This window comes from Xenorhabdus khoisanae (assembly GCF_001037465.1).
Classification (GTDB): domain Bacteria; phylum Pseudomonadota; class Gammaproteobacteria; order Enterobacterales; family Enterobacteriaceae; genus Xenorhabdus; species Xenorhabdus khoisanae.
Genome location: NZ_LFCV01000071.1, coordinates 1 through 54,805, shown reverse-complemented (window position 1 = coordinate 54,805; position 54,805 = coordinate 1). Strand labels below are relative to the sequence as shown.

At 45.8% G+C, this 54,805-nt stretch carries 47 protein-coding genes; 25 read left to right on the top strand and 22 right to left on the bottom strand.

The genetic code is table 11. The annotated features are described in order from the left end of the window. Positions 1-479: 479 nt before the first annotated feature. The 3 genes from gltB (at position 480) to AB204_RS11915 (ending at position 7,199) form a co-directional block, all read left to right on the top strand. Positions 480-4,937: a glutamate synthase large subunit gene (gene gltB, locus AB204_RS11925; RefSeq protein ID WP_047963591.1), complete on the top strand. Its 4,458-nt coding sequence runs from the start codon at positions 480-482 to the stop codon at positions 4,935-4,937. Positions 4,938-4,947: 10 nt separating this feature from the next. Beyond that, the gene (locus AB204_RS11920; protein WP_047963590.1) at positions 4,948-6,366 is read left to right on the top strand and encodes a glutamate synthase small subunit; all 1,419 of its coding nucleotides are present in this window, start codon (positions 4,948-4,950) and stop codon (positions 6,364-6,366) included. Between the two features lie 323 nt (positions 6,367-6,689). Next, positions 6,690-7,199, top strand: a complete 510-nt coding sequence (locus AB204_RS11915) for a hypothetical protein (protein WP_047963589.1) — start codon at positions 6,690-6,692, stop codon at positions 7,197-7,199. Positions 7,200-7,330: 131 nt separating this feature from the next. Here the strand turns inward: AB204_RS11915 and sspB are convergent, their stop codons facing one another. The 5 genes from sspB to zapE all read right to left on the bottom strand — a co-directional run bounded on the left by sspB (position 7,331) and on the right by zapE (position 11,111). Continuing rightward, entirely contained in the window at positions 7,331-7,813 is a 483-nt protein-coding gene (gene sspB, locus AB204_RS11910; RefSeq protein ID WP_047963588.1) for a ClpXP protease specificity-enhancing factor, read from the bottom strand. Positions 7,814-7,816: 3 nt separating this feature from the next. Continuing rightward, a complete protein-coding gene (gene sspA / locus AB204_RS11905) occupies positions 7,817-8,458 on the bottom strand; it encodes a stringent starvation protein SspA (protein WP_047963587.1) in 642 nt (213 codons plus the stop codon). A 429-nt stretch (positions 8,459-8,887) separates the two neighbouring features. Next, on the bottom strand, positions 8,888-9,280 hold the full coding sequence (gene rpsI / locus AB204_RS11900) for a 30S ribosomal protein S9 (RefSeq protein ID WP_010847761.1): 393 nt from the start codon (positions 9,278-9,280) through the stop codon (positions 8,888-8,890). 15 nt (positions 9,281-9,295) lie between these two features. Then, positions 9,296-9,724 (bottom strand): 50S ribosomal protein L13, encoded by a 429-nt coding sequence (gene rplM, locus AB204_RS11895; RefSeq protein WP_038259580.1) that lies wholly within the window; start codon positions 9,722-9,724, stop codon positions 9,296-9,298. A 259-nt stretch (positions 9,725-9,983) separates the two neighbouring features. Continuing rightward, on the bottom strand, positions 9,984-11,111 hold the full coding sequence (gene zapE / locus AB204_RS11890; protein ID WP_047963586.1) for a cell division protein ZapE: 1,128 nt from the start codon (positions 11,109-11,111) through the stop codon (positions 9,984-9,986). Between the two features lie 355 nt (positions 11,112-11,466). On the opposite strand from zapE, the gene zapG reads away from it, so the two are divergent. The 3 genes from zapG (at position 11,467) to degS (ending at position 14,797) form a co-directional block, all read left to right on the top strand. After that, a complete protein-coding gene (zapG, locus tag AB204_RS11885; RefSeq protein ID WP_047963585.1) occupies positions 11,467-11,871 on the top strand; it encodes a Z-ring associated protein ZapG in 405 nt (134 codons plus the stop codon). A 256-nt stretch (positions 11,872-12,127) separates the two neighbouring features. Beyond that, positions 12,128-13,507, top strand: coding sequence for a serine endoprotease DegQ (gene degQ, locus AB204_RS11880; protein ID WP_047963584.1), 1,380 nt, complete (start codon positions 12,128-12,130; stop codon positions 13,505-13,507). A 234-nt stretch (positions 13,508-13,741) separates the two neighbouring features. Next, positions 13,742-14,797, top strand: a complete 1,056-nt coding sequence (gene degS / locus AB204_RS11875; RefSeq protein ID WP_047963594.1) for an outer membrane-stress sensor serine endopeptidase DegS — start codon at positions 13,742-13,744, stop codon at positions 14,795-14,797. Positions 14,798-14,951: 154 nt separating this feature from the next. Here degS and murA read toward each other — a convergent pair whose 3' ends face one another. From murA to mlaF, 7 genes are all read right to left on the bottom strand, one after another. Next, complete coding sequence (gene murA / locus AB204_RS11870; protein WP_047963583.1) at positions 14,952-16,214, bottom strand: UDP-N-acetylglucosamine 1-carboxyvinyltransferase; 1,263 nt, start codon at positions 16,212-16,214, stop codon at positions 14,952-14,954. 57 nt (positions 16,215-16,271) lie between these two features. After that, entirely contained in the window at positions 16,272-16,526 is a 255-nt protein-coding gene (gene ibaG, locus AB204_RS11865) for a BolA family iron metabolism protein IbaG (protein WP_047963582.1), read from the bottom strand. 150 nt (positions 16,527-16,676) lie between these two features. Continuing rightward, positions 16,677-17,030 (bottom strand): lipid asymmetry maintenance protein MlaB, encoded by a 354-nt coding sequence (mlaB, locus tag AB204_RS11860; protein WP_047963581.1) that lies wholly within the window; start codon positions 17,028-17,030, stop codon positions 16,677-16,679. A 1-nt stretch (position 17,031) separates the two neighbouring features. After that, the gene (gene mlaC, locus AB204_RS11855; RefSeq protein ID WP_047963580.1) at positions 17,032-17,661 is read right to left on the bottom strand and encodes a phospholipid-binding protein MlaC; all 630 of its coding nucleotides are present in this window, start codon (positions 17,659-17,661) and stop codon (positions 17,032-17,034) included. 33 nt (positions 17,662-17,694) lie between these two features. Continuing rightward, entirely contained in the window at positions 17,695-18,207 is a 513-nt protein-coding gene (mlaD, locus tag AB204_RS11850) for an outer membrane lipid asymmetry maintenance protein MlaD (protein WP_047963579.1), read from the bottom strand. A 4-nt stretch (positions 18,208-18,211) separates the two neighbouring features. Next, complete coding sequence (gene mlaE / locus AB204_RS11845) at positions 18,212-18,994, bottom strand: lipid asymmetry maintenance ABC transporter permease subunit MlaE (RefSeq protein ID WP_047963593.1); 783 nt, start codon at positions 18,992-18,994, stop codon at positions 18,212-18,214. A gap of 10 nt (positions 18,995-19,004) precedes the next feature. After that, positions 19,005-19,808, bottom strand: a complete 804-nt coding sequence (gene mlaF, locus AB204_RS11840; protein ID WP_047963578.1) for a phospholipid ABC transporter ATP-binding protein MlaF — start codon at positions 19,806-19,808, stop codon at positions 19,005-19,007. A 231-nt stretch (positions 19,809-20,039) separates the two neighbouring features. Between mlaF and AB204_RS11835 the strand changes: the two genes are divergently transcribed. From AB204_RS11835 to rnk, 13 genes are all read left to right on the top strand, one after another. Beyond that, positions 20,040-21,017 (top strand): calcium/sodium antiporter, encoded by a 978-nt coding sequence (locus AB204_RS11835; RefSeq protein WP_047963577.1) that lies wholly within the window; start codon positions 20,040-20,042, stop codon positions 21,015-21,017. Between the two features lie 35 nt (positions 21,018-21,052). Beyond that, positions 21,053-22,021: an arabinose-5-phosphate isomerase KdsD gene (gene kdsD / locus AB204_RS11830; RefSeq protein WP_047963576.1), complete on the top strand. Its 969-nt coding sequence runs from the start codon at positions 21,053-21,055 to the stop codon at positions 22,019-22,021. Between the two features lie 27 nt (positions 22,022-22,048). Continuing rightward, on the top strand, positions 22,049-22,612 hold the full coding sequence (kdsC, locus tag AB204_RS11825; RefSeq protein ID WP_047963575.1) for a 3-deoxy-manno-octulosonate-8-phosphatase KdsC: 564 nt from the start codon (positions 22,049-22,051) through the stop codon (positions 22,610-22,612). Between the two features lie 18 nt (positions 22,613-22,630). Further along, positions 22,631-23,224 (top strand): LPS export ABC transporter periplasmic protein LptC, encoded by a 594-nt coding sequence (lptC, locus tag AB204_RS11820; protein ID WP_047963574.1) that lies wholly within the window; start codon positions 22,631-22,633, stop codon positions 23,222-23,224. Beyond that, positions 23,205-23,759, top strand: coding sequence for a lipopolysaccharide ABC transporter substrate-binding protein LptA (gene lptA, locus AB204_RS11815; protein WP_047963573.1), 555 nt, complete (start codon positions 23,205-23,207; stop codon positions 23,757-23,759). Before lptC ends, lptA begins: the two co-directional genes overlap by 20 nt. 6 nt (positions 23,760-23,765) lie before the next feature. After that, positions 23,766-24,491, top strand: coding sequence for an LPS export ABC transporter ATP-binding protein (lptB, locus tag AB204_RS11810; protein WP_047963572.1), 726 nt, complete (start codon positions 23,766-23,768; stop codon positions 24,489-24,491). Between the two features lie 74 nt (positions 24,492-24,565). Then, positions 24,566-26,011, top strand: coding sequence for an RNA polymerase factor sigma-54 (gene rpoN / locus AB204_RS11805; RefSeq protein WP_047963571.1), 1,446 nt, complete (start codon positions 24,566-24,568; stop codon positions 26,009-26,011). A gap of 23 nt (positions 26,012-26,034) precedes the next feature. Continuing rightward, positions 26,035-26,322 (top strand): ribosome hibernation promoting factor, encoded by a 288-nt coding sequence (gene hpf, locus AB204_RS11800; protein ID WP_047963570.1) that lies wholly within the window; start codon positions 26,035-26,037, stop codon positions 26,320-26,322. Between the two features lie 177 nt (positions 26,323-26,499). Then, positions 26,500-26,967 (top strand): PTS IIA-like nitrogen regulatory protein PtsN, encoded by a 468-nt coding sequence (gene ptsN, locus AB204_RS11795; RefSeq protein ID WP_047963569.1) that lies wholly within the window; start codon positions 26,500-26,502, stop codon positions 26,965-26,967. A gap of 39 nt (positions 26,968-27,006) precedes the next feature. Next, the gene (gene rapZ, locus AB204_RS11790) at positions 27,007-27,858 is read left to right on the top strand and encodes an RNase adapter RapZ (protein ID WP_047963568.1); all 852 of its coding nucleotides are present in this window, start codon (positions 27,007-27,009) and stop codon (positions 27,856-27,858) included. 20 nt (positions 27,859-27,878) lie between these two features. Next, positions 27,879-28,151, top strand: coding sequence for a PTS phosphocarrier protein NPr (npr, locus tag AB204_RS11785; protein ID WP_047963567.1), 273 nt, complete (start codon positions 27,879-27,881; stop codon positions 28,149-28,151). A gap of 803 nt (positions 28,152-28,954) precedes the next feature. Further along, positions 28,955-30,187, top strand: coding sequence for an alanine racemase (gene alr, locus AB204_RS11780; RefSeq protein WP_047963566.1), 1,233 nt, complete (start codon positions 28,955-28,957; stop codon positions 30,185-30,187). 206 nt (positions 30,188-30,393) lie between these two features. Beyond that, entirely contained in the window at positions 30,394-30,804 is a 411-nt protein-coding gene (gene rnk, locus AB204_RS11775; RefSeq protein ID WP_047963565.1) for a nucleoside diphosphate kinase regulator, read from the top strand. Positions 30,805-30,854: 50 nt separating this feature from the next. Here the strand turns inward: rnk and pmbA are convergent, their stop codons facing one another. Continuing rightward, positions 30,855-32,198: a metalloprotease PmbA gene (gene pmbA, locus AB204_RS11770; protein ID WP_047963564.1), complete on the bottom strand. Its 1,344-nt coding sequence runs from the start codon at positions 32,196-32,198 to the stop codon at positions 30,855-30,857. 198 nt (positions 32,199-32,396) lie between these two features. On the opposite strand from pmbA, the gene yjgA reads away from it, so the two are divergent. Both yjgA and AB204_RS11760 read left to right on the top strand, forming a co-directional pair. Continuing rightward, a complete protein-coding gene (gene yjgA, locus AB204_RS11765) occupies positions 32,397-32,933 on the top strand; it encodes a ribosome biogenesis factor YjgA (RefSeq protein WP_047963563.1) in 537 nt (178 codons plus the stop codon). Between the two features lie 192 nt (positions 32,934-33,125). Beyond that, complete coding sequence (locus AB204_RS11760) at positions 33,126-34,079, top strand: D-2-hydroxyacid dehydrogenase family protein (RefSeq protein ID WP_047963562.1); 954 nt, start codon at positions 33,126-33,128, stop codon at positions 34,077-34,079. 105 nt (positions 34,080-34,184) lie between these two features. Here the strand turns inward: AB204_RS11760 and tldD are convergent, their stop codons facing one another. The 8 genes from tldD to mreB form a co-directional block, all read right to left on the bottom strand. Then, the gene (gene tldD / locus AB204_RS11755; RefSeq protein WP_047963561.1) at positions 34,185-35,630 is read right to left on the bottom strand and encodes a metalloprotease TldD; all 1,446 of its coding nucleotides are present in this window, start codon (positions 35,628-35,630) and stop codon (positions 34,185-34,187) included. A gap of 17 nt (positions 35,631-35,647) precedes the next feature. After that, positions 35,648-36,496 carry a deaminated glutathione amidase gene (gene nit1, locus AB204_RS11750; protein ID WP_047963560.1) on the bottom strand — a complete coding sequence of 283 codons (849 nt, stop codon included), beginning with the start codon at positions 36,494-36,496 and terminating at the stop codon, positions 35,648-35,650. Further along, entirely contained in the window at positions 36,493-40,347 is a 3,855-nt protein-coding gene (yhdP, locus tag AB204_RS11745) for an AsmA2 domain-containing protein YhdP (protein ID WP_047963559.1), read from the bottom strand. The genes nit1 and yhdP overlap by 4 nt, the downstream gene beginning before the upstream one ends. 90 nt (positions 40,348-40,437) lie before the next feature. Next, positions 40,438-41,907: a ribonuclease G gene (gene rng / locus AB204_RS11740; RefSeq protein ID WP_047963558.1), complete on the bottom strand. Its 1,470-nt coding sequence runs from the start codon at positions 41,905-41,907 to the stop codon at positions 40,438-40,440. After that, on the bottom strand, positions 41,904-42,491 hold the full coding sequence (locus AB204_RS11735; protein WP_047963557.1) for a Maf family protein: 588 nt from the start codon (positions 42,489-42,491) through the stop codon (positions 41,904-41,906). The genes rng and AB204_RS11735 overlap by 4 nt, the downstream gene beginning before the upstream one ends. Positions 42,492-42,620: 129 nt before the next feature. Next, the gene (mreD, locus tag AB204_RS11730) at positions 42,621-43,109 is read right to left on the bottom strand and encodes a rod shape-determining protein MreD (RefSeq protein WP_047963556.1); all 489 of its coding nucleotides are present in this window, start codon (positions 43,107-43,109) and stop codon (positions 42,621-42,623) included. Beyond that, positions 43,109-44,173 carry a rod shape-determining protein MreC gene (mreC, locus tag AB204_RS11725; protein ID WP_047963555.1) on the bottom strand — a complete coding sequence of 355 codons (1,065 nt, stop codon included), beginning with the start codon at positions 44,171-44,173 and terminating at the stop codon, positions 43,109-43,111. The genes mreD and mreC overlap by 1 nt, the downstream gene beginning before the upstream one ends. A gap of 108 nt (positions 44,174-44,281) precedes the next feature. Beyond that, entirely contained in the window at positions 44,282-45,325 is a 1,044-nt protein-coding gene (gene mreB / locus AB204_RS11720) for a rod shape-determining protein MreB (RefSeq protein ID WP_010847922.1), read from the bottom strand. 734 nt (positions 45,326-46,059) lie between these two features. Here mreB and acuI point away from each other — a divergent pair. From acuI to accC, 4 genes are all read left to right on the top strand, one after another. After that, complete coding sequence (gene acuI, locus AB204_RS11715) at positions 46,060-47,034, top strand: acrylyl-CoA reductase (NADPH) (protein ID WP_047963554.1); 975 nt, start codon at positions 46,060-46,062, stop codon at positions 47,032-47,034. 208 nt (positions 47,035-47,242) lie between these two features. Next, positions 47,243-47,695 (top strand): type II 3-dehydroquinate dehydratase, encoded by a 453-nt coding sequence (aroQ, locus tag AB204_RS11710; protein WP_047963553.1) that lies wholly within the window; start codon positions 47,243-47,245, stop codon positions 47,693-47,695. Positions 47,696-47,721: 26 nt separating this feature from the next. Beyond that, on the top strand, positions 47,722-48,177 hold the full coding sequence (accB, locus tag AB204_RS11705) for an acetyl-CoA carboxylase biotin carboxyl carrier protein (RefSeq protein ID WP_047963552.1): 456 nt from the start codon (positions 47,722-47,724) through the stop codon (positions 48,175-48,177). Between the two features lie 12 nt (positions 48,178-48,189). Beyond that, the gene (gene accC, locus AB204_RS11700; protein ID WP_047963551.1) at positions 48,190-49,539 is read left to right on the top strand and encodes an acetyl-CoA carboxylase biotin carboxylase subunit; all 1,350 of its coding nucleotides are present in this window, start codon (positions 48,190-48,192) and stop codon (positions 49,537-49,539) included. Between the two features lie 256 nt (positions 49,540-49,795). On the opposite strand, the gene AB204_RS20860 is transcribed toward accC, so the two are convergent. Next, a complete protein-coding gene (locus AB204_RS20860) occupies positions 49,796-54,619 on the bottom strand; it encodes an inverse autotransporter beta domain-containing protein (RefSeq protein ID WP_053067898.1) in 4,824 nt (1,607 codons plus the stop codon). Positions 54,620-54,805 lie beyond the last annotated feature (186 nt).

Below are 54,805 nucleotides of genomic sequence, written 5' to 3'. Positions count from 1 at the left end.
ACATAAAATACACGACAAAATTTCTAGAAAACGAAAAAAACAAGATTAAAACACTAGTAACGTCGTATTTTAGAGCATATCTAAAATAGATAATGCGACAATCTTAGTGATATAGCTCACACCATTTAAGGATCATGATCTTGGTCACAAAACACAAAACAACATTATTTATTATTTAAATTCAATCAAATAAACAAAACATCATTGCAATAAACGTCATTTGACACTATTTGACCTGCTCTCTTTTTACCGTTAAGTTGGGAATTCACTGAAAATCACCTGCCGGATAATCACTCGGCTCATATTTATGCAGTAACACAACATCATTTTGATTTACCGCTTGTTATTGCCAATAAAGTTATTGCCAATAGAACAAGTGGCGTTTGACTGAGGGCGCAAATCAGACGCCTGTAGAAATAATATATCTATATCATCTCGCGAGTGATGTGAGAGCTGGACAGAACTTGGGGAGCTTTACAATGTTGTATGATAATTTGCAGGAAAAAGACAACTGTGGTTTTGGATTAATCGCGCATATTGAAGGAGAGCCAAGCCACAAAGTGGTGCGCACCGCCATACATGCTCTGGCTCGGATGCAGCACCGGGGCGCGATTTTAGCGGATGGAAAAACTGGCGATGGTTGTGGCTTATTAATGCAAAAGCCCGATCGTTTTTTTCAGATGACTGCCAGCGAGCATTCATGGCGGCTAGCCAAGAACTATGCAGTCGGTATGCTGTTTCTGAGTCAGGATGCCAAAATAGCTCAATCATGCCGTGACATCATCGAACAAGAATTACAAAACGAAACCTTATCTATTGTGGGTTGGCGGGAAGTTCCCATCAATCGCGATATTTTGGGGGATATTGCCCTGTCAAGCCTGCCCCGCATTGAACAGATTTTTGTCAATGCACCTGCCGGATGGCGCTCGCAGGATTTAGAACGCCGGTTATTCGTTGCCCGACGTCGTATAGAAAAACGCATCACTGACAATGATTTTTATATTTGCAGCCTGTCTAATCTGGTCACAATTTACAAAGGACTGTGCATGGCTGCGGATTTACCCCGTTTCTATCCAGATTTGGCCGACTTGCGGATGGAATCTTCTATCTGTTTATTCCACCAACGTTTTTCGACCAATACGGTTCCCCGCTGGCCTCTGGCACAACCGTTTCGTTATCTGGCGCATAATGGGGAAATCAATACCATTACAGGCAACCGTGAATGGGCTAAAGCGAGAGCCTATAAGTTTCGCACGCCACTGATCCCTGATTTGCATACCGCTGCACCTTTCGTGAATGAAACAGGCTCAGACTCCAGCTCATTAGACAATATGCTGGAGCTGTTCCTCAATGGCGGTATGGATTTAATTCGCGCGATGCGACTGCTGGTGCCACCTGCATGGCAGAATAACCCTGATATGGATGATGACCTGCGCGCATTCTTCGATTTCAATTCTATGCACATGGAACCGTGGGATGGCCCTGCCGGCATCGTTATTTCCGATGGGCGCTATGCGGCCTGCAATCTGGATCGCAATGGCCTGCGTCCTGCCCGTTATGTGATCACCAAAGATAAGCTGATTACCTGTGCTTCTGAAGTGGGTATTTGGGATTACCAACCCGATGAAGTCGTGGAGAAAGGCCGTGTTGGGCCGGGTGAGTTAATGGTCATTGATACCTATGCAGGCCGCATTCTTCATTCCGCTGAAACGGATAATGATTTGAAACTCAGACATCCTTATAAAGAATGGCTGGAGAAAAATGTTAAGCGTTTGACCCCATTTGAGGAATTGCCGGAAGATCAAGTGGGTCAAAGGGATTTAGATGATCGGCTGTTGGCAACTTATCACAAGCAATTTGCCTACAGTAATGAGGAACTGGATCAAATTATCCGTACCCTTGGTGAAAATGCCCAGGAAGCTACCGGATCAATGGGAGATGATACGCCGTTTGCCGTACTATCCAGCCGACCGCGCATTATCTATGATTATTTCCGCCAACAATTTGCCCAAGTCACCAATCCTCCCATCGATCCGCTGCGTGAAGCCCATGTGATGTCATTGGCTACCCGTATTGGGCGAGAAATGAATGTTTTTTGTGAAGCGGAAGGGCAAGCTCATCGACTGAGTTTTGAATCTCCAGTTCTGCTCTACTCTGATTTTGTGCAACTGACTACGCAGCAAGAATCCTATTATCGTGCTGATACGTTGGATTTAACCTTCAATCCACAGGAAAGCAGCCTTCAAAGTGCAGTTGCAACCTTATGCGAAAGAGCAGAAAAACTCGCCCGTAATGGCGCAGTATTACTGGTGCTATCCGATCGTAATATTTCACCCGAAAAGCTGCCAATCCCTGCACCAATGGCTGTCGGTGCCATTCAGCACTGTTTGGTTGAGAAAAACCTGCGCTGCGATGCCAACTTGATCGTAGAAACTGCCAGCGCGCGTGATCCACATCATTTTGCTGTATTGCTGGGCTTTGGTGCTACTGCTGTTTACCCTTATCTGGCCTATGAGTCACTGGGAAAAATGGTGGATGATGGCACAATCAACACGCCATATGCCCGCGTTATGCTGAATTATCGCAACGGTGTTAATAAAGGGCTGTATAAGATTATGTCCAAAATGGGCATTTCCACTATCTCTTCTTATCGCTGCTCTAAATTGTTTGAGGCTGTCGGCCTGCATCCTGAGGTGACAGACGTCTGTTTCAACGGGGTCGTCAGTCGTATTGGAGGGGCGGATTTCAGCGATTTTGAACAAGATCTGCGGAATCTTTCCAAACGCGCATGGCTACATCGTCACACTATCGATCAGGGCGGGCTGCTGAAATATGTCCATAATGGGGAATACCACGCTTATAACCCTGATGTCGTCAATACCTTGCAGGCTGCGGTTCACAGCGGCAAGTACAGCGATTACCAAAAGTATTCCGCATTGGTGAATGGACGCCCTGTCACAACACTGCGGGATTTACTGGCTATTGCACCGAAAGGCGAGCTGATAGCCATTGAGGATGTTGAACCCGCAGAAGCCCTGTTCAAACGTTTTGACACAGCAGCCATGTCGATTGGAGCGTTAAGCCCTGAAGCTCATGAAGCGCTGGCAGAAGCGATGAATACTTTGGGTGGTTTTTCTAATTCTGGCGAAGGCGGGGAAGATCCCGCTCGTTACGGCACAAAGAAAGTTTCCCGCATTAAACAGGTCGCATCGGGTCGATTTGGCGTAACACCCGCGTATCTGGCGAGTGCCGATGTGATTCAGATAAAGGTCGCACAAGGCGCAAAACCAGGAGAAGGCGGTCAATTACCGGGGGATAAGGTAACGCCTTATATCGCAAAATTGCGTTACTCCGTACCGGGAGTCACACTAATTTCACCACCACCACATCATGATATTTATTCTATCGAAGATTTGGCTCAACTGATTTTCGATCTTAAGCAAGTGAATCCGAAGGCGCTGATTTCAGTGAAACTGGTTTCAGAGCCGGGAGTAGGCACGATTGCCACAGGTGTCGCCAAAGCCTACGCCGATCTGATTACTATTGCCGGTTATGACGGAGGAACCGGTGCAAGCCCCTTGTCTTCCGTAAAATATGCCGGTTGTCCGTGGGAATTGGGGCTTGTGGAAACGCAGCAGGCGCTGGTTGCCAATGGGTTGCGCCATAAAATCCGTCTTCAGGTTGATGGGGGATTGAAAACAGGTCTGGATATCATCAAGGCAGCCATTTTAGGTGCAGAAAGTTTTGGTTTTGGCACTGGCCCGATGGTGGCCCTCGGCTGTAAATATCTGCGTATCTGCCACTTAAATAACTGTGCAACGGGAGTTGCGACGCAAGATGAAAAACTGCGTCAGTCTCACTATCATGGCCTGCCAGAAAGAGTCATTAATTACTTTCACTTTATTGCGCAGGAGACACGTGAGCTGATGGCGCAATTAGGCGTGAAGCGGCTCATTGATTTGATTGGCCGAACAGACCTGCTGGAAATACTTGAGGGGATTTCTGCCAAACAAAGTAAGCTCAGTCTTGAGACTTTGCTGGAAACCGCAGAGCCGCATGCGGGCAAAGATTTACACTGTACGGAGGATAACCCTCCCTTCGATCAAGGTGAGTTAAATAAATCAATCGTCACTCAAGCCATGCCTTATGTGGAAAATGCGCAGAGTAAAACGTTCTATTTTGATATTCAAAATACTGACCGTTCTGTGGGGGCATCACTCTCCGGCGAGATTGCGGCGCGATATGGCGACCAAGGGTTAGCGGCCGACCCGATCAAACTGCATTTCACCGGCACGGCCGGGCAAAGTTTTGGTGTCTGGAATGCAAGTGGCGTCGAATTGACCTTAACCGGCGATGCCAATGATTATGTCGGTAAGGGTATGGCTGGCGGCAGAATTGTTATCCTCCCTCCTGTTGGTTCAGCCTTCAAGAGTAACGAAGCCACCATTATCGGCAATACCTGTCTTTATGGCGCGACAGGTGGAAAATTATTTGCCGCAGGGTGTGCTGGTGAACGCTTCGCAGTACGTAATTCCGGTGCCATCACTGTGATTGAGGGAATCGGCGATAACGGCTGTGAATATATGACTGGCGGCATCGTCTGTGTTCTCGGCAACACCGGCGTAAACTTTGGTGCAGGCATGACCGGCGGATTCGCTTACGTGCTTGATGAGTCCGATGATTTCCGCAAACGTGTTAATCCAGAGCTGGTGGAAGTTCTCTCCATGGATGCCCTCGCCATTCACAAGGAACATCTGCGGGGATTAATCACCGAGCACGTCCGTCTGACTGGTTCTCAACATGGCGAAAGCCTATTGGAGAATTGGTCACAATGGGTTAATAAATTTGCGCTGGTTAAACCCAAATCCAGTGATGTCAGCGCGTTGTTGGGACACCGTAGCCGTTCTTCTGCGGAATTGCGGGTTCAGGCGCAGTAAGGAGTCAATAATGAGCCAGAATGTTTATCAATTTATCGACTTACAGCGTGTCGATCCGCCTAAGAAGCCGTTGAAAATCCGGAAAATAGAATTTGTGGAAATTTATGAATCATTTTCAGAAATTCAGGCGCAAGCACAAGCAGATCGTTGCCTTGCATGCGGTAACCCGTACTGTGAATGGAAATGTCCCGTACATAACTACATTCCAAACTGGCTGAAACTTGCCAATGAAGGGCGCATCATTGAAGCAGCAGAGTTATCACACCAGACTAACAGCTTGCCAGAAGTCTGCGGACGGGTTTGTCCACAAGATCGCCTGTGTGAAGGCGCCTGTACGCTGAATGATGACTTTGGTGCAGTCACTATTGGCAACATCGAACGCTATATTAACGACACGGCTATAGCCATGGGTTGGAAACCGGATATGTCACATGTCACCCCGACAGGCAAACGGGTGGCAGTGATTGGTGCTGGCCCCGCAGGATTGGCCTGCGCAGATGTCCTTACCCGTAACGGTGTGCAGGCCGTGGTTTATGATCGCCATCCTGAAATCGGAGGCTTGCTCACATTTGGCATTCCTGCTTTCAAACTGGAAAAAGAGGTGATGATTCGTCGCCGTGAAATGTTCTCCGATATGGGTATCGAATTCCGCTTAGATACTGAAATCGGTAAAGACATCTCGCTGGCCGAACTCACAAAAGAATTTGATGCTGTATTTCTTGGCGTGGGCACTTACCAATCCATTCACGCCGGGCTGGAAAACGAAGATGCGGACGGGGTATATGATGCCCTGCCTTTTTTAATCGCTAATACTCGTCAGTTGATGGGCTACTCTTCTCTATCAGAACAACCTTATGTTGATATGAAAGGTAAACGTGTATTGGTTCTGGGTGGCGGTGATACAGCCATGGACTGCGTTCGTACTTCAGTTCGCCAAGGCGCTACGAGCGTTATCTGTGCCTATCGCCGGGATGAAGAAAATATGCCCGGTTCTCGCCGGGAAGTGAAAAATGCGAAAGAGGAAGGTGTTGAATTCCGCTTCAATCTTCAACCAATTCGTATTGAGGTTAATAGCACTGGACAAGTTTGTGGCGTCAGGGTCGTGAAAACCCAGCTAGGTGTCATGGATGAAAAAGGTCGTCGTGAAGCCGAGATCATTCAAGGCTCCGAATTCCTGATAGAAGCTGATGCGGTGATTATGGCGTTTGGTTTTAAGCCTCACACGATGAGCTGGCTAGACGAACATCAAGTCGAACTCGATCAAAAGGGACGCATTATCGCCCCCGAATCCAGTGAATTACCTTTCCAAACCAGTAACCCCAAAATATTCGCAGGTGGAGATGCAGTACGCGGTTCTGACTTAGTAGTAACTGCAATCGCCGAAGGCAGAAGAGCCGCTTCCAGCGTTCTTGATTATCTTGAAGTGTAATACTTAATTTTCCCTCTTTATTTCCCCCTATTTTCTCCGGCAGAAAGCCGGAGAAAATTTCAATAAATTAAAAGAATCCTATTTTTTTATTTTGTTCTTACTACCACACTGATTTTAATTTTTGGTTTTATGCGATTATTCTTATATCCTAAAGTCAAATATTCCAATTTAATCTCCCACTCGTTACAGCAACACAACAATAGTGCAATACCGTAATACAGCAACAAGGTTTATTTTTTTCGAAAAGAAAACTTCTCAGTGTAACTGATTAAATAGTACTAAATTTAAAGATCATTAAAGTAATAATAACCAGGAAGAAATATATGCGCTTATTCACACAGGTACTCTTCTTCTCCTTCATATCCTTGATAAGTTTGCCGTCGGTTGCCAGATTCGCTACGCCCGAAAAGATCATGCAACAGGTGCAGGAAAGAGGGGTAAATGCTGTTGTGGCTGAATTAAGCGAAGAACGAGAGTGGAGCAATATTACCCATAACATCTCAACTGGTGATAGCCAATGGGTACAAATTGCCTTCAAATTATCCCAAAATATTCACCCAAACGCTTCGAAACAGATTATCGACGCCTTATCACTTGCTTTGGTTAATAATCCCGTTGAGGTATTAGAATTGACAAACAAACATCGCGCTTTTTCATTTGCTGATATCTGTAATATTCCTCCAACGATAACAGGAAAATCGCAAAAGAGAGCATTTTTTAAGAGCGCGATGGACAGCCTAAAAGCGGCAGATCAGTCTAAGCAGGGAAAAAATCGGGACAATATCGAAACGTGTCGATGGGAAATTGAAAAGGCAGCCAGTGTCTATTTTTGACGCTAAATGAACTGATATAAAAAAATAAAGGAGAACAATGTCTCCTTTATTTTTATATCCGTCGTCTTTCAAGTTGCCGCTTTTATAGGCTGCACCTTGAAATTCAGATTGGAATGTCGTTTACTGCGCAATTATTTTACAACACGCAAGGTTGGGCGACCTTTTGGTGGTTGAGGGGGTTCATCGTCTGGTGAATTATCATCACGAGAAATTTTCTTATCGTGGATAAGTACCAAATTGTCTGCTACCGGCGAATCCACTCCTTCTGACTCGCTACTCTCTTCATAGGCGAGTTCCGGTTCAAACATCATTCCCGCACCATTCTCACGGGCATAAACCGCAAGAACAGCCTCCATTGGGACAGTGACTTGACGTGCAACACCACCAAAACGGGCATTGAATCTAACTTCATCGTTGGTTAATTCCAGATTACCAACTGCCCTCGGTGAAATATTCAGGATAATCTGACCATTCTGTGCATATTCTAACGGAACATTTACTCCGTACAGACTAACATCCACAACAATATGCGGGGTCATTTCATTATCCAGCAACCACTCATAATGTGCCCGCAATAGATAAGGACGACGTGGAGACATTTGAGTCATCTCCATAAATTAACTCCGTGATTGTAAACGCATTTCACGTTCTGCTTCCGTCAACGAAGCCAAAAATGCGTCACGTTCAAATACACGCTGCATATAGACTTGAAGATCTTTTGCACCCGGGCCTGACAATTCAACACCCAAGACAGGCAAACGCCACAGCAGCGGAGACAAGTAACAGTCGACCAAGCTGAATTCATCACTCATGAAGAAAGGCATTTCCCTGAAAATAGGCCCAATAGCCAGCAATTCTTCAGCAAGCTGTTTCCGTGCAGCATTAGCTTCCTGAACATTTCCTGCCTGAATTTTGTACATCAGAGAATACCAGTCTTTTTCAATTCTATGCATCATCAGGCGGCTGGAGCCACGAGCAACAGGATACACAGGCATGAGTGGCGGATGCGGGAAACGCTCATCCAGATATTCCATAATGATGCGAGAATCATACAGGGTCAGCTCACGATCAACGAGAGTAGGAACGGATTGGTAGGGATTCAGATCAATTAAATCCTGAGGTAAATTACCTGCTTCAACGTGTTCAATCTCAACGCTGACCCCCTTTTCCGCCAGTACAATTCGCACTTGATGGCTAAAAATGTCGGTCGGGCCGGAAAACAGAGTCATTACCGAACGTTTGTTGGCAGCGACAGCCATGAAAACCTCCAAGTTTATCTAAAAAAAGGAACGAACAGCCCTTCAGTGAACAGCGGCCATTCTCGCTCATATTCTCATCCTGTTTCGCACTTATTATCTGAGGTTGTTATCCCTTCATCTTTCAAGTGACAGCGTTGCTGGCGGTAACGAGAAATATTTCGAAGATATGTTTTACCTCTGCCAAATCAGGCAAACTCATGGATAAGGCAAAAAATTGTTACTAGTCTACCAGATTTTGCACATTTTGTGGGGAAGTACATCGAGAATTAATGATGAAATATTGGAGTCTAAAGATTTGTTTCTTTAATATGCTATTTTTTAGCAAAAAAAGAGAATTATCGAAGAATGAAAAAGCCCATAACGTAAAAAAACCCGCCATAAAATGACGGGTTTTCAACTTTAATCCAATGCCACAAAGGCGGCAATAAATTAACGTTTGGAGAACTGTGGACGACGACGTGCTTTGCGCAGACCCACTTTTTTACGTTCAACTTCACGGGCATCGCGAGTAACGAAGCCAGCTTTGCGAAGATCAGAACGCAGAGTCTCGTCATAAGCCATCAGTGCACGGGTGATACCGTGACGGATTGCGCCTGCCTGACCAGAAATACCACCACCTTTAACAGTGATGTACAGATCCAGTTTGCCCAGCATTTCAACCAGCTCAAGTGGTTGACGAACAACCATGCGCGCAGTTTCACGACCGAAGTAAACTTCGAGGCTGCGTTGGTTGATTACGATGTTACCGCTACCTGGCTTAATGAAGACACGCGCGGAAGAGCTTTTGCGGCGACCAGTGCCGTAGTATTGATTTTCAGCCATTGCCTATAATCCCGATTAAATGTCCAGAACTTGTGGTTGCTGTGCCGCATGGTTGTGCTCGCTGCCCGCGTAAACTTTCAGTTTACGGTACATTGCACGACCCAGTGGCCCTTTTGGCAGCATGCCTTTAACCGCGATTTCAATGACACGCTCAGGACGGCGAGCAATCATCTCTTCAAAGGTCGCTTGCTTGATACCACCGATGTGGCCAGTGTGGTGATAATAGATCTTGTCAGCACGTTTGTTGCCGGTTACAGCAACTTTTTCTGCGTTAACAATAATGATGTAATCACCAGTATCAACGTGCGGAGTATATTCCGCTTTGTGCTTGCCGCGCAGGCGACGAGCTATTTCAGTTGCAAGGCGGCCCAAAGTTTTGCCGTCTGCGTCAACAACATACCAGTCGCGTTTTACGGTTTCTGGTTTAGCTGTAAAAGTTTTCATTAAAGCTTACCCAATTATAAGTTACACGTTGGTGAACACTCGATGTTCAGAAACTGTTTTTGAGGTTCACACGACTCATGTCCAGCAAACCTACCCCTTCGAATAGCCTATGCCGGCACTAATGCAAGTTTTTTGGGAAAAAAAATCTTGCTGTAACGTGGGGTCGCAAGATTATAGAGAAGTCATTGTAAAAAATCGACCCCAAATTCAATAATTATCCAGTAGACCAATGCTGCCTTCTCCCATAAGCATCAATATATCAAGGTAAATGCGGAAGTTTCAGGTATTCCTCGCTTTGCATTTCCTGCAATCGGGACAAGCAACGCCGATATTCAAACGTCAGCAATTCTCCCTGATAAAGCTGCTCCATTGATACTTCAGCATTGATAATAAGCTTCACATGCCGTTCATAGAATTCATCAACCAATGCAATGAAGCGTCGTGCTGCACTTTCATACAAAGTAGTCATTATTGGCATGTCATGCAGCAATACCGAATGATAAAGTTTCGATAACGCAATGTAATCCAACTGGCTGCGGGGATCTTCGCACAAGGTCTTAAAGTTGATGGCCAATACCCCGTCAACGCTGCTGATTGTAGGCATACTGCGATGATTAATCTGCAAAACCGGATTCGGTTCACCTTCCCGCCCGGATAAACGTTGGAACATACGCTGCATCTCCTGCCGATTTTCTTCCGATAATGGCGTCAAATAGAGATGTGCCTGTGTGAGTGTCCGCAACCGATAGTCAATGCCCGCATCGACATTCATGACATCACAATATTTTTTTATTTGCTCAATGGCTGGCAGAAACCGCGCGCGCTGCAATCCATTTCGGTATAAATCATCCGGTGGAATGTTGGATGTTGCTACCAATGCAATTCCCCGCATAAACAGAGCTTCCAGCAAAGTACCGAGGATCATCGCATCCGTGATATCAGAAACAAAAAACTCATCGAAACAGAGTATATCCGTCTCTGCCTTGAAGCCATCAGCCACTATCTCCAAAGGGTCTTCATACCCTTGCAGGGTCATTAGCTCTTCATGCACCCGCAGCATGAAACGATGAAAATGAAGGCGTAACTTTCGCTCCGTGGGCAGGCTCTGGAAAAACATATCCATCAACCATGTTTTTCCGCGTCCGACACCACCCCACATATAAAGCCCCTGAACGGGACGACACGGTTCGGGGGCTTGTCTCCCAAATAACTTGCCAAATATTCCTTTCAGTTTATTGGGTTGTGGAGAATAGCAAGGGTTGGCATTAATGAGGTCGTGATGAAGAGTATCCAAGCGTGCAACCGTATTTCTCTGCACATCATCAGGCTGGTACTGACCATCAGACAACGCAGATTGATAGAGAGATGAAGGTGTAATCGGTGACATGAAAGTGGCAATCCTTAAAAATTTTTTATTCTCAGCACGTATGACATTTGACTGATAAGAGTTACGTCAATCTCCTCTGATTTCAGTTCATTATATGACTTCTTATCCAAAATTTCGCTTTACTGGCTACGCTGTAACTTGAAAACTATCAGATATAATTCACGGCATACCCTAGCAAATCTGTATAAAATTAACACATTAGATGATGTATAAATTAATTAAATAATAATCAATATTCCACTCAGGCTAAATTAACGGTTATAGTGGTAGTAAGGTTATAGTGGTAGTAATGATATTGCAGAACTGGTATGCAGAACTGGTATTGTAGAACAATGATGTGACTAAAGGAGTTGCCATGACTTGGGAATATGCACTGATCGGATTAATCATTGGTTTTATCGTCGGCGCGCTGGCTGTCCGCTTTGGCAGCTCAAAAGTACGCCAACAGAATGAACTACAAGCAGAACTAGAGAAAAACCGGACTGAGTTGGAAGAGTATCGCAAAGAGTTAGTCAGCCATTTCGCCCGTAGTGCGGAGTTACTTGATAATATGGCTCGCGATTATCGTCAGTTATATCAGCACATGGCCAAAAGTTCCAACGACCTGATGCCTAACATGCCGATACAGGATAATCCTTTCAATTATCGTCTCAGCAAATCCGAAGCCGAGAAAAATAAAATGGCATCGGACATGCCTCCACGGGACTATTCTGAGGGTGCATCCGGCCTGTTCCGTCCTATCCAAGATAAGAAACAATAAATTTTTTTGCCGTGGTAACATTCGGTGCCACGGCGCATTAACAGTGAATTCACGTAAATACCTGTAAAGAAATTCCTTGAAACTACATTATTAGTGAACTTTGCTGAATAATCAGTAGTCATAACAGCATCGAATCAATTATGCCTAGAACCTATCCCGATAAGCGTAATTTCCGGGAAAATTAAACTCCCTGACAGGATAGGTCTCTTAAGTACAACTTCCCTTTTTTGGCTTAGGTATTAAGAGAACGTATTCAATGAAAAGAAAAAATACATTGCTTAGCGCACTCGCTATCAGTATTGGACTGTCTTTAGCTTCAGTTCCAATGGTAAGTAATGCAGCGTTACCTGCTGCCGTGGCCTCTCAAGAATTGCCCAGTCTGGCGCCAATGCTGGAAAAAGTCCTTCCTTCCGTTGTTACTGTGCATGTCTCAGGTACTGAAGTACAAAATCAACAGCTTCAATTACCCGAAGATTTCCAATTCTTCTTTGGGCCTGCTTTTCCACCACAAGAACAGAGAAGCCGCCCATTCAAGGGGTTAGGCTCCGGCGTTATTATTGATGCCAATAAAGGCTATGTGCTGACCAATAGTCATGTCATTGAAAATGCCAACAAGATACGAGTCCAATTAAATGACGGTCGTGAATACTCCGCAAAACTGGTCGGGCGCGATCCACAAACTGACATTGCACTCTTAGAACTGAAAGATGCCAAAAATCTGACAGCCATTAAGTTCGCTGATTCCGACCAACTGCGCGTCGGGGATTACTCCGTAGCAATCGGCAATCCATTTGGGCTGGGGCAAACTGTTACATCCGGGATCATTTCCGCTCTTGGCCGCAGTGGCCTGAATCTGGAAGGTCTGGAAAACTTTATCCAGACCGATGCGTCCATTAACCGCGGTAACTCAGGTGGTGCCTTGATTAACCTGAAAGGGGAATTAATCGGTATTAACACCGCCATTATTGCGCCGGGCGGTGGTAACGTTGGTATTGGTTTTGCTATCCCAAGTAATATGGCCAGAAACCTTTCCGCACAACTCATTGCCAACGGAGAAGTCAAACGTGGCATACTCGGTATCAAAGGAACCGAGATGAGCGCAGATATCGCTAAGGCACTCAACATAGATGCACAACAAGGGGCATTTGTCAGCGAAGTTATGCCTAAATCGGCTGCTGCCAAAGCGGGTATCAAACCAGGGGATGTATTGGTTTCCTTTGATGGTAAGAAGATCAACAGTTTTGCTGAATTGCGGGCAAAAATTGGCACAACCGTTCCGGGCAAAGATGTCAAAATTGGCCTGCTGCGCAAAGGAAAACCACTGGAAGTCACCGTAACATTGGATAACAGTGATGGTCAGTCAACCAAAGCAGAAAAACTGAGTATTGCCCTGCAAGGTGCAACCCTGAGCAATGCCACCGTGAAAAACACGCAAGGCGTCAAAGTGGATTCCGTTGCTCAGAATTCGCCTGCTGCACTGTCTGGTTTGCAGAAAGATGACCTGATTGTTGGCGCCAATAATGTGCGTGTACGGAATATTGGCGAATTGCGTAAGGTCATTGAGGATAAAACTTCAGTTATCGCATTAAGCGTCATACGTGGTGACGATAATGTTTATCTGTTGCTGCGTAATTAATCAATTAAATATTAAAAGCGCAATCTATTCCCAATGGATTTCAAGATGCAGCGCGACGGCAAGGGAATGAATCCCCAGGAGCATAGATCACTATGTGGCTGGGGTGAATGAGCACAGCCAACAAAGCGGCAACTTGAAAGACGGAGGGTATATCCATGGCAGACACAGTATTATGCTGTGTCTGTTCGCTTCTATGCTATTCTTCTTTTCAATCAATTATTACTGAATAATGCCATGCTGACCAAGTTATTGCGCTCTATACTGATAGGTTTATTGATTGCAGCTATCTTGCTGATTGCTATTCCTTCCCTGCAACCCAATGGCTTAAAAAATCTCCTGAGCGATAACGCCAGCAATAAAGTTTACAGTTTCAGCCAAGGAGTCAGGCGGGCAGCTCCTGCTGTTGTCAATATCTATAGCAGCAGTATGGGTAGTTTTTCCCATGAAAGCCGGGAACTCCGTCCCTTGGGTTCTGGCGTCATAATGAGTGAATATGGCTATATTCTGACTAACAAGCATGTCATTAATAAAGCCGGTTCCATCATTGTCGCCCTGCAAGACGGTCGTTTTTATGAAGCCCTGTTGGTCGGTTCAGATGACCCAACCGATTTGGCAGTCCTGAAAATTAATGCCACAGATCTTCCTGTGATCCCCATCAATCCTAAACGTGTGGCTCATGTAGGCGATGTCGTTCTGGCTATCGGTAATCCGTACAATTTGGGGCAAACCATCACGCAGGGCATTATCAGTGCGACAGGGCGTGTAGGGCTTAGCCCGACCCGACGCCAAAATTTCCTGCAAACAGATGCCTCAATTAATCAGGGTAACTCGGGTGGCGCTTTGGTTAATACATTAGGGGAATTGGTCGGGATCAATACGTTAACGTTTGATAAGTCAGAGTTTGGCACGACGCCTGAAGGATTAGGATTTGCCATTCCAACGAAATTGGCTACGACAATCATGCAGAAATTGATCCGTGACGGACGGGTTATTAGAGGATATATAGGCATCACAGCCAGAGAATTACCCCATATTCGCTCATCAGGCAGTAATATCAATCAAATTCAAGGCATGCGTGTTTTTCAGGTTGCACCGGGAGGCCCGGCCGAAAAAGCTGGCATCAAAGTGGGCGATATCATTACCAGCGTCAATCACCAACCTGCCGTATCACCCACTGAAACGATGGATCAAGTCGCAGAAATTCATCCCGGTAGTGTTGTTCCTGTCACCGTACTGCGTGATGGAACTTCACTGACCCTAAGTGTCACTATTGATGAGTTTGATGGTTAGTAAAATTAATAGGTAGTGAAATTGATGGTTAGTGAAATTGGTGCCTTGAAAATCTGTGCACTCGAAATCTGAACGGTGCATGGAAAAAAGATGTTTAATCCCTCGCCCCTTTACGGACGAGGGATTGAATGAACGAAGAAAAAACTAATTTCGCTTAATCAGTTGACTTAATTCGCTCAATATTCGCCCCAAGACCACGCAGTTTATCTTCGATATGCTCGTAACCCCGGTCGATATGATAAATACGATCGACAACTGTAGTTCCTTCAGCAATACAACCTGCCAGCACTAAGCTTGCAGAGGCGCGCAAGTCAGTCGCCATCACCTGAGCGCCAGACAGTTTTTCAACGCCATGGCATAGCACTGTATTGCTCTCAATTTCTGCCCGAGCCCCCATACGAATCAACTCAGGAATGTGCATAAAGCGATTTTCAAAGATGGTTTCAGTGATCATTCCTGCGCCATCCGCAACCATATTCAACAGGCTGAATTGCGCCTGCATATCGGTCGGGAAGCCCGGATGTGGAGCCGTGCGGAATGTGACTGCTTTAGGGCGCTGACCGTGCATATCAAGGCTAACCCAATCCTCTCCCACTTTGATGTCCGCACCCGCTTCACGCAGTTTCGCTAAAACAGCATCCAATGTATCGGGCTTGGCATGGCGGCAAACCACTTTGCCGCGGGAAATCGCCGCAGCCACCAGAAAAGTACCTGTTTCGATACGATCAGGGAGTACGCGATGAACCCCACCGCCTAAACGTTCAACCCCCTCAATTACGATGCGATCAGTGCCTGCACCACTGATTTTTGCTCCCAATGTATTGAGGAAATTAGCGGTATCTTCAATTTCAGGTTCACGCGCCGCATTCTCAATGACAGTTGTACCTTCCGCCAATGTTGCCGCTGTCATAATAGTCACTGTTGCTCCAACACTGACTTTATCCATGACAATGCTGGCCCCTTTCAAACGGCCATCTACAGAAGCTTTGACATAACCTTCATCCAGTACGATTTTCGCACCAAGCTGCTCCAGCCCGGAAATATGGAGATCGACAGGACGGGCCCCAATGGCACAACCGCCCGGCAAAGAGACTTGTCCCTGACCGAAACGCGCCACCAGCGGTCCCAATGCCCAGATGGAAGCGCGCATTGTCTTGACTAGCTCATAAGGAGCACAATATTCATTGACTCCACTGGCATCAACAAAAATAGAGCCATTACGTTCCACTTTCGTTCCTAAGCGATTGAGCAGTTTGATAGTAGTATCAATATCTTTCAATTCAGGAACATTCTGTAATTCAACTGGCTCTTCTGCCAGCAACGCTGCGAACATAATTGGTAATGCGGCATTTTTTGCCCCGGAAATCGTAACCTCTCCCGACAGGCAAGTAGGCCCTTTCACACGAAATTTATCCATCTGTCATGATTCTCTTGTTTAATTCAAAGTGTGCTGTTCGCGGCGAAGCAAACAGCCTCAAAATCCCTGAAGCTTGCGGTCACGTTGCCACTGCGCAGGTGTATAGGCTTTGATTGACAACGCATGAATGCGATTATCTGCAATGTATTCCATCAGAGGAGCGTAAACTGTCTGTTGTTGTTTGACACGGTTCAGTCCATCAAAAATTGCGCCCACGACAATAACCTGAAAATGGCTGCCATCGCCGCTAACGATAGCTTCATCAAGTGCCAAATTTTCCATCAGCACTTTTTTAATTTCATTAGTATCCATAAATTTGCTCACACCCATCGTTAGAAAATAGTGTCGTTAAAAAAATAATAGTAGATGCCTATCCTAATGGAATCCAGACGACTCTTAAACCAAGAAAAACGCCCCTGTAAGGGGATGGCTTACAAGGGCGCTGATTACCGGAAGGAAGAATTACGTTTTGGGCTGGTTATCGTTAAGAAGACTTTGCAGACCATACAATGCAACCAACGTTCCCAGACGTTCTCCCACGCCTGAAAGTACCAGCGTTCTACCCTGTTGCTGACACTCTCCCTTTAAGCGAACAAAAAGAGCCAGCCCGGTGGAATCCACATGATGAAGCTGGGAAACATCAATGTTATCGATCCCCTCCATCACGCGGTCTTTTTGTTGCCACAAAGGAAGCAAGCTGTCACGATCCAATGTTCCTTTCAGAAACAGTGTACTCTCCGTTTTCTCCCAGCTTACTGTCTCCTGACTGGACGATGCTTTACCGGCTATGCCGTTATCAAGAGTATCCTGTTTCATATCACTTTTTCTTTTCTAAAGTGATTGGCGCTTTCGCGCTGATAGCCAATTGTTCGGTCAGCCCATCAATACCTTTCTGACGTAGGATATCCGCCCACTCATTCTGTTTAGTGGTGATCATGCTCACGCCTTCAGCGATCATGTCGTAAGCCTGCCAGTAACCCGTTTTACTGTTTTTACGCCATTGGAAATCCAAACGAACCGGCGGTTGCCCATTAGAATCAGTAATCGTGACACGGATTGCCACGATTGTCTTATCGCCCAATGGCTGTTCTGGTGCAATTTGGTAATTTTGCCCATGATACATCGCCAAAGCCTGACCGTATGCCTGCTCCAGATAGGATTCAAACGCCTTGAAATAAACGTCACGCTGCTCAGGTGTCGCTTGTTTGTAATAAGGCCCCAATACCAGTGCCCCAGCATATTTTATTTGCACATAAGGCAACAATTCTTGACGTACAATTTGACGCAGGGTGTCTGGGTTCGACTGAATCTGCGGCTGATCATTCTTCAAACGGGTAAACGTTTTTTCTGCCGCATCTTTCATCAAGGCGTAGGGATTAGTTTGATCCGTAGCGCTGGCCAATGGCGCAACCACAAGCAACGCAACCATGAGTAATCGCTTAAACATAAGTATTATTTCTCCTAAGCATTAGTTTACTGGTTAGTGTGCTTGTTCAGGTGTCGAAGCGGATTTTTCCTGATTTCCGCTACCGCTCTTATACAAGAACTGACCAATCAAATCTTCAAGTACTATCGCTGGCTTGGTATCTTCAATCTTGTCTCCATCTTTCAACATGGAGGTTCCCAAATCAGGGTCATCAAAACCAATATTGAGTGCAATATATTGTTCACCCAACAACCCTGAAGTTCGGATAGAAAGCGAGCTGGTATTTGGTATATTGTCGTATTGCGTAAAAATATCCAATTCAACTTGTGGTGTATAGGTTTTGTGATCCAACCAGATTTTTTCCACACGGCCAATCACCACGCCACCGACTTTCACCGGTGAACGCACTTTCAGGCCACCAATATTGTCAAATGCGGCATAGACACGATAAGTTGGCTGACTGCCGAAAGAGCGGATATCCGCAACTTTCAGACATAAGAAAATGATTGCAGCCAACGCAATCAAGACAAAAGCCCCAACCCAAATTTCATTTTTCTTGTTTTGCATCAAATTAGTTCCCAAACATCAGTGCTGTCAGCACAAAATCCAAACCCAATACCGCCAACGACGCATGAACTACTGTACGCGTTGTCGCCCTGCTGATCCCTTCCGACGTTGGGATAGCGTCATAACCATTGAACAGAGCAATCCACGTTACTGTGATGGCAAAAACCACACTTTTGAGAAAACAGTTCAGCAAGTCTTTTTGCCATTCCACCGCAGACTGCATCGACGACCAGAAAAAGCCCCCATCAATGCCTTTCCAGTCCACGCCGACAATCGCGCCACCCATGATCCCAACAGCGACAAAGATCAGAGACAACAAAGGCATACTGATAAAACCCGCCCAAAAACGTGGAGCAACAACTCGACGCAGTGGGTCAATAGCCATCATCTCCAGACTGGAAATTTGCTCCGTCGCTTTCATCAAACCAATTTCTGCGGTCAAAGCCGAACCCGCCCGGCCCGCAAACAACAGCGCCGTCACCACAGGCCCTAATTCACGCAGCAATGAAAGCGCCACCATCATGCCAAGGCTGCCCTCGGCACTGAATGTGGTCAAAACCAGATAGCCCTGCAACGCCAGAACCATGCCGATAAACAGCCCTGAAACCACAATAATCAGCAAAGACTGAACACCCACGCTATAAAGTTGCTGACGCAAGAGTTTCCATTGCCTGGCAGGCTCCGGCTTACCAATAAGTGCACTGAACAACATGAAACCCGCACGACCGAATGAAGCCGTAACCTCAATCATGCGCCGGCCCAATGCCGCCAATGCTCGTGTTAACATCACCATTCCATTATCCTAATAACTCAGTTTTGTAATCCCCAGCAGGGAAACGGAAAGGTACTGGCCCATCAGCGATACCATCCAGAAATTGCCGTACCCGCTGATCCTGATTCATTTTCAATTGTTCTGGCGTCCCTTCTGCGATCACTTTCCGTTCAGCCACAATATAGGCATAGTCAGCAATACTCAGTACTTCAGGTACATCGTGGGAAACCACAACACACGTAACACCAAGTGCGTGATTCAGCTCATCGATCAGTTTCACTAAAACCCCCATCGTGATAGGGTCTTGACCAACGAACGGTTCATCAAACATGATTAAATCAGGATCGAGTGCGATTGCCCTCGCCAGTGCCGCTCGCCTTGCCATGCCGCCAGACAGTTCTGATGGCATCAAGTCCGCAGCACCACGCAGCCCTACCGCTTCCAATTTCATCATCACAGTTGTATGAATCAACTCTTCGGGTAATTGGGTATGTTCACGCAAAGGAAAAGCGACATTGTCAAAAACATTCAGATCGGTAAACAATGCACCTGACTGAAATAACATGCTCATTTTCTTGCGGGCAGCATAAAGGCGTGGACGGGACAACGCAGGAATATTATCGCCATCAAACCAGATTTCGCCGCGTTCAGGGCGAATTTGCCCTCCAATCAGACGCAGCAAGGTGGTTTTTCCTATACCGGAAGGCCCCATGATGGCGGTAATTTTTCCTTTCGGGACGGTCAGATTAATATCAGCAAAAATCGGGCGTTGACCTCGGGTGAAATACATACCGCAAATCTCAATTAGATTTGCTGTTTGTTGACTCATTATTGATAGCCCCTAACCGTTAATAGAACTGTCTTCATTTACTTTATTTAAATAATCCATGACGCATACTACAAAAAAATTGCCCAGTTTGCGTTAGCAAAGTGGTGACAAATTTTACTTTTTATCTCTTGGCCGTCAGAATGTATAAGTCTAGCTGAATAAACATTTCATGTTTAGAAATCAACCATTATTAGCATTATGCTCGGAATAAATCTTATTTAAGGCGCCCCCATGTTTCTGACTATTGTACTGCTCATTACCGGGTTGATTTTACTAGTATATGCTTCCGATAGATTGGTTTATGGTGCTGCGGTTTTTGCCCGCGCCATGAAGATCCCTCCATTTATTATTGGCTTGATCATTATAGGAATCGGAACCTCACTGCCAGAACTCATGGTGTCTATTACAGCAATTTTAGACGGGCTGCCGGACATGGCCGTAGGCAATGCCATTGGTTCCAATATTACTAACCTGCTGCTGATTACAGGTGCTGCGGCTTTCATCAGGCCAATCACCGTGAAATCCAATATCCTGCGCCAAGAAGTGCCACTGATGCTGGTGATCACTGCATTTGCCGGATATCTGTTATCTAACAGCTACCTAAGTCGTCTGGATGGTATCCTTTTGTTGCTTTCAGCCCTTTTCTTCATCGCCCTGATGATCAAAATGACCTCATTATCCCAGTCTGATGGCATGGATAGTTATACTCAGGAACGAAATGCGGAATTACCTGTCGAAGGCAACAAAGGCATTGCCCTGCTTTGGGTGGTTTTGGGTCTGATTATTCTCCCCATTTCTACCCGTATGGTGATTGACAACGCCACCGTCATTGCGCGCATTTATGGCGTGAGTGAGCTGGTCATCGGACTGACCGTTCTTGCCGTGGGAACCAGCTTGCCTGAACTCGCCACTACGATTGCCGCAGCCATAAAAGGTGAGAATGATATGGCAATGGGAAGTATCATTGGATCTAATGTATTCAATATCACCCTCGTTTTGGGTATTCCCGCCATACTTTCCCCTAGCGTTATTTCACCTGAAGCTTTTTCCCGGGATTTTTGGGTCATGATGGCAGCCAGTATACTATTCACGGTATTCTGTCTGGGAAGAAAGCACCGATTGAACCGATTGAACGGCCTCTTGTTATTGAGCTGTTTTATCACTTATTTTGTCGTACTTTTTGTTTCTAATTATTACGGTACTCATTAATTGCCGATTGAATGGGAAAAGAGTGGGAAATAGAAATGTCTAAGATCGATTTTCAGCAAGCAGGTAAGAAAGTATTACACATCGAACTCGACGGACTGGCGGGTCTGGAACAATATATCAATGACGATTTCAGTCAGGCCTGTGAATTGATGTTTAGTTGTGAGGGAAAAGTCATTGTCATGGGAATGGGCAAATCCGGCCACATTGGGCGGAAAATCGCTGCAACATTTGCCAGTACCGGTACTCCTTCTTTCTTTGTCCATCCCGGCGAGGCCAGCCACGGCGATCTTGGTATGGTGACATCAAAAGATATCGTTCTGGCAATTTCCAATTCAGGTGAATCAAATGAAATTCTGGCGTTGATCCCTGTTCTCAAGCGACAACAAGTTCCGCTAATCTGCATGACAAATCACTATGCCAGTAGCATGGGAAAAGCCGCTGATGTCCATTTATGCATTAAAACGCCACAGGAAGCCTGCCCATTGGGACTTGCTCCAACCACCAGCACGACAGCCACGCTTGTCATGGGAGATGCTTTGGCCGTTGCCCTCTTACAAGCCCGTGGTTTTACTGCCGAAGATTTTGCGCTTTCCCACCCGGGTGGCGCACTGGGACGCAAACTTCTATTACTGACTAGTGATTTAATGACCACAGGTGATGACATTCCCCGTGTTCCGCGTACAGCAACGTTGCGTGAAGCTTTGGTGGAAATCACTCGCAAGAAGCTGGGTATGACAGTTATTTGCGATGATGACATGCAGATCAAAGGAATTTTTACTGATGGCGATTTACGCCGGGTTTTCGATATGGGAATCGATTTAAACCATGCGGAAATCTCTGATGTGATGACCTCCGGAGGCATCCGCATCAAACCCAATGCCTTGGCCGTTGATGCGTTAAATCTGATGCAATCGCGCCACATTACATCCCTGTTGGTTACGGAAGGAGACAAATTGCTTGGCGTATTACATATGCACGACCTTTTACAGGCCGGGGTCGTATAATAGTATAAACCTTAAGAGAATTCCTTAATGAAGCAAAAAGAGTATCTGGACACCTGCTATGGTCCGGTTAATAAAGATATTATCGAAAAAGCCAGTAAAATTCGTCTTCTGATTTGTGATGTTGATGGCGTCATGTCTGATGGTCTGATCTACATGGGAAATCAAGGAGAAGAGCTGAAAGCGTTTAATGTTCGTGATGGTTATGGCATCCGTTGTTTAATTACTTCGGGCATTGAAGTTGCGATTATTACCGGCCGCAAGGCAAAACTGCTGGAAGATCGCGCAAAAACATTAGGCATTACACATCTTTACCAAGGCCAAAACGATAAGCTTTTGGCGTATCAAGAACTGTTGGATAAACTAGCGTTACAGCCAGATCAAGTTGCCTATATTGGCGACGACCTTATTGACTGGCCCGTCATGGCACAAGTTGGTTTATCTGCTGCGGTTGCTGATGCCCATCCACTGCTGTTGCCGAAGGCAGATTATGTGACCCGGATTGCAGGTGGTCGTGGTGCAGTCAGGGAACTTTGTGATTTGGTGCTCTTCGCTCAAAATAAGCTGGAAGGTGCCAAAGGATTATCCATATAAACTAAAATTGAAAAAAGAATGAGCAAAATTCAATCCTGGCTGATCGCAACACTGATACTGATCGCGCTTGCGCTGATTGGCTGGAATTTATCGAATGTAAATGATGATACGTCCTCCACCATTGTGGATGATGGTTATCCCACTTATCAAACCCAAAAAGCCATTACTTTCGTCTACGATCCAGAAGGAAAGTTGGTTTACAAACTGGTCTCCGACGATGTTAAAAACTATGCGGAAACGAAACTGACTTGGTTTACCAAGCCCGTATTGACAACATTTGATCCGAATAGCATCCCTGAAACCCCAACCCCTACATGGACAGTACATTCCAATAAAGCCAAGCTAACCAATGATAAAATGCTCTACCTGTATGGGGATGTCCAAGTGGATAGCCTGTCCGATGCGTCACAGCTGCAACGGATCACAACAGACAATGCGACCGTCAATCTCACAACACAAGATGTCGCATCTGATGACCAAGCCACCCTTATTGGTATTGATATAAAGTCTGTTGGCATGAAAATGCGCGGCAATCTGCGAAACAAAACTGCTGAATTGATTGAAAAGGTGACCACTCGTTATGAGATTCCACATGAACAACCTAATCCGTAATACCGTTATTGCCAGTACGCTTTTTGCAGTCAGCCTGCCTGTACTGGCCTTGAAAGATGATACGAAAAAGCCTATTACCATTGACTCGGCGAGACAGTCGCTGGATTTAACGGGCAACGTTGCCACGTTTACGGACAGCGTTGTTGTCAAACAAGGCTCGATCGATATTCATGCAGATAAAGTCATTGTCACCCGTCCAGAAGGGGATTCGAATAAGACTGTCATTGAAGCCTACGGCAACCCAGCGACTTTCTACCAATTGCAGGATGACGGCAAACCCATCAAGGGGCATGCATCAAAGATGCGCTATGAGATGGACAAAGAGCTGGTTACACTGACAGGTAACGCCTATCTTGAACAGCTGGACAGTAATATCAAGGGCGATAAAATCAATTACCTGGTACCAACACAACAAATGGAAGCCTTTAGTGATAAAGGTAAACGTGTTACCACCGTCCTGTTACCTGCTCAGTTACAGGAAAAAGGCCCGGGCGCTGATGCTCAAAAAACTGATGTTCAGAAAAAGAGTAAATAACGACATATGGCAATACTAAACGCAGAAAATCTGGCTAAGGCCTATAAAGGCCGTAAGGTCGTTGAGAACGTCAGCCTAAAAGTGAAGTCAGGGGAAATTGTTGGCTTACTTGGCCCCAATGGCGCAGGTAAAACCACCACTTTCTACATGGTAGTCGGCATTGTTCCACGTGATACCGGTGCCATTACGATTGATGAAGAAGACATCAGCCTGATGCCGTTGCATGAGCGCGCCCGTCGTGGAATAGGCTATTTGCCGCAAGAACCCTCTATTTTTCGTCGTCTGAGCGTATTAGACAATTTGATGGCTGTCCTTGAGATCCGCAAAGATTTAAATCAGGAACAGCGAAAAGCGCGCGCAAAAGAGTTGATGGAAGAATTTCATATCGCTCATCTGAGTGATAATCTTGGGCAATCACTCTCTGGTGGCGAACGCCGCCGTGTAGAAATTGCCCGGGCGCTGGCAGCCAATCCCAAATTCATCCTATTGGATGAGCCTTTCGCGGGTGTTGACCCAATTTCCGTACTGGATATTAAAAAGATCATTCAACACCTGCGGGATTGCGGTCTGGGTGTTCTGATTACCGATCATAATGTCCGTGAAACACTGGATGTCTGTGAGCGTGCTTATATCGTTAGTCAAGGCAACTTGATTGCCCACGGAACGCCTGATGAAATCCTGAGTAACGAGCAGGTCAAACGCGTCTATCTGGGTGAAGGTTTCCGCCTTTAATCCTCATTCTTCTGGCAGCCAGACGCAATGCAGGGAATCATTCAAGCTAGATTTAAGGAGAAAGTGGTAACGCTATGAAGCAAAGTTTGCAACTCAGGCTCAGTCAACAATTGACGATGACGCCCCAGCTCCAGCAAGCTATCCGTTTGTTGCAACTTTCTACGCTTGAACTTCAGCAAGAGATCCAGCAAGCGTTGGAAACCAACCCGCTGCTTGAACAAGATGATCTACATCAGGAAGTGGATAGCCAAGAGCTTCCTGATGCAGATTTTGAAACAGCAGCGATGGATACCCGTGAAGCACTTGAACAGAAAAATATGCCTGAAGAGCTGCCATTGGATACCAGTTGGGAAGAAATTTACTCCGCTGGCACACCTTCAGGAACCAGCAGTGACTACAACACAGATGATTTTCCCATGTATCAGGGAGAAACCACCCAGACACTGCAAGATTATCTGATGTGGCAGGCAGATTTGACGCCGTTTACCGAAACAGACTCCGCCATTGCCACTTCGATTATTGATGCGATTGATGATACGGGTTACCTGACCGTTTCGACCGACGAAATTCTTACCGGCATGGGTGATGATGAACTCACTCTGGAAGAAGTTGAAACCGTTCTCAAGCGCATACAGCATTTTGATCCCATTGGCGTTGCTGCCCGTGATTTACGGGAATGCCTGCTTATCCAACTTTCAATACTGCCGTCAGGAACACCTCACTTAAACGACGCCAAACTCGTTGTTAGCAAGTACCTTGAATTGCTGGGCAATCGAGATTTCCGTAATTTATTACGTCAAAGCAAATTAAAAGAAATTACCCTAAAAGGGGCAATTGATATCATTCAATCACTGGAGCCGAAACCGGGGTTGGCAGTCAATACCGGTGAACCCGAGTATGTTATTCCTGATGTATTGGCGCAGAAAGAAAATGAAAGCTGGCAAGTCAGGCTAAATACCGATAGCATCCCCCGTCTGCGCATCAACCAACATTACGCAGCACTGGGGCAGCAGGCCCATAATGAGAGTGACAGCCTGTTCATTCGTAATAATTTGCAAGAGGCCAAGTGGCTGATAAAAAGCCTCGAGAGCCGCAATGAGACATTATTGAAAGTCGCAAGCTGCATTGTTGAACGGCAACAAGAATTTTTTGAATATGGTGAGGAACACATGAAACCGCTGGTACTGGCTGATATCGCCTATCAGGTTGACATGCATGAATCCACCATTTCCCGTGTGACGACACAGAAATACCTGTATAGCCCACGAGGAATTTTTGAACTTAAATATTTTTTCTCCAGTCACGTCAGCACCGATAGCGGAGGCGAAGCTTCTTCTACCGCAATACGTGCTCTGGTGAAAAAACTGGTCGCGGCAGAAAACCCGGCCAAGCCTCTGAGTGACAGTAAATTAACCAGTATACTGGCTGAACAAGGCATTCAAGTGGCGCGGCGAACTGTCGCAAAATATAGAGAGTCGTTATCCATCCCGCCTTCAAACCAACGCAAAAAGCTGGTTTGAACAACACAGAGAAGGAAAACACTATGCAACTCAATGTTACAGGCCACAATATTGAAATCACAGATGCACTGCGCAACATTGTGAACACCAAATGCGGCAAGCTGGATCAATATTTCGATAAGATTAACCTCATTCAGGTCACCCTCCGAGTGGAAAAGGTGCAGAAGATTGCCGAAGCCACAGTGCATGTTAATGGAGGAGAGTTGCATGCAACCTCAGAGCATGAAGACATGTATGCGGCAATTGATGCACTGGCAGATAAGCTAGCGCGTCAATTGACCAAACACAAAAGTAAATTGAGACAACATTAACAGCTTTCAGGCAACGGGGCCGTCATACAATTATTGCTGTTCTATCTATATACCCAATGAATTTCAAGATGCCGCCAGCAAAGCGGCAACTTGAAAGACGACGGGTATAAACAGTGCATCAATACCGGATGCCCCAATTAGGTGTCCGGTATGACAAGGCCCTAAGTGAATAAAGAAATGAACAATGAAACAGATTTACCACTAAGCTCAGTGCTTTCGCCCGAATGTACACGTAACAACGTACCGTGTTCGAGTAAAAAGCGTGCCTTAGAGATTATCAGTGAGCTGGCATCAAAACAGCTTGGATTACCAGAATATGCTGTATTCGAAGCCATTCTTTCCCGCGAGAAAGTGGGAACAACGGGCATTGGCAACGGGATTGCAATCCCCCATGGAAAATTGGACAAAGAATGCTCTAAGAATGCCGTTGGCGTATTTTTGCATCTGGAACAACCTATCACCTTTGATGCCATAGATAATCAACCTGTTGACCTATTGTTCGCTTTATTGGTGCCATCGGATCAGTGTCAAACTCATTTACACTCACTATCATTGATTGCAAAGCGCCTTGCAGATAAAACCCTCTGCCGTCGTCTGCGCTCAGCACAGAGTGACGAAGAGCTATACAAAATCATTACTGAATAAACAGCGATTACAATTATAAACATTTAGGGGAGTCGCCTCATGGTGCTGATGATAGTCAGTGGTCGTTCAGGTTCCGGAAAATCCGTTGCCCTGCGTGCGTTGGAAGATATGGGCTTCTATTGTGTGGATAACCTACCGGTTGTGTTACTGCCAGAACTGGCAAACACGCTGGCTGAACGTGATATTTCAGCAGCGGTTAGCATTGATGTCAGGAATATGCCGGAATCACCAGAAGTCTTCGAAGAAGCTCTCACGCAATTACCGGACAGTTTTTCACCACAATTGCTGTTTCTTGATGCGGATCGCAATACCCTGATCCGTCGCTACAGTGACACACGTCGTTTACATCCTCTATCAAGCAAAAATCTGTCACTGGAAAGTGCAATTGACCAAGAAAGTGATCTGCTGGAACCTCTGCGCTCTCGTGCCGATTTGATCATCGATACCTCTGAAATGTCTGTCCATGAACTGGCAGAAATGCTCAGGACACGTTTACTGGGTAAACGGGAACGTGAACTTACCATGGTATTTGAATCTTTTGGTTTCAAACATGGCATCCCGATTGACGCCGACTATGTTTTCGATGTGCGTTTCCTGCCAAACCCTCACTGGGACCCAAAACTGCGTCCAATGACTGGTTTGGATCGCCCAGTAGCCGCATTTTTGGATCGCCATACAGAAGTGCATAACTTCATTTACCAGACCCGCAGTTATCTTGAACTTTGGCTGCCAATGTTGGAAACCAATAACCGCAGCTACCTGACTGTTGCCATTGGCTGTACAGGCGGTAAACACCGTTCTGTCTATGTTGCTGAACAGTTGGCAGATTACTTCCGTTCTCGTGGTAAAAACGTGCAATCACGTCACCGTACACTGGAAAAACGTAAATAGTGCAACCAATGAAGTAAAGCATGACAGTCAAACAACGGCTTGAGATTAAAAACCGGCTTGGCATGCATGCCAGACCTGCGATGAAACTGTATGACCTTGTGCAGCAGTTTCAATCGCAGGTGATCCTGCGCAACAACAATAACTTACAAGCCGAAGCTGATAGCGTGATTGCCATGCTTATGCTGGATTCCGAACAAGGCAGCTATATTGAAGTTGAAGCAACCGGGCCTGATGAACAGCAGGCGCTGACGGCTATTGTTGAACTTTTTAATTCTGGTTTTGACGAAGAATAACGCCCCTTCTAAATTGCATAGTATTCGACTTTGCTCTTGCCGATCGGCAAACTCAGATCCAAACGGATATGGACAGCGCTTGACGTCAGTGTCAATTCCCCCTTGGTCAACCTCATTCGCCTCGCAATTATCTGTACATCTGCCAAATATTTTCGTCAGGGGATATGCAGGGCAAACCGCAACAAGTTGTGATTTCCCAATCATCTGGAAGCGTTACCACACTGAGGGGAGTTGCGCTACCGAAGCTCTGTTGACGCAACATTTTGTCATCGTCAAGAATAACCCCAAATTTCATTACCATTGCATCGTATTTTTAAACGGGAAGGCTGTAAAACAAAACTACCCAATTCGGGCTATAAACGGGAACGGCTTTGCGTGTTTGTAGCAAAAACAACCAATAATCTCATGCAGGGGAAGATTCTCAATATCTTTCCCTTGAAAAAACCGCCTTACTCCCTTTTTTACATTGTTCAGCCATTTTTGGTTAGCACATCAAAACTATTTTTTCTCCAAACTATCTCCCATATTTCTGCACAAACATAAAAACAGCCGCAAAAACCAACTAAAGATAAAAAAACGTTAATATATTCTGATCACTAAATATTCACCAAAGATAAAACTGAACCGTTTAAACTATTAATTTAGTTAATTATTCTAACTATTTACAAATAGTATTATATTAATAATAAATGTTATCATTCAATAAGTTAACCATGTGAAATCAGATTAAAAAAACCTTACTATTAAGGAGCACTTACAAACAGAACGTTATATGTACAGTTCCTAAACTGGAGATTTACTTCATGCGTTTTAATAAAACTACACTGGCTATTTTTCTTGGTCTGTCCCTGTGCCAAGGCGCTGCTCAGGCAGCTCCTGTTCTTTCCTTAGACAATGCTCAAGCACAAAAAGTTGCTGCCCACAATAACTCTTGGGTTGAAATCAATCCTACGATTTTCGAAAACAATATCCACACACTGCAAAAAAACCTGAACAAGAGCACCAAAATGTGTGCGATTCTGAAAGGCGATGCCTACGGTCACGGTATCGACTTACTGATGCCATCTGTCATTAAAATGGGCGTAAATTGTGTGGGCATTACCAGTAATGAAGAAGCCCGCATCGTGCGTGAAAGCGGCTTTAAAGGACAGTTACTGCGTGTCCGCACAGCCGATGTGAGTGAAATTGAAAGCACTCTGGACTATGACATGGAAGAAATGGTCGGTGATCTGGAACAGGCTCAGGCTGTTGATGCTCTGGCTAAAAAACATGGCAAACAAATTCGCGTTCATCTGGCCCTGAACACTGGCCTCATGAGCCGTAACGGTCTGGAAATGAAAACTGAACAGGGTAAACAAGAGGCGCTGAAAATCGTTCAGTTACCTAACCTGAAACTGACCGGCATAATGAGCCACCATGCTATCAGCGATCTGGATACAATCCGTTCAAGCATCAAGAACTTCGCAGAACAAACTTCTTGGTTGATCAAAACCGCCAACCTGAAAAGAGATGAAATCACTCTGCACGCATCAAGTTCTTTTGCGTCCATGAGCATCCCAGAAGCACAATTCGATATGGTACGCGTTGGTAGTGCACTTTACGGCATTCTGACCACCAGCCATCCAGAATACAAACCCCTGATTGAAGTTAAAACCCGTGTTGCTTCTGTCAAGTCATACCCTAAAGGCAATGGTGTTAGCTACAGCAACACTTACATCCTGAAACGTGACTCCAAACTCGCTAACCTGCCGGTTGGTTTCTCTGATGGCTTAAGCTCCAACATGTCAAACAAAGCCTATGTTCTGATCAACGGCCACCGTGCCCCCATTGTTGGCAGCATTTCCATGAACACAGCGATGGTAGACGTTACTGACCTGCCTGACGTGAAGGCTGGCGATGAAGTTGTGATCTTCGGTAAACAAGGCAACGATGAAATTACTCAGTCTGACGTCCAGAAATGGAGTGGTGTGCATGTTGTTGAGTTATCTTCCATCTGGGGAGAAACCAACCCAAAAATCGTTGTTACAGGCTCCTAATCAGCCATTCCAAATGATATCGTGTTATTCTTCTGACCTGTGTTAATGAGTCTTATCTCATTAACAACGCAAAACAGTTCGTGATCATGATCTCTTTATTTTCACGGCAGAACAGCCTAATATCATTTTAATCACTTTGAAAATAACACCCCCCTCCTTGCGATGCGGGGGTGTTATTTTATATTGAGCCTAATTTGGAGCGTGGTATGAAAAAACCAAAAATTATTATCAATGAACTGGATGCCGAACGTTTAGATTCTCTGTTGGAACAACCTGCATTTGCGAATACCAGCATCGCAGACGCTTTGAACGAAGAGTTGGATAGAGCCGAAATAGTGGCTCCGGTGGATATTCCAGCCAATGTTGTCACAATGAACAGTGAAATTCGTTTTATTGATCTGGGCAGCAATGAAGAACGTGTTCGCACACTCGTCTATCCTGCATCCCTGAAAGACAGCACCAAACATCTGTCCGTTATGGCTCCTTTGGGCGCTGCGCTTTTGGGTCTGAGAGTGAACGATGAAATCAGCTGGAAGTTACCTAACGGCGAAAAGACACGAATAAAAGTATTAGAGATACTTTATCAACCCGAAGCCGCAGGTGAATATCACCGCTAACTCACAGCCAGTCCGGTTACACTGAACTGGCTGTTGTTGATTGAGTATCCCTATTGACCGGCGATACTCATTTCCGGCAACAACACCGAACCACACTGAATATTACTGCGTGTTTCAATATCATTACCGATTGTCACCATATTCGCCCACATATCCTTCAAATTGCCTGCAATGGTGATCTCACTGACCGGGTATTGGATCTCGCCGTTTTCGACCCAAAAACCGGATGCGCCACGGGAATAATCCCCAGTGACGGCACTAACGCCCTGTCCCATCAGCTCGGTAACGAGCAGGCCGGTTCCCAATTCACGCAATAAACCCGCAAAATCCAGCCCCTGACCTGCAATATGCCAGTTATGAATTCCACCCGCATGGCCTGTATTCGTCATACCCAACTTACGGGCAGAGTAGGAAGTCAGCAACCACGTCTGTAAAACCCCATCTTTGATGATATCGCGTGGCGTTGTACGCACACCTTCACTGTCAAATGGTGTTGAGGCCAGCCCACGCAACAAATGAGGCTGTTCTTCAATCGTCAGCCATGAAGGCAGAATCTGTTTGCCCAGACTATCCAACAAGAAAGAAGATTTACGATAGATGCTGCTACCACTTATCGCACCAACCAAATGACCGAACAAGCCTGTTGCCACTTCCGCAGAAAAAATAACAGGCGCTTTCATCGTTGGCAGTTTACGCGCTCCCAGACGGGAAAGCGTACGACGGGCACACTCCTGCCCAACCCACTCAGGTGATTTCAAGTCGTCAAAATGGCGACCTATGGTATAAGCATAATCACGCTCCATGTTGCCATCTTGCTCAGCAATCACACAGCTCGACATTGAATGACGGCTTGAGCAGTAGCTTTGCAGCATGCCATGGCTATTGCCAAATACCCGAATGCCATAATGGCTGTTGAAACTACCACCTTCGGTATTGGTAATGCGTTTATCTGCCTGCAATGAGGCTTGTTCAGCACGGGCCGCCAATTCAATGGCTGTATCTGCATCCAAGTCCGCAGGATGGAAAAGATCCAACTCCGGAGCCTCAAATGCCAACAGCTCTTTATCCGCAGGGCCTGCGTAAGGATCAGGGGACGTATAGCGAGCGATATCAATTGCAGCCTGAACAGTACGGGCGATTGCCTCTGGGCTGAGATCGGTTGAAGAGGCGCTGCCTTTGCGTTGCTGATGATAAACCGTGATTCCCAGTGCGCCATCGCTGTTAAACTCAACATTTTCGACTTCACTGAAACGCGTGCTGACGCTAATCCCAGTGGTTTTATTGACCGCGACTTCTGCGGCATCACTACCGGCTTTCGCTAATTCCAGAGCATGAGCGACTGCGTTTTCCAGTTGCTTACGCTGCTCTGCGATTTGTTGATTGGTAACTATCATTAATTAACCGTAATCCAATGAATTAAATAGAGAAATTGTCAGAAAAAATGCCTCCGTCCGGTTCATGACATGAATGCCGAGTGGTAATCAGGCAATTTTCCCAGTTACAATACATAATATTAGGATGTTAACACCCACCGGACGATAGGTCATGCTCCAAAATGCACCTTATCCGGCCTTTTTAGAAGGAAAACAATTATGGCAAAGCAGCCTGAAGATTGGCTCGACAATTATCCTGCTGAAGAGGAAGAAGAAGAGATAATCTGGGTCAGTAAAAGTGAAATTAAGCGGGATGCTGAAATACTGAAAAAATTGGGCACAGAGCTGGTTGAACTCAGCAAAAACCAGCTGGAGCGGATCCCACTGGATGAAGATTTGCTGGCAGCCATTGAACTGGCACAAAAAATCAAACGTGAAGGCCGCCGCCGCCAATTGCAGTTGATTGGAAAGCTACTACGTGCCCGTGATCCTGAACCGATCACGACGGCGTTGGATAAACTGAAAAACCGTCACAACCAGCAAATTGTTATTCTGCATAAACTGGAGGAGCTACGTGACAAACTCCTTGAAAGCGACGATGCGCTTGAAGAAGTCGTGGCGCTGTATCCACATACGGATCGCCAGCAACTTCGTACACTGGTTCGCAACGCCAAAAAAGAGAAGGCGGCCAACAAGCCACCGAAATCTTACCGCCAGATGTTCCAATACCTGAAAGAGTTATCGGAATCCGCTTAGTATCCTCTTCACCGCCATTTCGTTAAGAATTGGCGGTACTTCCTTCTATACCTTCCTCCTTGTCACATCAGATTAGTTTAAGTTAACACTTTAAACCAAATGTTACGGATAAGTAACAAGAAATGAGGTAACCTTTAATTATTTTCACCCTGTTACCCTACATCATGAGAATTTACATAAAGGATGTCTCAAATGCCGTTAGTCGTTATTCCTGATGATTATCAACATGCTACAAAACACCTTCAAGCTTTGTACCAGAACAGTGATTTTGAGGTAGTTTGTCTGGGCGCCCTTGACCGTGATCCTAAAGCAGAAGAATTATTATCCAAGGCTGATGCCCTGATTCTGATACGTGAAAGAACACTTATTGATGAGAAATTTTTGTCTAAAGCGCCCAATTTAAAACTGATCAGCCAAACGGGAAAAGTTGCTTACAATATCGATCTGGAATTATGCAAACAGCGGGGCGTTGCCGTTGTTGAAGGTTTGGGTTCACCGATTGCCGCCGCCGAATTAACCTGGCTATTAATTCAAAGCTCCATACGCAGATTTGTACCTTCTGTAGAAGCCATGAAAAAAGGCCACTGGCAGACTGAATTTGGCGATACCGTGGCAGGAAAAATACTTGGCATAGTCGGTTATGGCAAGATAGGCCAACTTATTGCCAAGTACGCGCAAGCCTTTGACATGAAAGTACAGGTTTGGGGATCTTCCCGTGCTCAAGACCAAGCCCGTCAAGAGGGATTAATCGTTCCAGACTCGAGAGAAGCATTCTTCCAGACTTCAGATGTCATCACCTTACACCAACGGTTAGTCAAAGAAACCGCAGGGGGTATCACATTTGCTGATTTAACCAGAATGAAACCTACCGCAGTATTAGTAAATACAGCTCGCTCTGGATTGATAGAAGCCGGTGCATTGGAAAAAGCCCTCGATTCAGGAACACCGGGGTTTGCCGCATTGGATGTGTTTGATATTGAACCGATCTGGGATGCCAATCACCCTTTATTAAAGCGAGATAACGTACTTTGCAGCCCACATATCGGTTATGTCACTAAAAGCTGTTATGACATTTATTTCGAAAGTGCATTTAAAAATATTGAGCGCTATTTTTCTGGCGATGAAAACCCTGTGATTAATAAATAATTATCCGCAGATTCACATAATAAGCTACCGTCATATTTCAAGTTGCTGCTTTGTTGGTTGAGCTGCAACTTGAAATCTATTGAATATATATCGCTTAAGAAATTATCAGGCTGTTCCACCTACGGTCAGGTTATCCAGTTTCAAGGTTGGCTGCCCAACACCCACTGGTACACTCTGACCTTCTTTACCGCAGACACCGACCCCTTTGTCGAGGGACAGATCATTTCCAACCATTGAAATCTGCTGCATGGCTTCAATACCCGAACCAATTAAGGTTGCCCCTTTTACTGGCTTGGTGATTTTACCGTTTTCAATCAAATACGCTTCCGATGTTGAGAAAACAAATTTACCGGAAGTGATGTCCACCTGACCACCGCCGAAGTTCGGCGCATACAGACCACGATCAACACTGGCGATAATTTCTTCTGGTGTGGAATGACCCGCCAGCATATAAGTATTGGTCATACGTGGCATTGGCAAATGAGCATAAGATTCGCGTCGGCCGTTCCCCGTCGGAGCCACGCCCATCAGACGGGCATTGAGTTTATCCTGCATATAGCCTTTCAGGATGCCGTTCTCAATCAGCACGTTGTATTGCCCCGGAACGCCTTCATCATCAATAGACAGCGAACCACGGCGGCCTTCAATCGTGCCGTCATCCACGACTGTGCACAACTCAGAAGCCACTTTTTGCCCAATCTGACCGGAGAAAACAGAAGTTCCCCGACGGTTGAAGTCGCCTTCCAAACCATGACCGACTGCTTCATGCAGTAAAACTCCCGGCCAGCCAGCACCCAATACAACTGGCATAGTTCCCGCAGGGGCCGCAACTGCCGATAAGTTGACCAGTGCCATGCGTACCGCTTCACGGGCAAATTGTTCTGCCAGAACCTGACCATCTTCGGTTTGCAGGAAATATTCGTAACCGTAACGAGCGCCACCACCACTGGCTCCGCGCTCACGCTTACCATCTTCTTCCACCAATACGCTAACGGAAAGACGCACCAACGGACGAATGTCTGCGGCTAATGTGCCATCTGTTGCCGCCACCAGCACCTGCTCATAAACACCGGTCAAGCTGGCATTAACTTCTTGTACCCGGGGATCTTCTGCCCGGGCGATTTGATCAACCCGATGCAGCAAAGCAATCTTCTCTTCCCTGCTCATGCTCTGCAAAGGATCAATTGCCGGATAAAGTGCTTTATGTGTCACTGCGCCTAATGTATGTGCAATGCCATTACCCGTTTCTCTCACAATGCTGCGTGCTGCGTGAGCACTTTGCTGTAGAGCATTCAATGTGATTTGGTCAGCGTAAGCAAACCCTGTTTTTTCTCCGCTAACCGCACGGACTCCCACACCTTGATCGATATTATAGGAGCCGTCTTTAATGATGCGGTCTTCCAGTACCCATGTTTCATGGAAGCTGGATTGGAAATAGAGGTCGGCATAGTCCAGACGACGTTCCGCCAGTTGACCCAGAACAGAGAATAAATCTTGATGATTCAGATTATTAGCAGCCAGTAAGTGTTCACTGACATAAGTTAAACTCATAGTAATTACTCTTTACCTTAATTTGTATTCTTTTTTATCAAAGAAGTCAGTTGTGGACGGAAGCGATTGTGTTTCACCACTTTGATCTGCTCACGCATGTGAGTCAGACTATCCGGCCGGATATTAAGCTGTAATGCGCTGACAGTCAGAGGATTTTTCTTGATGACTTCCCCCCAACCACTCACCGCCATTGAGTGCCCCCATGTCCTGCGAGTGCCATGTACGCCAACCTGAGCAGGTGCCAGAATAATACATTGATTCTCAATGGCTCTGGCTCTCAGCAAGGGTTCCCAATGCGCCTTACCTGTCAGGCGGGTGAAAGCCGCCGGAACGGAGATAAGTTCCGCACCTTGTTCACGTAATGCCTGAAATAGCCCCGGAAAACGCAGATCATAACAGATAGTCATTCCCAAACGTCCCACAGGTGTATCGACAACGGTAATGTGTTCCCCACGCTGATAAATAGTGGATTCATTATAGGAACCATGCTCATCGTTAATATTGACATCAAACATGTGGATTTTATCGTAACGGGCACGGATTTCGCCCTGATCATCAAACAATAAGCTACTGCTTGTGATGCGAGAGGGATCTTCCCGGCTGATCATCGGCATAGAACCAATCAGCAGCCAGATACCGTAACGTTGTGCCATTTCACTCACAGCCTGCTGCAATGGGCCACTTCCCTGCACTTCTGCATATTCACGGTAGGTATCGGCATCTGCAAACAATAAAGCATTTTCTGGCGTCAGCACCAGTTGTACTGTGTCTGGCAATTGCTTAATCTGTTGTTCAATCTGCGCTAAGTTATGTTTAACGTTTGTACCACTGCATAATTGTAAAAGTGCAACATTGACATTTCTCATGGCCCTTTATTCTCCTTAAGCTGACGTAAAACCTCATCAATTTTAGGTTGTTCGAAGCTGCCCGTTAGCCGATAACGAATCACTGATATCTTGCTCCACAGCGGCCCCAGCACTTTTGTCGCTGCAAAAATCGCAGCACCAGCCACAGGGTTGACCGCAAAGGCTGTCGCGACCCCTACCGTTGCCGAAATTTCTGGCGTAATGACTAATTCCATATTGATCTGACGACGAACTAAGTCAGTCACCCCCGAGGCATTGATATCCGCTGCTAACCCATCAATGAGAAAATTATCGGTATGCATGACCCCATTTTTTATCGTTGCGTCGCCACGAATGGAATCAAAGGCAAAATCATTACTGAATGTGTCACTGAAATCCAATTGTAATTTACGCAACAACGCATCAAAACTGATAAGTCTTAGTAATTGCCCTGCTCTGCCACCGCCCAATTTGGCGATGGCGCCCTTTTTCATCTCTGCGGTCAGCGTTCCGTTCAGGGTTTTAAGATCGGGTTGCCACGGGACATCCTGCCACTTCAAATTGAAATCAAACTTAAAAGGTGCACCCACTATCGGGACAATAAATCCGAGATAAGCCACCATATCATCGAATTTTTTCCCCGATAGCTGCCCTTTGACTTGGGTATAATTTCCTGTGCTATTTTCATCCCAACGGCCGGTTTCATGCCAACGCCCGGACAGTGTCAGTTTTCCTGCGCTATTTTCTACTTTCCCGTTGGTCAGGATCAGGGAATCACCTTGCGGTATGAGCGATGCGGATACTTTGCCGAGTTTTAGCCCGGCGATCCAGCATTCTGTGCATTCAATATTCAATTCCGGCCAACTGCTCAGAGAATAATGGGGAGATGGCGCCTTATCCGGCGTTAATTTATTGGCATCAACTGGCAGATCCGTTGCAAACAAGGGATCGTAATAAAGATAATCGATTAACGCCCGAACCTGTTTATTATCTTGAATCCACAGATTGCCACTAATATCCTGCCCCACGGCATTGACGCTAGTACCATCAGCGTGTTGAACAATATTGAATGTGAGATCATCCCAGCGCTGCCCGGCAAGATCCAGTGAAGGCAACGAAATTTCAAATACACTTGGCCACCGCAAGCCATCATCATTTGATGAATTCCAACTCAGCGGCGCAATCAGTGCCAATAATTTTTCACCGTCAATTGCCGGTAGTTTTAACGCCAACAGCGATTTTTCCGGCAGGGCAGGAACTTCAACACCATCCGAATAAAAAGTCCCTCGTTGCAGCCGGACATGCTTTTCTTCCAGCTTCCATTGGCTATTGAATGCGTATTGTTTGCCTATTGAACCTTTCATCTGGAATTGGTTTATATTGCCTTCTGCAAAAACATTAACCTTATTCCATTCTTGCAGGGATTCTGTGTCCAATGCAGGCAATGTACTCTTGATATGCGACAAATCTGCGTTGATAGCGACACGATATTTTACGTCGTCCTTTGAAGTTCGATCACTTGGCGGTATCGTAATATTCACTTTCCCCTGCCAATTCAGTGTTCCGGACAACTTACGGCGAATTTCAGCAGGAAGTTCCGGTAATGTTTTCGCTGCCCAACCTGCATCTAAATCGACATCCACCTGATAATGTTTTGCTGAGTCCCGAGTGGAAAACCGCAGTGACAAAGGGTTTCCAAGCCAGTGTGCAGATAGGTTGTCACTTTTTAAGTCACCATTTTCAAAGCGAAATTTGCCGCTAAGGTGTTCCATCTTGCTATCCAATGGCTTGATGAAGAGATGGGTATCTTTTAGCATCACCTCTCCCCTTGCATTTACTTCGCCGTGTTCCAAAGGAATGTCCAAGTGAAGCTTGCCATCCACTTTACCGTCAAGTTGCAGGCTATCCAGTGCGCTGCCAATCGAATCCGCCATCGGGCTGTGATTAAAATAATCGTGGATATTCTTTCCATCCCCGGATATCCCGGCATCGATAAATAGCTGTTGCTTACCATAATCTGGAATCACTGCTGAAACTTCGGTGGCAGCCACTTTCCCCAGCCGTGCTTTCAGCGCCTGCATCTGTAATCCGTTATTTTGGAAATTCAGGTCAATATCCAAATCAAACAGGGCTGGCCAATCGGGTTGATATTCAAATGTTGCATCATGCAGAGGCACAAAAACCTGGAATTGGCCGTTGTTTTGTTTAAAAGGGAAATCATGGGGATTGCCCCGAAAAACCAAAGTGGCATTATCGACCTTTCCCTCAATCAAAGAGGCCGTCAGATAGTCTGTCAGAGATTCCCCCATCAGTGGCTTGGGAAAATAACGCCATGCCTCACCGATATCATTTACACGAATCCCTGCGAGCATTTTCAATAAAGGTTGGTCATTTTGTGGTTTCAGATAATGAAAATTTCCATTGAGCCACAGTGACTTTGCTTGCAAATCCAGCCCTTGACTCCAAACTTCCAAGCCATTCTGGCTATCTTTCCAAATAATCTGCCCTTCGCTGCTGGCAATATTGAGCGGGGCCTGAAACACACTGCCATAATCAATGGTACTGTTTTTCAAGCCAAATGTGAGATTACCCCACTGTTTATTGCCTTCCAACATGCCACTGAAATGGTCGGCTGAAGGCAGGTGTTTCCAGCGTAACCAGCTCACATCCTGCCATTTCATGCGAATTCCCAAGTCATCAGGCAACTCAGGGGTAATATCAAGGGCAAAACTATTTAACGTACCTTTCGGTTGCCAGTGCTGCCAATCCTTGACGATATCCGGCGTCACAAAAGAGAGTATCGGCAATAGTCCATTTAAACGCTCAAGCCGGATATTCTCAGCCCGTATCCGCCAATGATCTTTATCCTGATATTTGCGCGCTTCCTTAAGATAGAGTGCTGAGATATATCCCGCAGGCCACTGCTGACCGTTGGTTTTCAGGTTTGCCAGATTTGGAACATCAAACAGCCAGCCTTCATCCTGACGGCGCATCTGCAAGAGTAAATCATTCACCACAAGCTGGTGTTTTTCATTTTCCAGATGCCAGTTGGCTTCTCCTTGCTTTAGTTGCAAACGCCCGCTATCAATTCGCCCTTTCTTTAAGGTAATCCAACTCGCCAAACTGAAATGGGCATTTTCCAGCCCGGTATTATCCTTTAACCAACGGCTTAACCACAGCCGCATATCGATATCATCGGCTTGTAAATAAATAACGCCATTATCCAGAACACCATTGATATCGTTCAGATCCAATTTGACTTGTACAATACCTTCCTGACTATTAAGACCTTCCTGATTATTAAGTGAAGAAAGATTGACGCTGCCTTGTGCCCGATGGCGATTATTTTTATTCAACCATGTTAGTTGCGGTAATTGCAGTTCCGCCTTTTCACCGGATGGAGTCAGAAAAATCAGGCTGCTGTCATACAAATTAAAATGATTGAACTGTTCCAGAAACAGAGAGGAAAGGCTATTCGGCTCAGACAGCATGCTTTCGCCATCTTGCCCAAACAGTCCCTTATCATAATTCACTTGAAGCTGATAAAAAGACAAATCCCGAAAATACCAGCGCCACTGTAAAAGTGAACGCCAGATATCCAGAGAAAGTGTGATTTTTTTTGCATCAATGCCGACATGATCCGCCTTCGCACTGATATCCCGGATTTCCAGACTGGGGCCAAATGGCTCCCAATGACCGGTGATATAACCAATATCGACAGCGATATCCGTTGCGGCAGCAATTTTTTCTGTCAACTGCTGACGATATTCATTGATATGTGGCAGGAAGAAACGTAACCCGCTGACAAGCAAAGCCACAATGATAATGGCTATTGCGGCTGTCGCTAATAATATCCCCGGCAGTCGCCTCACACATTTCTCCTTGGTTGTCAGCGCGATTTATTTGAAAAAACACTATCTAAAAGACGCTATTTAAAAACAGACTCTCTGCAAATTGGTGCTTTACATCATCACAACGTCAAATTGCTCTTGGCTGTAAAGTTGCTCTGTCTGTACTTTGACCTGTTTTCCCACAAAGATTTCCACTTCTGCCAACACGTGAGATTCATCCCCTTTCAGGGCATCACTGACGGCTGGAGAGGCATAAACCAGAAAACGATCTGCATCAATTGCACGATTGACACGCACAATTTCGCGCAAGATTTCATAACATACGGTTTCAACGGATTTCACCGTACCACGCCCCTGACAAGCCGGACAGTTATCACACAGAATATGTTCAATACTTTCTCGTGTACGCTTACGCGTCATTTCCACCAACCCTAATTGGGAAAAACCATTGATGGTGGTTTTCACACGATCTTTACTCAATGCCTGCTCTAAGGAAACCAATACGCGGCGACGGTGTTCTACATTACTCATGTCAATAAAATCAATAATAATAATGCCGCCTAAATTACGTAACCTTAATTGCCGGGCGATCGCTTGTGCTGCTTCGATATTGGTATTAAAGATAGTCTCTTCCAGATTACGGTGTCCAACAAAAGCACCGGTATTAATATCGATTGTCGTCATGGCTTCCGTCTGATCAATAATCAGATAACCACCCGACTTTAATTCCACCTTGCGTTCCAGCGCCCGCTGAATTTCATTTTCCACACCATACAGATCAAATATCGGCTGATTGCCCTGATAATGTTCTAATTTGGCGTTCATTTCAGGAATATATTCATCAATAAATTCCTGTAATTGCGTGAATGTCTGGCGGGAGTCAACCCGAATGCGATCAAGGGAAGCGCCAACAAAATCACGCAAGATACGCTGGGCCAGCGCCAATTCACCGTAGACTTTATTTTTTGTGATATTACGTTTCTTACGTTCAATCACCTTACTCCACAAGCGCTTCAGAAATGCCGCATCTTGCACCAGTTCTTCGGTTCCCACACCTTCGGCAGCAGTACGGATAATAAACCCGCCATGCTCATCACAATAATCCATGACAATGCTTTTCAGGCGTCCACGCTCTTCTTCGCTCTCTATCCGCTGTGAAACACCAACATGCGATGCCCCCGGCATAAATACCAGATAACGTGATGGTAAAGTGATATCTGTCGTTAAACGCGCGCCTTTTGTTCCCAGAGGATCTTTCACCACCTGTACAATGAGATCCTGCCCCTGATGCACCAGTTCGGCGATATCCCTGACATGAAAATTCTTCCGCTCTTCACCTGCAATACACTCAGTATGGGGCATAATATCCGAAGCATGCAAAAAAGCGGCTTTCTCCAGCCCGATATCCACAAAAGCCGCCTGCATCCCGGGCAACACCCGGCTCACGCGCCCTTTATAAATATTTCCTACAATGCCCCTTCTGGCTTCCCGTTCAATATGGATTTCTTGCAAAATACCGCCATCAATATAAGCAACCCGCGTTTCGGATGGTGTTACATTGACTAATAACTCTGCTGTCATGAATAATTCTTCCCGTCAGCTAACGCTAAAAATCGTGTGATTAATTCATTCGTTTCCACCAATGGTAAGCCGACAACAGCATGGTAACTGCCATTAATTTTTCTAACAAAACAGCCGCCTTTACCTTGAATGCCATAAGCCCCGGCTTTATCCATTGGCTCCCCAGTTACAATATATTCCTGTATTTCCGGTTGGGATAACTGGCGGAATATCACATCTGTAATGACTTTCTCACTCAAGGTATGTTGACTGTTCGATAAAGCTACAGCCGTGATAACCTGATGGCACTGGCCTGACAAAGCACTCAGTATTTCAGCGGCGTGTTGTTGATCGCGGGGTTTTTCCAGAATACGGTTATTCAATACAACAATGGTATCGGCTCCCAGAACGGGATAATCATGTGGCGCAATGGTGACTCCAGCCTGTGATTTTTCTCTGGCTAATCGAGTGACATATTGCTCTGGAGACTCCCCTTCACGCCATTTTTCTTCAACCTGAGGTCTCAGGATCTCAAAATTAAAATCTAACAATTCCACCAGCTCACGTCGTCTTGGCGAGCCAGAAGCTAAATAAATGGTTTTCATCGTGAGTCATCCTTAGAGTTTATCTCAACCGGCTATTTTAATTCGTCATCGTTTTAATTTGTCATGGTTTTTAATATGACATGGTTTTAATATGACATAGTTTTTCATATGACACAGTTTTGCCCGCTGTTAACGAACTGAAAACTGACGGCGGATTTTCCGCATTAATAAGAACAGCCAAGGCCAGAGAATACCATTGACCACCCCATTCCAGAACACTTCTGGATGGAATGCCGTCTTCGGCAATACAACGTGGGCTAGGAAAACGCAGAGGTTCATCAGGCTTGAAAGACCCAACACGACCAGAGCTTGCTGCCAGAGTGACATATTACGAATAAGCTGAAATTTGAAAGCCACCAGAAAACTGATCATACTGAACGCCAGGGCATGTGCGCCCAGAATACTTCCATGCAGCAAATCAGTGATAACCCCCAATACAAACCCCGTCCCCACGCTGATGCGATGAGGAAGTGCCAGTAACCAGTAAATTAAGCACAAAAATAATAAAGTAGGCCGGAATACAAAGAATTGTTCCGGCCACGGCATAATTTGCAGTACTATCGCAACCAGGAAAGATAACCAAATAACCCAACTTCTTCGGCTATGGTACTGACTCATTAACGATTTCCTGTAGCTGTTGATGATGGTTTTAGTGATGACTTTTCGGCTGGCCTTGTTTTTTCAACCGGATTTATTGCAGATGATGTTTGGTTTTTATCTTTTTCCGCTTCGCCTGATTTCGGTGTCAGCAACTGCGGTTGCTCATCCGATGGGTTTGGCAATACCTGCGGTAGCATCTGCATCAAACGCTCATTAGCGGCACGGTATACTTCCGAAGGCGGCAATGGTTCAGATGGGTTGTTACCTGCTCCCCATAATAGCAACAGATAGCGCAAGCGCCGCAACTCAGCCAATGGACGAGCCTGAATCACTGCATGAGCCCGCTGGTTATCAATTTTAACAGAGGAAACCACCGCCACAGGATAACCCTCCGGGAAACGCCCGCCCAAACCCGATGTCACCAATACATCACCTACGCGAATATCGGTATCACTCGGCAGAGGTTCTAGCTGGAGATCGTCTGTACATCCTGCTCCACCCACGATAACGCGAATATCATTACGCAGTACCTGCACAGGCAGTGCATGAGTCGGATCACAAATCAGCAATATCCGGCTGCTCAATTGGCTGACCGAAATGACTTGCCCCACAACACCCCGATCACTGATAACAGGCTGCCCTTCATAGACGCCATCTTTAGCGCCTTTATTTATGACAACCTGATCGCGGTAGGGGTCCATACCTCCTGAAATCACCTGCGATACCATCATGTGTTCATCACTACGCAAAGGCGAACCCAATAATTCACGCAACCGGGCGTTTTCATGTTTCAATTGCCCCAACAGTAACAAATTACTGCTCTGCGATCGTAATTCATTACGCAGAGTTCGATTTTCTAGTTCGAGTTGGTTGCGGCTGGTCAGAGATTCAGAAATACTGTCCAAAAATTGGCGCGGCCCATTGGCAAGAAAATAAAACGGACTCACAGCCGTATCCATATAGCTACGGATTTTATTGAAAACACCGAGGCGGCTGTCTGCCACAATCAGAATAATGGCAATAATAACAGCAAAAAAGAGTCGTAGTTGCAGAGAAGGCCCTCTGCTGAAAATCGGCTTCATAAATTGCGCATTGTTGGGCTGTGTTGTCTCATTAATGATAAAACTCCGGAATAATCAGCAAGGAGGCTCCAAAGAAATATGCCCGCCTCCCAGCTCGCAGAGTTACTTTCAGTCTTCGCTGAACAGATCGCCGCCATGCATGTCGATCATTTCCAGCGCCTTGCCGCCACCACGAGCAACACAGGTGAGTGGATCTTCAGCCACAATAACAGGAATGCCAGTCTCTTCCATCAACAAACGATCAAGATTACGCAGTAACGCACCACCACCAGTCAGTACCATACCACGTTCGGAAATATCAGAAGCCAATTCTGGTGGACACTGTTCCAGGGCGACCATGACAGCGCTAACAATACCGGTCAGCGGTTCTTGCAGAGCTTCAAGAATTTCATTGGAATTCAGGGTAAAGCTGCGAGGTACACCTTCTGCAAGGTTACGGCCACGCACTTCAATTTCGCGTACTTCATCTGTCGGGTAAGCAGAACCAATTTCATGTTTGATACGCTCTGCCGTTGCTTCCCCGATCAGGGAACCATAATTACGGCGAACATAATTGATAATGGCTTCATCAAAACGGTCTCCACCGATACGCACAGAAGAAGAATAAACCACACCGTTCAGAGAGATAACAGCAACTTCGGTGGTTCCTCCGCCAATATCCACTACCATTGAGCCTGTCGCTTCGGAAACAGGCAGACCTGCACCGATGGCGGCCGCCATTGGCTCTTCAATCAGGAATACTTCGCGGGCACCTGCACTTTGGGCAGATTCACGAATGGCGCGACGCTCAACCTGAGTCGCCCCAACAGGCACACACACCAGCACGCGCGGGCTTGGGCGCATGAAACTGTTATTGTGAACCTGCTTGATAAAATGCTGTAACATCTTTTCTGTGACATAAAAATCGGCAATAACACCATCCTTCATAGGACGGATAGCTGCGATATTACCCGGAGTACGTCCCAGCATCTGCTTTGCTTCCAGCCCCACGGCTGCAACGCTTTTTGGTGAGCCGGCTCTGTCTTGGCGAATGGCAACAACAGAGGGTTGATCCAATACTATTCCCTGACCTTTGACATAAATAAGGGTATTGGCAGTACCCAAGTCAATGGACAAATCGTTGGAAAACATGCCACGAAATTTCTTTAACATAACGAAAGGATAATCCTGCAAGCTGGGGACGGAGATTGTCCGTCTACTCTACCAACCACATGAAGCAGCGACAAGGCGCATAATTAACTACTTTTACTACTTCAATAAAAGTGGCTACGTTATTCACATCAGAATCACGATATTCTACGTTACTTTTCTCTGACGGAGCAGAAAAAAACTGCATAAAAATGGGTTAATTTCACCAATAACCTCATCACAGCATTCCAAAATCACCTGATGCACCAAAAAACCAACATTATAGTGCATATTACGAGGCTTCCACCGCGTTTTTCGAGATTCTATATTGCCCTACAATCATTTTAGCAAGTTCAACCAATATTCACTTTTTCTCAAAAATTTTCTTCTTTCTACTGTCGTCAGGAATAGTTTCCTAAGTATAAAAGTAATAGATAAATTTGTGAGGCTAAGGATTGGATTTGAAAAAATATCGTCACTGTCAACGGCAAGTAACGAAAATAAGGACTATTCTGAGTCGGTTCTCAAAAGTACTCTCCTTATTGTTATTCTGTATATTATTATCTTTTACAGTGCCATCCTGAATAAAAATAAGTAACTACAGTTTTGCCACTCTCTATCACAATATCGTTGCCTGCCCGTTTCAGCTTATTCGATTTTATCTATATTGTGGGGAGACAGAATTGTGGTGAGACAGAATTGTGGTGATGCCAAACAGGTAATGGTATCAGCGAGATACCCAGCAAGGGAGAATAACCATGAAAGCCTTATTGCTTGACCAACATGAAACATTATCAGCGTCCATTCAGGATATTGATACGTCTCAATTACCCTCAGGTGCGGTGACCGTTGATGTCCATTGGTCAACACTCAATTATAAAGATGCCCTCGCCATTACAGGTAAGGGTAAGATCATCCGACAATTTCCGATGATACCGGGGATCGACTTTGCCGGTGTTGTTCATCATTCCGAAGATCCGCGTTTTCATGTTGGTCAACACGTTTTACTGACCGGCTGGGGAGTGGGAGAAACACATTGGGGCGGGCTGGCAGAACAAGCCAGAGTGTCTGGTGATTGGTTGACGCCATTGCCGCAAGCATTAACGGCCCGACAAGCAATGATCATCGGCACGGCTGGTTTTACGGCCATGTTATGTGTCATGGCGCTGGAACAAGGCGGGGTAACACCTGAAAGCGGAGACATCGCCGTGACAGGCGCCAGTGGCGGTGTTGGCAGCACGGCGATTACTCTGCTGTCACAATTGGGTTATTCTGTCGTCGCGATTAGCAGCAAATCCGATAATCACGATTATCTGCTTTCACTCGGTGCAAAAGCGGTTCTGCCTGCCAGTGATTTTAACCAACCATCACGCCCATTGGAAAAACAGCGTTGGGCGGGGGTAATTGATACCGTCGGAGGCAAGATATTGGCGACCTTGCTGGCACAAGTGAACTATAACGGTACGGTAGCAGCCTGTGGTATGGCGAGTGACGGCCAATTGCCCACCACCGTCATGCCTTTTATCCTGCGCAACGTCCGTTTGCAAGGTGTGGCATCCGTGACTGCTTCAGCTTCGGAACGCCCTGCCATTTGGCAACGCTTGCAAACGCTGCTGCCTGATTCTTTCTATCAACAGACAGCCAATGAAATCACTCTGGATCAGGTTATCGAATATGCCAATAAACTGATTAACAATCAGGTCACAGGCAGAACGGTAGTGAAGGTGAGGTGAAGGTGAAGGTGAAGGTGAAGGTGAAGGTGAAGGTGAAGGTGAAGGTGCGCTGATAAGACCAGTATTTAGCTGCTAAATGCCACGATATGTTTATAATGTCGGGCTTTATCGTCAAATTTACAAATCTAGTTATCAGAAAGAGATGACAAACCGTTGACATCGAGTTATCTTGGTCGATTGTTGACAGATTGCCGGAGATACCCGCACAATGGCAGACAAGTTTCGCATTTTACTCTTGAATGGCCCCAACCTGAACCTGTTGGGAACACGAGAGCCAGAGACCTACGGCAAGTTAACGCTCGATGACATCGTTAACAAACTGTCAAAAGAAGCTCACCAATCGGGAGTCGAATTATCCCATCTGCAATCCAATGCAGAATCTGAACTGATTGAGAGAATTCATTCGGCGCGGGGCAATACTGATTTTATTCTGATTAACCCTGCGGCATACACGCATACCAGTGTGGCACTACGCGATGCACTTCTGGCAGTGAATATCCCATTTATTGAGATTCATCTCTCCAATGTGCATGCCCGTGAGCCATTCCGCCACCACTCATATCTTTCCGATATTGCAGTAGGCGTGATCTGCGGGTTAGGTGCAGATGGTTATAGTTTCGCATTACAGGCAGCGGTCAACCGCTTGTCAACATCCAACTAATTATATAAGAGTACGGAATCACACTCATGGATATTCGTAAGATAAAAAAATTGATCGAGCTGGTTGAAGAATCTGGCATTTCTGAACTGGAAATTTCTGAAGGTGAAGAGTCAGTACGCATCAGCCGTACGACGGTAGCACCCGCGATGCCAATGACTCAACAATATATTTCTGCACCTGTTCATCAGCCGGTACAAACCGCTGCTCCGGCTGCGCCAGCCGTTGCTGACAAACCAGCAGAAATCAGCGGTCACATTGTCCGCTCCCCAATGGTTGGTACGTTCTACCGTTCACCAAGCCCAGATGCGAAACCTTTCATTGAAGTCGGCCAGCATGTCACTCAGGGCGAAACCCTGTGCATCGTCGAAGCCATGAAAATGATGAACCAGATCGAAGCGGATAAAACCGGCGTAGTGAAAGCGATTCTGGCTCAAGACGGTCAACCTGTTGAATTCGACGAGCCACTGGTCGTCATCGAATAACGAGGCGTCCCCATGCTTGAAAAAATTGTCATTGCTAACCGCGGTGAAATAGCACTGCGTATCCTGAGAGCCTGTAAGGAACTTGGGATCAAAACCGTTGCGGTACACTCTGCGGCAGACCGTGACCTGAAGCACGTCCTGCTGGCAGATGAAACCGTCTGCATCGGCCCTGCGGCATCAGCAAAAAGCTACCTGAACATTCCCGCCATTATTTCTGCGGCGGAAATCACTTGCGCACAGGCGATCCATCCCGGTTATGGCTTCCTGTCTGAAAACGCTGACTTTGCTGAGCAAGTTGAGCGTTCTGGCTTTATTTTCATTGGCCCGAAAGCGGATACTATCCGTTTGATGGGGGATAAAGTTTCCGCTATCAGCGCGATGAAAAAAGCCGGCGTGCCTTGCGTTCCCGGCTCTGATGGCCCATTAGGTGACGATGCCGAGAAAAACAGAACGATTGCAAACCGTATCGGCTATCCGGTGATCATCAAGGCATCGGGCGGCGGTGGCGGTCGTGGTATGCGCGTTGTACGCCGCGACAAAGATCTGGAACAATCCGTCGCCATGACCCGCGCAGAAGCGAAAGCGGCGTTCAACAACGACATGGTGTACATGGAGAAATTCCTTGAAAATCCACGTCACGTTGAAATTCAGGTCTTGGCTGATGGTCAGGGCAATGCACTCTATCTGGCTGAGCGTGACTGCTCCATGCAGCGCCGCCACCAGAAAGTGGTGGAAGAAGCGCCAGCACCGGGTATTTCTCCGGAACTGCGCCGCAGAATCGGTGAACGCTGTGCTAATGCCTGTATTGAAATCGGCTATCGCGGAGCGGGTACATTCGAATTCCTGTACGAAAACGGTGAATTCTACTTTATTGAGATGAATACCCGTATTCAGGTTGAGCATCCAGTGACTGAGATGATCACCGGCGTTGACCTGATCAAAGAACAGTTACGTATCGCCGCAGGTATGCCGCTGTCCATCAAACAGGAAGATATCGAAATCAAAGGTCACGCGATCGAATGCCGTATCAACGCAGAAGATCCGAAAACCTTCCTGCCAAGCCCGGGCAAAATCACCCATTTCCATTCACCGGGTGGCTTTGGTGTGCGTTGGGAATCCCATATCTATGCGGGATATACCGTACCGCCTTACTATGATTCCATGATCGGCAAATTGATAACTTACGGCGAAACCCGTGAAGTTGCCATTGCGCGTATGAAGAATGCACTGGCAGAGTTGATCATTGATGGCATCAAAACCAATATCGATCTGCAACTGGCGATCATGAATGACGAAAACTTCCAGAAAGGCGGAACCAATATCCACTATCTGGAAAAGAAACTGGGTCTGCATGAGAAATAAGGTTTTTTAACCCTCATTCAGAACAGATGAATTTGAGTGAATGAAATCCCATCTTTTTTACAGATGGGATTTTTTTATACTTTCAAGGAGGATATGGTTGAGTATTAATCTAATTCTTCCTATGTTGTATAAACAATATTGATATTCATTACAAGCGAGGCTGAATAATCGCACTAAATTCACTTAGTTGTTTTGATCACCACCCCTGAAAAGGGGGGGTTCCTTAAGAAAAATATAATAAATAAAAAATTAGCTCTTACTTGCGACAAACCATCAGGAAACGACGTGGCACCGAAGCAATATGAGTTTGACCAATGTTAAGAAGTACAACTTCCGCACGGTTTGGTGAAAAATTTGCTGACGTCCAGATCGGAAAACGCGGGTCATTAATATGATTAGCAGGCCAACCGTAATGAGTATAAAGAGAATAGTTGGCTTCCCCTAAATTTAAGATAGCCAAGTCTAGTGCCTCCATAACAGTCGGTAGACTTGCATTTAATTTATTCTGACAGTAGTCACTTGCTTCGCCCCAAGTCAGCATTGACCAGTATTCGTTGTTTCCATCAATATAAATTTGATATTCAGTCTCTGTGGCCAGCCGAGGACGATAGAAAGTATTTTTACCATCATTAACTTCTTCTGGCATATGCCCCCAATAATTAGCTTTATCCGTATCAGGGCTGGTAAGCACAGTAAAAATAACATCCTGTGTTTTAGTTTCAGTATTAACACCCGTACCTTCATTTACCGTTATCAAAACAGGTGTTTTCAGACCAATACTGCTTTTATCCGTAACCGTAATCATCAATTCACCATTTTGGTCGGTATAGCCTGTGTAAGTATCTCCGTTTTTGTAGGCCTTACCTGTTATTTCAAACTGTGCAGTAGGATCGACCAGATCCGTTTTATCTCTGCCAATGGCTTTCCCCAATTCAATCTTAATCGGCACTCCTCTTATGATACTGCCATCTTTCAGAGTCTTGATAGTGAGAATCATCGGTTCTTCTCTTCTCACTTTAGGTGCTTTCTTTCCATTACCTAAATCTTGCTCAGTGCTCACATTCCATGTCACATCAAGTGCCTCCGCGATCCCCAACACCATACCTTGCGCTCGTACAAGCCCACCGATTTTCCCTTTGCCATTCTTAGGGCGCACAGCTAAGGCAATAATTTTGCCTGCGTGTTTATCCGTCAGTTCAAAAGACTCGGGAACATGATCTTTCTTATCGATGACATCATTGGAAGTTTCTATCGCCTGAATGGTCGGATCATCCTCTCCAGGTTCATGTATTCCCCATACATAGAGGGAGTTATCATCCAGATGACCATTGTTATCATCAAAGGTATAAGTTGCCGTTATTTTCTTGCCTATCACCAATGGACCAATCATTTTAAGATCGGTAATAACAGGATCTTTATCTGGATCAATGGCGCCACCTTGAGGGGTTCCCCCACCAGAGTGATTTCCTTCCTCCCATTTCATACCGCTGCTGATCATTTTGATGTCGTCCGCTTTCACACCCCGAGCATTTTCAGCTTGAATCGAAAACTCGATAATCCGATGAACATCGTTAGCCTCCAGAAAATAATCTACTTCACTGATCTGTTCGGCTCTATCGGGGCCAGTACCTATCTTACAATCAGTACCATCAGGTGTGCCATCTAATTGCTTGCGACACCATGTGTACCCCGATTTATCCGTGATATCCCCTGTGCCAGCCTCAAAGATGTATTTAGCGGTCAGTGTTTTTCCCTTCTCCAGAATACCTTCCAACTTAAGCTCACTGATTGCCGGTTTGCCCTCTGGATCAAAAATGCTACCCTGTTTACCTCCCTTAGGAGTACTCGTTTTATTGCCATCCTGTTCGTTCATGCCGGTATCCACAGTACGAAGCAGACCCGCTATGTTTTCACCATTAATCGGTTTAACCGAAATCGCTAATATTTTACCGGCATCTTCTTTTTTCAGATCTCGCATCAATGTTCCCGTTTTTGCCTTACTATCCTTACTGTCGGTAGGAACGGATATCAACTGATCATCAGTAACCACAACATCCTTATCGTGCCACATATATTTTGAGCTATCCGTGTCATTACCACCATGACTATCAAACTGATAAGTGGCTGTCAGGTGTTTTTCAACTTCCAAATCACCACTCAGGGTCAGTCTCGTGATGACTGGGCCAGCATTTGGATCACTGACTCCTCCTTCACTATTACCGCCCGTCGTCTTGTTTCCCAATGCCCCTTTGCTCAAAGTGACTGTTTCTGGAGGGAAATGAACAACCTGTACTGCATTGGCTGCTAATACCGACAGTTCTAATACCTTACCCACTGCTGTTGGTGAAATGGTATATTCAAGCACCGTACCTTTATCCTTCACATTGCCTGACAGCATCAATCCATCCGCGTTTGTATGGACACTGGATAAGGTTTCAATATGTTTTGCTTCGGCAAGTGACGTCACTTTGTTTGCAGTCGTGTTTTCTTCTCCCCAGGCAAAGAAAGAATGGTCAGTGTCATTACCACCATTGGCATTAAACTGGTAAGTCGCATTGAGCTTTTGACCTTGTTCCATAATTCCAGTGACAGTGAGATCGCTAACTGTTGGGGCATTAATGGCATCAAACTGGATTCTCGTTTTATTTTTCAGTGGATTACCATCCACAGTTGTGGTGGCTTCCCAAGCCCCCGTGTTCGTTCCAGCCATAACGTTTACTTTGTAAGTTCCACTTCCCTCGGGCTCTTCTTTTACCTTACCAATGACAGGATTTGTTCCACTACCGCCTAATTCACTCCCCGTAAGTTTGATACTTCCCACTGCATTAGTGATAGGATTGCCATTCTTGTCTTTCAAATTCAGTGTCAGAATAGTTTGTTGTTTACCATCTGCCGCTAGTTCCTTGTTTTCCGGTACAAAACCTTTGTTTTCCGTATCAACGATATTTGCCAACGATTCCCCAATAGTCAGCGTTACAGAATGTTCCAGCTTTTTGCCATTGGCCGTTGGGGTAACAGTCACACTACCTTTTTTTTCTCCGCCAGTGACTTTCCATTCATAATGACCACTACCCGGAGGTACTTCTTGTGCCTGACTCATTTCCAGTCCTTTGCCTGCACCATGTAAACCGTGAGTATTAACATCAAGACTCAGGCTATCCGTTGCCCCCGTTATCGGATTACTGTCTTTATCCATCAGCTCCAATACCAACAGACTCGATTCCCCTAACGCCAGTTCCTCGCCCCCTATAACCTTAAGCTGCGAGTTTTTTGGGTCAATCAATGCTTCCAATGAAGCACCAAAATTAATAGTGCTTGGCTTTAATTTCTGACCATCCACAGTTGGCGTAATTTTCCATACACCATGCTTGGTGCCAGCAGTAGCAATCACTTCATAAATACCACTCCCTTCCGATACTTCTTTAATTTCTGCGCTCAGTTCAGGGTTTTTACCTTCGCCTTTTAGCCCGCTAAGTTCAGGTGTGAGTGTAATGTGATTCGCAGCACCGCTGATAGGCCTACCGCCCTTATCGATCAGCTTCAACCGGAACACAGTTTGAGCTTTTCCATCCGCCACCATTGATTGATTGAGCGGCTCAAAACCGGAATTTTTCAGGTCAACCGCCAAAGCGATCACCTGTATCTGTGTTTCAGCCTGTTCGGAAGCATTGCCCTGATTATCATAGGCAATGCCGGATAGGATGTAGGTATTGTTACCCTTGCTATAGTATGGTGGCAAAGTCAGTACATAACGCGCACCACCGCGAACCTGCTGAGTAACCACGCTTTTGAACAGTTGATGTGCTTGCCCATTAACCGGCTGAACGGCCAGATTTTCTGCCTGCTCCGGTGTATCCAGTTTCTCCAACTTACCACCAGCCGCCGCAAGTCTCGCCGTATCCCAGACAATCTCTTTCAGGCCATATTTGCTGCTGACATTGATATTCAACGGAAACACTTCACCGCCGTACCCACGAACCCGATCCTCCATCATCAGACGTATCAGATCTTTTTTACGATACTCCAAGACGATTTGATTATTACGATCAACCAAATCATAACGTCCTCCTTGCAGGGTACGTTTAAACGCCATCGCATCGGGATCAATCTGTTTTGACCACGGTGTGCCGAGTTCATAGTTCAGGCCAAGATTAAGTAAGGTTTCCCCTTTCCCTTGTGCACTCTGCTTGCGATCTACTCCCAGAGTCACCAACGGGATTGGGGTATAACTGGCGCCTACGGTAAAAACTGATGGGTTTTTCTGCCGATGCTCTTCGCTCAGCAGGCCAACCTCATTACCAAAATACTGCTCATAAACCAGCTTGCCTCCCAATTGTGGATAAGTGGGAAGATAACCTTCGGCACGCAAGTCAAACCCATTAGCCGGGCGTTCATCGTAATCTTGCAGTTTTTTCCCCGCTTTCCAGCCACTCGCCCGGAAATAGCCGTTTGCCCCGAATTTCATAAAATCACGGGCATATTCAGCACCAATACCAAGGCGGGTATGGTCACGGGTAATATCATGATCAAGAAAGGCGTTATAACCAAACATGCTGTTATCAAGGAAATGGCGCTGTCCTAAGCCAAAGTTAGTGGTGGTGCGGCTGTCAATGCGACGCAGACCAAACTGGGTAAAAACCATCTGTTTTTTGGTGTCGTACAGCGGCAACAACATATCGAACTGGCTGCCTTCCAGGTGCCCACGTTTATCCACATTGGCCTGTACCTTGACCGTACCATAACGTTGCAGCCAACTTTGCAATGCTTGATTGGCTTCACTCACAGCCAAGCCGTGTAACTGGTTTTTTACACTGTCCACGACATTACCATTTTTCAACATGCCCGCCGCACGGGAGGCCGCCCCCGCCAACCAACGTTCAGTGTCATCTCCCTGCTTCGTCCGTAAGTTATCAAGAGGACGACTTTCCTGTGCAACAATAGGCGAATTAGCAGCCATTACTGAAGAAGTAAACGCACCCGATATCGGGAAAACAACTTGGACCAGAATATTTATCCAGACTACCCATTTAATCCGGTAGCGCTGTTGATCTGTCCATTGCCTTCTGTATTCTTGTAGCATATTTAGCAACCCTTTTGATTAATACTATTGCTCTCAACTAATGTCACAAGCTGATAACATTCATGCCTGATTTTTATTTCTGATAGATGTTTAATTAAGGCAGATAAACAAGATCATTGTTTGCCGTCTATGATGTTCAAATTATTTAATTTGAAAAATAAAAGCCTAATTCGATTACCTATATAA

Excerpts from the sequence above, each read along its gene's own strand:
- gltB (WP_047963591.1), top strand. The coding sequence starts at position 480 with ATGTTGTATGATAATTTGCAGGAAAAAGACAACTGTGGTTTTGGATTA.
- AB204_RS11920 (WP_047963590.1), top strand. The coding sequence starts at position 4,948 with ATGAGCCAGAATGTTTATCAATTTATCGACTTACAGCGTGTCGATCCG.
- AB204_RS11915 (WP_047963589.1), top strand. The coding sequence starts at position 6,690 with ATGCGCTTATTCACACAGGTACTCTTCTTCTCCTTCATATCCTTGATA.
- sspB (WP_047963588.1), bottom strand. The coding sequence starts at position 7,813 with ATGGAGATGACTCAAATGTCTCCACGTCGTCCTTATCTATTGCGGGCA.
- sspA (WP_047963587.1), bottom strand. The coding sequence starts at position 8,458 with ATGGCTGTCGCTGCCAACAAACGTTCGGTAATGACTCTGTTTTCCGGC.
- rpsI (WP_010847761.1), bottom strand. The coding sequence starts at position 9,280 with ATGGCTGAAAATCAATACTACGGCACTGGTCGCCGCAAAAGCTCTTCC.
- rplM (WP_038259580.1), bottom strand. The coding sequence starts at position 9,724 with ATGAAAACTTTTACAGCTAAACCAGAAACCGTAAAACGCGACTGGTAT.
- zapE (WP_047963586.1), bottom strand. The coding sequence starts at position 11,111 with ATGTCACCGATTACACCTTCATCTCTCTATCAATCTGCGTTGTCTGAT.
- zapG (WP_047963585.1), top strand. The coding sequence starts at position 11,467 with ATGACTTGGGAATATGCACTGATCGGATTAATCATTGGTTTTATCGTC.
- degQ (WP_047963584.1), top strand. The coding sequence starts at position 12,128 with ATGAAAAGAAAAAATACATTGCTTAGCGCACTCGCTATCAGTATTGGA.
- degS (WP_047963594.1), top strand. The coding sequence starts at position 13,742 with ATGCTGACCAAGTTATTGCGCTCTATACTGATAGGTTTATTGATTGCA.
- murA (WP_047963583.1), bottom strand. The coding sequence starts at position 16,214 with ATGGATAAATTTCGTGTGAAAGGGCCTACTTGCCTGTCGGGAGAGGTT.
- ibaG (WP_047963582.1), bottom strand. The coding sequence starts at position 16,526 with ATGGATACTAATGAAATTAAAAAAGTGCTGATGGAAAATTTGGCACTT.
- mlaB (WP_047963581.1), bottom strand. The coding sequence starts at position 17,030 with ATGAAACAGGATACTCTTGATAACGGCATAGCCGGTAAAGCATCGTCC.
- mlaC (WP_047963580.1), bottom strand. The coding sequence starts at position 17,661 with ATGTTTAAGCGATTACTCATGGTTGCGTTGCTTGTGGTTGCGCCATTG.
- mlaD (WP_047963579.1), bottom strand. The coding sequence starts at position 18,207 with ATGCAAAACAAGAAAAATGAAATTTGGGTTGGGGCTTTTGTCTTGATT.
- mlaE (WP_047963593.1), bottom strand. The coding sequence starts at position 18,994 with ATGTTAACACGAGCATTGGCGGCATTGGGCCGGCGCATGATTGAGGTT.
- mlaF (WP_047963578.1), bottom strand. The coding sequence starts at position 19,808 with ATGAGTCAACAAACAGCAAATCTAATTGAGATTTGCGGTATGTATTTC.
- AB204_RS11835 (WP_047963577.1), top strand. The coding sequence starts at position 20,040 with ATGTTTCTGACTATTGTACTGCTCATTACCGGGTTGATTTTACTAGTA.
- kdsD (WP_047963576.1), top strand. The coding sequence starts at position 21,053 with ATGTCTAAGATCGATTTTCAGCAAGCAGGTAAGAAAGTATTACACATC.
- kdsC (WP_047963575.1), top strand. The coding sequence starts at position 22,049 with ATGAAGCAAAAAGAGTATCTGGACACCTGCTATGGTCCGGTTAATAAA.
- lptC (WP_047963574.1), top strand. The coding sequence starts at position 22,631 with ATGAGCAAAATTCAATCCTGGCTGATCGCAACACTGATACTGATCGCG.
- lptA (WP_047963573.1), top strand. The coding sequence starts at position 23,205 with ATGAACAACCTAATCCGTAATACCGTTATTGCCAGTACGCTTTTTGCA.
- lptB (WP_047963572.1), top strand. The coding sequence starts at position 23,766 with ATGGCAATACTAAACGCAGAAAATCTGGCTAAGGCCTATAAAGGCCGT.
- rpoN (WP_047963571.1), top strand. The coding sequence starts at position 24,566 with ATGAAGCAAAGTTTGCAACTCAGGCTCAGTCAACAATTGACGATGACG.
- hpf (WP_047963570.1), top strand. The coding sequence starts at position 26,035 with ATGCAACTCAATGTTACAGGCCACAATATTGAAATCACAGATGCACTG.
- ptsN (WP_047963569.1), top strand. The coding sequence starts at position 26,500 with ATGAACAATGAAACAGATTTACCACTAAGCTCAGTGCTTTCGCCCGAA.
- rapZ (WP_047963568.1), top strand. The coding sequence starts at position 27,007 with ATGGTGCTGATGATAGTCAGTGGTCGTTCAGGTTCCGGAAAATCCGTT.
- npr (WP_047963567.1), top strand. The coding sequence starts at position 27,879 with ATGACAGTCAAACAACGGCTTGAGATTAAAAACCGGCTTGGCATGCAT.
- alr (WP_047963566.1), top strand. The coding sequence starts at position 28,955 with ATGCGTTTTAATAAAACTACACTGGCTATTTTTCTTGGTCTGTCCCTG.
- rnk (WP_047963565.1), top strand. The coding sequence starts at position 30,394 with ATGAAAAAACCAAAAATTATTATCAATGAACTGGATGCCGAACGTTTA.
- pmbA (WP_047963564.1), bottom strand. The coding sequence starts at position 32,198 with ATGATAGTTACCAATCAACAAATCGCAGAGCAGCGTAAGCAACTGGAA.
- yjgA (WP_047963563.1), top strand. The coding sequence starts at position 32,397 with ATGGCAAAGCAGCCTGAAGATTGGCTCGACAATTATCCTGCTGAAGAG.
- AB204_RS11760 (WP_047963562.1), top strand. The coding sequence starts at position 33,126 with ATGCCGTTAGTCGTTATTCCTGATGATTATCAACATGCTACAAAACAC.
- tldD (WP_047963561.1), bottom strand. The coding sequence starts at position 35,630 with ATGAGTTTAACTTATGTCAGTGAACACTTACTGGCTGCTAATAATCTG.
- nit1 (WP_047963560.1), bottom strand. The coding sequence starts at position 36,496 with ATGAGAAATGTCAATGTTGCACTTTTACAATTATGCAGTGGTACAAAC.
- rng (WP_047963558.1), bottom strand. The coding sequence starts at position 41,907 with ATGACAGCAGAGTTATTAGTCAATGTAACACCATCCGAAACGCGGGTT.
- AB204_RS11735 (WP_047963557.1), bottom strand. The coding sequence starts at position 42,491 with ATGAAAACCATTTATTTAGCTTCTGGCTCGCCAAGACGACGTGAGCTG.
- mreD (WP_047963556.1), bottom strand. The coding sequence starts at position 43,109 with ATGAGTCAGTACCATAGCCGAAGAAGTTGGGTTATTTGGTTATCTTTC.
- mreC (WP_047963555.1), bottom strand. The coding sequence starts at position 44,173 with ATGAAGCCGATTTTCAGCAGAGGGCCTTCTCTGCAACTACGACTCTTT.
- mreB (WP_010847922.1), bottom strand. The coding sequence starts at position 45,325 with ATGTTAAAGAAATTTCGTGGCATGTTTTCCAACGATTTGTCCATTGAC.
- acuI (WP_047963554.1), top strand. The coding sequence starts at position 46,060 with ATGAAAGCCTTATTGCTTGACCAACATGAAACATTATCAGCGTCCATT.
- aroQ (WP_047963553.1), top strand. The coding sequence starts at position 47,243 with ATGGCAGACAAGTTTCGCATTTTACTCTTGAATGGCCCCAACCTGAAC.
- accB (WP_047963552.1), top strand. The coding sequence starts at position 47,722 with ATGGATATTCGTAAGATAAAAAAATTGATCGAGCTGGTTGAAGAATCT.
- accC (WP_047963551.1), top strand. The coding sequence starts at position 48,190 with ATGCTTGAAAAAATTGTCATTGCTAACCGCGGTGAAATAGCACTGCGT.
- AB204_RS20860 (WP_053067898.1), bottom strand. The coding sequence starts at position 54,619 with ATGCTACAAGAATACAGAAGGCAATGGACAGATCAACAGCGCTACCGG.